Annotated in this window: 42 protein-coding genes and 1 pseudogene (2 of these 43 cut by a window edge); 32 read left to right on the top strand and 11 right to left on the bottom strand. The window is 73.5% G+C overall.

What is annotated here, in order from left to right; all coding sequences use genetic code 11:
* From AF335_RS28855 to AF335_RS28845, 3 genes are all read left to right on the top strand, one after another.
* Positions 1-75, top strand: the final stretch of a protein-coding gene (locus tag AF335_RS28855; RefSeq protein ID WP_102921367.1) for a serine/threonine-protein kinase. The gene continues 1,482 nt to the left of window position 1, outside the view; the window shows 75 of its 1,557 coding nt (coding positions 1,483-1,557); the start codon falls outside the window, past its left edge; its stop codon occupies positions 73-75.
* A 227-nt stretch (positions 76-302) separates the two neighbouring features.
* Entirely contained in the window at positions 303-1,931 is a 1,629-nt protein-coding gene (locus AF335_RS28850; RefSeq protein WP_102921366.1) for a succinic semialdehyde dehydrogenase, read from the top strand.
* A 70-nt stretch (positions 1,932-2,001) separates the two neighbouring features.
* Positions 2,002-3,795, top strand: coding sequence for a GMC family oxidoreductase N-terminal domain-containing protein (locus AF335_RS28845; RefSeq protein WP_102921482.1), 1,794 nt, complete (start codon positions 2,002-2,004; stop codon positions 3,793-3,795).
* A gap of 58 nt (positions 3,796-3,853) precedes the next feature.
* Here AF335_RS28845 and AF335_RS35250 read toward each other — a convergent pair whose 3' ends face one another.
* Complete coding sequence (locus AF335_RS35250; RefSeq protein ID WP_184743370.1) at positions 3,854-4,981, bottom strand: LAETG motif-containing sortase-dependent surface protein; 1,128 nt, start codon at positions 4,979-4,981, stop codon at positions 3,854-3,856.
* An 836-nt stretch (positions 4,982-5,817) separates the two neighbouring features.
* Positions 5,818-6,114, bottom strand: coding sequence for a chorismate mutase (locus tag AF335_RS28830; RefSeq protein ID WP_102921363.1), 297 nt, complete (start codon positions 6,112-6,114; stop codon positions 5,818-5,820).
* 329 nt (positions 6,115-6,443) lie between these two features.
* Here AF335_RS28830 and guaA point away from each other — a divergent pair, with 329 nt between their 5' ends.
* From guaA to AF335_RS28810, 4 genes are all read left to right on the top strand, one after another.
* Complete coding sequence (gene guaA, locus AF335_RS28825; RefSeq protein WP_102921362.1) at positions 6,444-8,039, top strand: glutamine-hydrolyzing GMP synthase; 1,596 nt, start codon at positions 6,444-6,446, stop codon at positions 8,037-8,039.
* A gap of 129 nt (positions 8,040-8,168) precedes the next feature.
* Positions 8,169-9,131, top strand: coding sequence for an alpha/beta fold hydrolase (locus tag AF335_RS28820; protein ID WP_102921361.1), 963 nt, complete (start codon positions 8,169-8,171; stop codon positions 9,129-9,131).
* Between the two features lie 196 nt (positions 9,132-9,327).
* Positions 9,328-10,116: a class II aldolase/adducin family protein gene (locus tag AF335_RS28815; protein ID WP_102921360.1), complete on the top strand. Its 789-nt coding sequence runs from the start codon at positions 9,328-9,330 to the stop codon at positions 10,114-10,116.
* 237 nt (positions 10,117-10,353) lie between these two features.
* Complete coding sequence (locus tag AF335_RS28810) at positions 10,354-11,379, top strand: L,D-transpeptidase (RefSeq protein WP_102921359.1); 1,026 nt, start codon at positions 10,354-10,356, stop codon at positions 11,377-11,379.
* 15 nt (positions 11,380-11,394) lie between these two features.
* Here AF335_RS28810 and AF335_RS28805 read toward each other — a convergent pair whose 3' ends face one another.
* On the bottom strand, positions 11,395-11,649 hold the full coding sequence (locus tag AF335_RS28805) for a hypothetical protein (protein WP_102921358.1): 255 nt from the start codon (positions 11,647-11,649) through the stop codon (positions 11,395-11,397).
* Positions 11,636-12,964 carry a PspC domain-containing protein gene (locus AF335_RS28800; protein WP_102921357.1) on the bottom strand — a complete coding sequence of 443 codons (1,329 nt, stop codon included), beginning with the start codon at positions 12,962-12,964 and terminating at the stop codon, positions 11,636-11,638. Before AF335_RS28800 ends, AF335_RS28805 begins: the two co-directional genes overlap by 14 nt.
* Positions 12,965-13,097: 133 nt before the next feature.
* Here AF335_RS28800 and AF335_RS28795 point away from each other — a divergent pair, with 133 nt between their 5' ends.
* The 4 genes from AF335_RS28795 to AF335_RS28780 all read left to right on the top strand — a co-directional run bounded on the left by AF335_RS28795 (position 13,098) and on the right by AF335_RS28780 (position 18,489).
* Positions 13,098-14,897: a serine/threonine-protein kinase gene (locus AF335_RS28795; protein ID WP_280524651.1), complete on the top strand. Its 1,800-nt coding sequence runs from the start codon at positions 13,098-13,100 to the stop codon at positions 14,895-14,897.
* Between the two features lie 372 nt (positions 14,898-15,269).
* Positions 15,270-16,535, top strand: a complete 1,266-nt coding sequence (locus AF335_RS28790; RefSeq protein WP_184743373.1) for an ATP-binding protein — start codon at positions 15,270-15,272, stop codon at positions 16,533-16,535.
* A complete protein-coding gene (locus tag AF335_RS28785; protein ID WP_087926666.1) occupies positions 16,532-17,215 on the top strand; it encodes a LuxR C-terminal-related transcriptional regulator in 684 nt (227 codons plus the stop codon). Before AF335_RS28790 ends, AF335_RS28785 begins: the two co-directional genes overlap by 4 nt.
* A 158-nt stretch (positions 17,216-17,373) precedes the next feature.
* Positions 17,374-18,489 (top strand): alpha/beta hydrolase, encoded by a 1,116-nt coding sequence (locus tag AF335_RS28780; RefSeq protein WP_102921355.1) that lies wholly within the window; start codon positions 17,374-17,376, stop codon positions 18,487-18,489.
* Positions 18,490-18,750: 261 nt separating this feature from the next.
* On the opposite strand, the gene AF335_RS28775 is transcribed toward AF335_RS28780, so the two are convergent.
* Complete coding sequence (locus tag AF335_RS28775) at positions 18,751-19,839, bottom strand: C40 family peptidase (protein ID WP_102921480.1); 1,089 nt, start codon at positions 19,837-19,839, stop codon at positions 18,751-18,753.
* A gap of 328 nt (positions 19,840-20,167) precedes the next feature.
* On the opposite strand from AF335_RS28775, the gene AF335_RS28770 reads away from it, so the two are divergent.
* On the top strand, positions 20,168-20,521 hold the full coding sequence (locus AF335_RS28770) for a hypothetical protein (protein ID WP_102921354.1): 354 nt from the start codon (positions 20,168-20,170) through the stop codon (positions 20,519-20,521).
* 239 nt (positions 20,522-20,760) lie between these two features.
* A complete protein-coding gene (gene pcrA / locus AF335_RS28765; RefSeq protein WP_102921353.1) occupies positions 20,761-23,256 on the top strand; it encodes a DNA helicase PcrA in 2,496 nt (831 codons plus the stop codon).
* 143 nt (positions 23,257-23,399) lie between these two features.
* Here pcrA and AF335_RS28760 read toward each other — a convergent pair whose 3' ends face one another.
* Both AF335_RS28760 and AF335_RS28755 read right to left on the bottom strand, forming a co-directional pair.
* Positions 23,400-24,920 (bottom strand): M23 family metallopeptidase, encoded by a 1,521-nt coding sequence (locus tag AF335_RS28760; protein WP_102921479.1) that lies wholly within the window; start codon positions 24,918-24,920, stop codon positions 23,400-23,402.
* A 315-nt stretch (positions 24,921-25,235) separates the two neighbouring features.
* A complete protein-coding gene (locus AF335_RS28755) occupies positions 25,236-26,105 on the bottom strand; it encodes an esterase/lipase family protein (protein ID WP_102921352.1) in 870 nt (289 codons plus the stop codon).
* Between the two features lie 379 nt (positions 26,106-26,484).
* Between AF335_RS28755 and icmB the strand changes: the two genes are divergently transcribed.
* Entirely contained in the window at positions 26,485-26,898 is a 414-nt protein-coding gene (icmB, locus tag AF335_RS28750; RefSeq protein ID WP_095582103.1) for a coenzyme B12-dependent isobutyryl CoA mutase small subunit, read from the top strand.
* A gap of 351 nt (positions 26,899-27,249) precedes the next feature.
* On the opposite strand, the gene AF335_RS28745 is transcribed toward icmB, so the two are convergent.
* Both AF335_RS28745 and AF335_RS28735 read right to left on the bottom strand, forming a co-directional pair.
* Positions 27,250-28,908: a DUF5691 domain-containing protein gene (locus AF335_RS28745; RefSeq protein ID WP_102921351.1), complete on the bottom strand. Its 1,659-nt coding sequence runs from the start codon at positions 28,906-28,908 to the stop codon at positions 27,250-27,252.
* A 377-nt stretch (positions 28,909-29,285) separates the two neighbouring features.
* Complete coding sequence (locus AF335_RS28735; RefSeq protein ID WP_102921349.1) at positions 29,286-30,692, bottom strand: SWIM zinc finger family protein; 1,407 nt, start codon at positions 30,690-30,692, stop codon at positions 29,286-29,288.
* Between the two features lie 126 nt (positions 30,693-30,818).
* On the opposite strand from AF335_RS28735, the gene AF335_RS28730 reads away from it, so the two are divergent.
* The 6 genes from AF335_RS28730 (at position 30,819) to AF335_RS36040 (ending at position 42,080) form a co-directional block, all read left to right on the top strand.
* Complete coding sequence (locus tag AF335_RS28730; protein WP_102921348.1) at positions 30,819-31,919, top strand: ATP-binding protein; 1,101 nt, start codon at positions 30,819-30,821, stop codon at positions 31,917-31,919.
* Positions 31,916-34,807: a DUF5682 family protein gene (locus AF335_RS28725; protein WP_221505300.1), complete on the top strand. Its 2,892-nt coding sequence runs from the start codon at positions 31,916-31,918 to the stop codon at positions 34,805-34,807. Before AF335_RS28730 ends, AF335_RS28725 begins: the two co-directional genes overlap by 4 nt.
* A complete protein-coding gene (locus AF335_RS28720; RefSeq protein WP_102921347.1) occupies positions 34,804-36,111 on the top strand; it encodes a vWA domain-containing protein in 1,308 nt (435 codons plus the stop codon). Before AF335_RS28725 ends, AF335_RS28720 begins: the two co-directional genes overlap by 4 nt.
* A gap of 305 nt (positions 36,112-36,416) precedes the next feature.
* Positions 36,417-37,595, top strand: coding sequence for an ADP-forming succinate--CoA ligase subunit beta (gene sucC, locus AF335_RS28715; RefSeq protein ID WP_102921478.1), 1,179 nt, complete (start codon positions 36,417-36,419; stop codon positions 37,593-37,595).
* Between the two features lie 20 nt (positions 37,596-37,615).
* Positions 37,616-38,500 carry a succinate--CoA ligase subunit alpha gene (sucD, locus tag AF335_RS28710; protein WP_102921346.1) on the top strand — a complete coding sequence of 295 codons (885 nt, stop codon included), beginning with the start codon at positions 37,616-37,618 and terminating at the stop codon, positions 38,498-38,500.
* Positions 38,501-38,702: 202 nt separating this feature from the next.
* A complete protein-coding gene (locus AF335_RS36040) occupies positions 38,703-42,080 on the top strand; it encodes a cell division protein PerM (RefSeq protein ID WP_221505302.1) in 3,378 nt (1,125 codons plus the stop codon).
* 657 nt (positions 42,081-42,737) lie between these two features.
* On the opposite strand, the gene AF335_RS28700 is transcribed toward AF335_RS36040, so the two are convergent.
* On the bottom strand, positions 42,738-43,529 hold the full coding sequence (locus tag AF335_RS28700) for a hypothetical protein (protein WP_228772891.1): 792 nt from the start codon (positions 43,527-43,529) through the stop codon (positions 42,738-42,740).
* Positions 43,530-44,020: 491 nt separating this feature from the next.
* Here AF335_RS28700 and purN point away from each other — a divergent pair, with 491 nt between their 5' ends.
* A complete protein-coding gene (gene purN, locus AF335_RS28695; protein ID WP_102921344.1) occupies positions 44,021-44,659 on the top strand; it encodes a phosphoribosylglycinamide formyltransferase in 639 nt (212 codons plus the stop codon).
* 41 nt (positions 44,660-44,700) lie between these two features.
* Positions 44,701-46,263, top strand: coding sequence for a bifunctional phosphoribosylaminoimidazolecarboxamide formyltransferase/IMP cyclohydrolase (gene purH / locus AF335_RS28690; RefSeq protein ID WP_102921477.1), 1,563 nt, complete (start codon positions 44,701-44,703; stop codon positions 46,261-46,263).
* A 133-nt stretch (positions 46,264-46,396) separates the two neighbouring features.
* Here the strand turns inward: purH and AF335_RS28685 are convergent, their stop codons facing one another.
* On the bottom strand, positions 46,397-47,062 hold the full coding sequence (locus AF335_RS28685) for an RDD family protein (protein ID WP_102921343.1): 666 nt from the start codon (positions 47,060-47,062) through the stop codon (positions 46,397-46,399).
* Between the two features lie 205 nt (positions 47,063-47,267).
* On the opposite strand from AF335_RS28685, the gene AF335_RS28680 reads away from it, so the two are divergent.
* The 10 genes and pseudogenes from AF335_RS28680 to AF335_RS28640 form a co-directional block, all read left to right on the top strand.
* Positions 47,268-48,137 carry a bifunctional methylenetetrahydrofolate dehydrogenase/methenyltetrahydrofolate cyclohydrolase gene (locus AF335_RS28680; RefSeq protein ID WP_102921342.1) on the top strand — a complete coding sequence of 290 codons (870 nt, stop codon included), beginning with the start codon at positions 47,268-47,270 and terminating at the stop codon, positions 48,135-48,137.
* Complete coding sequence (locus AF335_RS28675; protein WP_102921341.1) at positions 48,127-48,603, top strand: DUF3017 domain-containing protein; 477 nt, start codon at positions 48,127-48,129, stop codon at positions 48,601-48,603. The genes AF335_RS28680 and AF335_RS28675 overlap by 11 nt, the downstream gene beginning before the upstream one ends.
* 141 nt (positions 48,604-48,744) lie before the next feature.
* Complete coding sequence (locus tag AF335_RS28670) at positions 48,745-49,962, top strand: NADP-dependent isocitrate dehydrogenase (RefSeq protein ID WP_102921340.1); 1,218 nt, start codon at positions 48,745-48,747, stop codon at positions 49,960-49,962.
* Between the two features lie 595 nt (positions 49,963-50,557).
* Positions 50,558-50,716: pseudogene (locus AF335_RS36510) on the top strand (helix-turn-helix domain-containing protein); the annotation flags it as partial.
* 368 nt (positions 50,717-51,084) lie between these two features.
* The gene (locus AF335_RS36505; protein ID WP_342353977.1) at positions 51,085-51,675 is read left to right on the top strand and encodes a DUF2690 domain-containing protein; all 591 of its coding nucleotides are present in this window, start codon (positions 51,085-51,087) and stop codon (positions 51,673-51,675) included.
* A gap of 545 nt (positions 51,676-52,220) precedes the next feature.
* Positions 52,221-53,210, top strand: coding sequence for a malate dehydrogenase (locus AF335_RS28660; RefSeq protein ID WP_102921339.1), 990 nt, complete (start codon positions 52,221-52,223; stop codon positions 53,208-53,210).
* A 354-nt stretch (positions 53,211-53,564) separates the two neighbouring features.
* Positions 53,565-55,151: a hypothetical protein gene (locus AF335_RS28655; protein WP_102921338.1), complete on the top strand. Its 1,587-nt coding sequence runs from the start codon at positions 53,565-53,567 to the stop codon at positions 55,149-55,151.
* A gap of 217 nt (positions 55,152-55,368) precedes the next feature.
* Positions 55,369-55,692: a hypothetical protein gene (locus tag AF335_RS28650; protein WP_102921337.1), complete on the top strand. Its 324-nt coding sequence runs from the start codon at positions 55,369-55,371 to the stop codon at positions 55,690-55,692.
* Positions 55,693-55,705: 13 nt separating this feature from the next.
* Positions 55,706-56,713 carry a hypothetical protein gene (locus AF335_RS28645; RefSeq protein ID WP_102921336.1) on the top strand — a complete coding sequence of 336 codons (1,008 nt, stop codon included), beginning with the start codon at positions 55,706-55,708 and terminating at the stop codon, positions 56,711-56,713.
* Positions 56,714-56,940: 227 nt separating this feature from the next.
* On the top strand, positions 56,941-57,671 hold the 5' end (the start) of the coding sequence (locus AF335_RS28640; protein WP_102921335.1) for an aldehyde dehydrogenase family protein. 772 nt of this gene lie beyond the right edge of the window; 731 of the gene's 1,503 nt are visible here — the first part of the coding sequence; the start codon lies at positions 56,941-56,943; its stop codon lies off the right edge, out of view.

Below are 57,671 nucleotides of genomic sequence, written 5' to 3'. Positions count from 1 at the left end.
GCCGCGCAGGTGCGCCGCCATATGACCACGGCCCTCGACACGTTCGTACGCGTCAGACCCGTTTCGAGCCCCTGAGGGCACGGGGCGAGGCCCCCACCGGCCCCGGGCGGGCCCGTCCCGCCAACCCCTACGTCCTCACCGCGCCGCGTGCCGCCGCGGGCGACGGCCGTAAGGGCGGCGACAAGCTCTTCGAGAACGTCGTCAAGTACCTCAGGATTCAGGAGTAGTCGAGCGCGGGGGACCGGCGAAATCCGGTTACTAACGGGTACCCAAAGCGCGCCGCCCGACATACGCTCAGCCGCATGACCGACTCGCGGCACAGCGCAACAGCAACGACGGTGGCGGCGGAGAACGGCGGCAATCCTGTCGCCCCGGCGGGCACGCGGACCGCCGCCGACGTCGTCACGCCCACCCTCGTGGCCCGTCTCACCCGGGGCGTGATCGGCTCCGGCAGCACCCTCAACCACACGCCGTTCACCGGCGAGAAGCTCGCCGACCTGCCGGAATCCACCCCGGAGGACGTCGCCACCGCCTTCGCGCGCGCACGCGAGGCGCAGCGCCACTGGGCCGCCGTACCGGCACGCGAACGCGCCGCCGTCATGCTGCGCTTCCACGACCTGGTGCTGCGCCGCCAGTCCGAGGTCGTCGACCTGATCCAGCTGGAGACCGGCAAGGCGCGGCTGCACGCCCATGAGGAGGTCCAGTCCGTCTCCGTCGCCGCCCGCCACTACGGGCGCAAGGGCCCCGCGTACCTGCGTCCCAAGGGCCACACAGGCGTCATCCCGACCCTGACCAAGGTGACCGAGCTGCGCCAGCCGCGCGGCGTCGTCGGCCAGATCGCGCCCTGGAACTACCCGTTCGAGCTGTCGGTCGGCGACGCGCTGCCCGCCTTCGTCGCGGGCAACGCCGTCGTGATGAAGCCCGACACCGAGACCGCGCTGACCGCCCTCTGGGCGCGCGAGCAGATGATCGAGGCCGGTCTGCCGGAGGAGGTCTGGCAGGTCGTCCTCGGCGAGGGCCCGGTCATCGGCCCCGCCGTCGTCGCCCACGCCGACTACGTCTCCTTCACCGGCTCCACCCGCACCGGCCGCGAGGTCGCCCAGGGCGCCGCGGCCCGCCTGGTCGGCTGCTCCCTGGAGCTCGGCGGCAAGAACGCCATGCTGGTCCTGCACGACGCCGACATCGAGAAGGCCGCCGCCGGAGCCGTCCGCGGCGCCTACTCCTCCGCCGGCCAGCTGTGCATATCCATCGAGCGGCTGTACGTCCACGAGTCGGTCGCCGACGAGTTCACCGAGCGCTTCGCCGCCCGCACCAGGGCCATGCGGCTCGGCACCGGCCTCGCCTACGGCGCCGACATGGGCTCGCTCGTCTCCGAACGGCAGCTGGAGACCGTGACGCGGCACGTCGAGGAGGCCGTCGCCAAGGGCGCCACCGTGCTCGCGGGCGGCCGCCCCCGGCCCGACATCGGCCCGCTCTTCTACGAGCCGACCATCCTCGAAGGGGTGGAGGCGCCCATGGCGGTGTGCACCGAGGAGACCTTCGGCCCCGTCGTGTCGGTCTACCGCTTCCGGGACGAGGACGAGGTGATCGAGCGCGCCAACGCCACCCCGTACGGCCTGAACTCCAGCGTCTGGACCAAGGACGCCCGCCGGGGCGCCGCGGTCGCCGCCCGGCTGCGCACCGGCACCGTCAACATCAACGAGGGCTACGCGGCCGCCTACGGCAGCGCCCAGTCGCCCATGGGCGGCATGGGCGACTCCGGCCTCGGCCGCCGGCACGGCTCCGAGGGCATACTCAAGTACACCGAGGCCCAGACCGTGGCCCACCAGCGGATCCTCCCGATGGGCCCGGCCTTCGGGATGACGGACGAGAAGTACGCGGAGTTCATGACCCGCAGCCTGCGGGTGATGAAGGCACTGCGCCTGCGCTGAGCGCGGTGCCGGAAGTACCCCGCCGGACCGCCCCGTGGCGTTCCGGCGGGCTGTCCTGCCGGAGGTGGAGATGTCAGCGTTCGACTACGACGTGATCGTCGTCGGCTCGGGGTTCGGCGGCGCCGTGTCCGCCCTGCGCCTGACCGAGAAGGGCTACGACGTCGGGGTGCTGGAGGCGGGCCGGCGCTTCACCCGGGACACGCTGCCCAGGAACTCCTGGGACCTGCGCAACTACCTGTGGGCACCCGCCCTGGGCCTCTACGGCATCCAGCGCATCCACCTCCTCGGCAAGGTGATGGTCCTGGCGGGCGCGGGCGTCGGCGGCGGCTCCCTCAACTACGCCAACACCCTCTACGTACCGCCGAAGGCGTTCTTCGACGACCCGCAGTGGGCCGGCATCACCGACTGGCGGGAGGAGCTGCGGCCGTACTACGACCAGGCGCGCCGGATGCTCGGCGCCCGCCTCAACCCGACCATGACGCCCTCGGACGTCCATCTCAAGGCGGCCGCCGAGAAGATGGGCGTCGGCGACACCTTCCACATGGCGCCCGTGGGCGTGTTCTTCGGCGACGGCAAGGACGCCGACGGCACGGAGAAGGCCCCGCCGGGCGGGGAGGCCGCCGACCCGTACTTCGGCGGCGCGGGCCCCACCCGCAGGGCCTGCACCGAGTGCGGCGAGTGCATGACCGGCTGCCGCCACGGTGCCAAGAACACCCTCAACGAGAACTACCTGCACCTCGCCGAACAGGCCGGCGCGGTCATCCACCCGATGACCACCGTCGTCGCCGTCACCGAGCACCGGGACGGCGGCTACCGCGTCGTCACCGTCCCCACCGACAAGCGTCACACCGCCGCCCGCGCCCGGCCGAGGGTCCTGCGCGCCCGGTACGTGGTCGTCGCCGCCGGCACCTACGGCACCCAGGCGCTGCTGCACACCATGAAGGACAAGGGGCTGCTGCCCCGCGTCCCGGACGTTCTCGGCCGCCTCACCCGCACCAACTCCGAGGCGCTGGTGGGCGCCCAGACCGACGACCGCCGTTACCGCAAGGCCCACGGCGAGCCCCGCGCCGACTTCACCCGCGGCGTCGCCATCACGTCCTCCATCCACCCCGACGCCGACACCCACATCGAGCCCGTGCGGTACGGCAAGGGATCCAACGCGATGGGCCTGCTGTCCGTGCTCCAGGTGCCGGTCGGCACCCGGGCACCCCGGGCGCTCGCCTTCGCGGCGCGGTGCGCCCGGCACCCGGTGCAGCTGCTGCGCTCGCTGTCCAACCGCCGCTGGTCCGAGCGGACCATCATCGGGCTGGTCATGCAGTCGCTGGACAACTCCCTTACGACCTACCGTAAGGACAAAGGCATCGGCAAAGGACTGCTCACGGCCCGGCAGGGGCACGGCGCGCCCAACCCGACGCAGATCCCGGCGGCGACCCGGGCCGCCACCCTGCTCGCCCAGGAGATCAACGGCTTCGCGGGCAGCAACGTCGGCGAGCTGATGGGCACCCCGCTCACCGCGCACTTCATCGGCGGCTGCCCCATCGGCGCCGACCCCTCGCGGGGCGTCATCGACCCCTACCACCGGCTGTACGGGCACCCGGGGATCTCGGTCGTCGACGGCGCCGCCGTCTCCGCCAACCTCGGCGTCAACCCGTCCCTGACCATCACGGCCCAGGCGGAGCGCGCCATGTCGCTCTGGCCGAACAAGGGCGACGCCGACCCGCGCCCGTCACAGGGCCGCCCGTATGAGCGGGTGGCCACGGTCGAGCCGCGGTACCCGGCGGTCCCCAAGGAGGCGTTCGCGGCGCTGCGGCTGCCGTTCCTGGCGGTGCCGCCGGTGCCTCCGGCGCGGCCGCCCGAGGCGTAGAAGGGAGTAAGGCCCGCACTCCAGGAGTGCGGGCCTTACCTGTTCACCGAGCCGGTGCTCAGGTGTTGTTCTTACGGCGCCGCGTGACGGCCACGGCCGCGCCACCCGCCACGACGGCGGCCCCGGCGAGCCCGGCGATCACCGGGGTCGAGGACGAGGAACCGGTCGTGGCGAGCTCACCGTTGGCCGAGGAGCTGGACGCACTTCCCTGGGCGGACGTGCCGCTGCCACCCGTGGTCGTGCCGCCGCTCGTGGTGGTTCCGGCGGTTCCGGTGCTCGAAGAGGCGCTGGCGCTCGCGCTCGCGCTGGGGCTGGCACTGGAACTGGCCTTGGCGGAGGAACTGGGGCTCGGGCTGGCGGAGGACTTGGCGCCGCCGCCGGGCCGGCTGGGCGAGGGGGAGGGGCTCTTGGAGTGGTCGATCTTGCCGGGCTGGGTGTCGGCGGGCAGGATCTGGAGGGTTTTCCGGTCCTTGATCTTCTCCGAGTCCTTGGCCTTGGCCTCCGTCTTGCCGCACACGTCGTCCTTGCCCGCGAAGATGCCGGAGTGGTACGTGCTCGCGGCGCCGGCCTTTGCCTTGCCGTCGACCTTCAGCCGGAGCTTGGCGTCGGTGTACTCGTCAGGCGGGAGGTCATCGACATAGCCGAAGTGGATCGAGTCGTCACGCTTGTTGGTGATCGGTTGCCAAGTCCCCTTCGGGTCCTGCCACTCCAGCGTCACGAACTCGGTCGAGTCGGTGCTGGCTGCGTCGGACACCCAGCTCATGGTGTCCACGTGGAGACAGATCGACTTCAGGCGGTCTTTTGAGGAGTTGGTGGCCCGGAGGAAGAACTCCTGCGGGTCGGCACCGGCGACGACCTTGTCGGGGAACCTGATCAGCTCGGTGGTGGCCCGCTTTTCCTTCGAATCGGCCTGCTTCTTGCAGGGGTTCTCCGAGGGCGGGTTCTTGTCGTCCGCGGCCGGGACCGGCAGAACGGCCTTCCCGGCCGCCGGGGCGGCGGAGGGGTCCTTCGCCCCGCCGCCCGAAGAGTCCTCGGACGTGGCGGGCGCGGTGTCGCCGGACGAACCGGCGTCCACGGACCCTGCGGGCGCCGCCGGCACGGCGTACGCGGCCGGGGCCGCGAGCAGCGCGGCGGGAGCGATCGCAGCCGTGACAGCGGCAGTCGCCAGAGCGCGGCGAAGCTTCATGGAGACCTCTGGGTTCCGAAGTAAAGGCCGTCGCGGTGGGGGGAGAGCGCGGTATGGCCGTGCTGGTTGGCACGTTCACCCGTCATCGTAGGACGCCCCATGTGACACCAGATCACCCGCCGCGCACACGTGAGCGATTTCACAACCGCCTCGGGCGGGGGCACGGCGAAGGGCCCCGGGCCGCCTCCGCGGGGGCGTGCGGGCGGCCACGGGGCCCTTGACTGCCGGCACCGAGGGTCAGGGCAGGGTCGGTGCCGCGGAGCGGCGCCGGGGGGAGCGCCGCGGGCTTTCGCGTGCTGGGCGGTGCGGGGAAGTGCCTGGTGCTCGGAACCGGTGCTCGGAACGCTTGTCCGGAGCGGGTGTCCGGGCCGGTCCGGGGTGCGTACCGCCGCAGGGTCGAAGGGATGGTCGAACCAATGGCGGTGCGGGCCGGGCTCCGGTCCTTCCCTTTGCATCGTGCGGGACACACCGCGCTCGGCGCAACCGTTTCGACCGGATACGGTCGGTTCCAGGCGTCCCCGGAACCGACCGTCCTTCGGTGGCGGCCGGACTGCTGTCCCCTGCTGACCGGTCGCCGTGCCACCGGAGTGAGGTCCCACGACGTACGCACGCGTACGTCTCACACTCCGGCGGATCCGCCCCGTTCGTGGCCGGGCGCCCGGATGGACAGGGACGGAAACCACGTATGGATCTCGGTGGGCCGCTCCTGGGTGGTGCGACACCGGGTCCAACGAAGCGCCCCGCGGGCCGGTCACGCGCCGTACGGGTGACGGGGCGGTACGGCGCGCGACGCCGGGCGCGGGCGGCCGGGGGCGGCGGCCCCGGCGCGGGCGCGGTCAGATCCGGCCCCGGCACAGCTCCAGCAGCGTCATCGCGAGGGCCGTGCCCGGCTTGCCCAGCTGCTCGCTGTAGTGGTTGAGGACCTCCATCTCGCGGGACAGGTTCACCCGGCGGCCGCCGGACCCGATGCGCTCGCGCTGGATCACGGCCGAGACGGCCATGCGCTCCTGGACGAGGCCGATGATCCGGCCGTCGAGGTCGTCGATCCGCTGCCGGGCGCCCGTGATGACGTCCGCGGCCGCGTCGGTGCGGGCGCCGGTGTCGGCCTTCAGGACGGTGCTCTGCGCGCTCATGTCTGATCCTCCAAAAAGGGGCGGTGGCCCCCGGAGCGGCGAGACCCGGGAAAAACGACAGGCGCCCCGGGCCTTGTCGGCCCGGGGCGCCTGGGAAGTCGCTTGTCAGTTGCTCAAGCAGCACGACCATGGCAGCCGGACGGGCCGGTCGCCATAGGTAAAGACGTAGGTCAGGTGCTTGCGCATGGGGGACAGTATGGCCCCGGAACCGCCCCGCGGCCAAGACCGGCCGGGTCCGGGTTCGGATGGTGAGACAAAAGCAAGCCCCCGCGCCCCGGTAGAATCGACAAATAGAGACCCCCTCCTCACCCCGCCGGAAGGCCGCACCCGTGTCAGCAGCACCCACCGCCGCCCACGACAACACCGCGGAGCCGGTGCTCGTTGTCGACTTCGGCGCGCAGTACGCCCAGCTCATCGCCCGCCGCGTCCGTGAGGCACGGGTCTACAGCGAGGTCGTCCCGTCCACCATGCCGGTGGCCGAGATGCTCGCGAAGAAGCCCAAGGCGATCATCCTCTCCGGCGGCCCCTCGTCCGTCTACGAAGAGGGCGCGCCCACCGTGGACCGCTCCCTGTTCGAGGCCGGCGTCCCCGTCTTCGGCATGTGCTACGGCTTCCAGCTGATGGCCACCTCCCTCGGCGGCACCGTCGACAACTCCGGTGCCCGTGAGTACGGCCGTACGCCGCTGACCGTCTCCCGGCCGGGCTCGACCCTCTTCGAGGGCACCCCCGCCGAGCAGCCGGTGTGGATGTCGCACGGCGACGCCTGCTCCGCCGCCCCCGAGGGCTTCACGGTCACCGCGTCCACGGACGTCGTCCCCGTCGCCGCCTTCGAGAACGACGAGAAGAAGCTCTACGGCGTCCAGTACCACCCCGAGGTCATGCACTCCACGCACGGCCAGCAGGTCCTGGAGCACTTCCTCTACCGCGGCGCCGGCATCCAGCCCACCTGGACCACCGGCAACGTCATCGAGGAGCAGGTCACCGCGATCCGCGCGCAGGTCGGCACCAAGCGCGCCATCTGCGGCCTGTCCGGCGGCGTCGACTCCGCCGTCGCCGCGGCCCTCGTCCAGAAGGCCATCGGCGACCAGCTCACCTGCGTCTACGTCGACCACGGCCTGATGCGCAAGGGCGAGACCGAGCAGGTCGAGAAGGACTTCGTCGCGGCCACCGGCGTCCAGCTGAAGGTCGTCGACGCCCAGGAGCGCTTCCTGACCGCCCTCGCCGGCGTCTCCGACCCGGAGACCAAGCGCAAGATCATCGGCCGGGAGTTCATCCGCGTCTTCGAGCAGGCCCAGGCCGAGATCGTGGCCGAGGCCGGCGCCGAGGGCGAGGACGTCGCGTTCCTCGTCCAGGGCACCCTCTACCCCGACGTGGTCGAGTCCGGTGGCGGCACCGGCACCGCCAACATCAAGTCCCACCACAACGTGGGCGGCCTCCCCGAGGACCTGGAGTTCGAGCTCGTCGAGCCGCTGCGCCAGCTGTTCAAGGACGAGGTCCGCATGGTCGGCGCCGAGCTGGGCCTGCCGGACGAGATCGTCCAGCGCCAGCCCTTCCCCGGCCCCGGCCTGGGCATCCGCATCGTCGGCGAGGTCACCAAGGAGCGTCTGGACCTGCTCCGCGAGGCCGACGCCATCGCCCGCGAGGAGCTGACCGCCGCCGGTCTCGACCGCGAGATCTGGCAGTGCCCGGTCGTCCTGCTCGCGGACGTCCGCAGCGTCGGCGTCCAGGGCGACGGCCGCACCTACGGCCACCCGATCGTGCTGCGCCCGGTCTCCTCCGAGGACGCCATGACCGCCGACTGGTCGCGCCTGCCGTACGACGTGCTGGGCAAGATCTCGACCCGCATCACCAACGAGGTCGACGACGTCAACCGCGTCGTCCTCGACATCACCAGCAAGCCCCCGGGCACCATCGAGTGGGAGTAGTCCCCACCCGCTGAACGGGCCTCGCGCCGCCTTCCCGTCCGTGACGGGGAGGCGGCGCGGTCGTTTCCCCGGGGGGACGGCCCCGGGAACCGGAGCGGGGCGCGCGGGACATACGGGAGGGGGCGGGCCGTGCGGCGGACCGTCGACATCGCACCCGGCGTACGGCTGTGGTCCGAGGCGCGCGGGCCCGCCGACGCGCCTCCGCTCCTGCTGATCATGGGCGCCACGGTGTCCGCCCTGGGCTGGCCCGAGGAGTTCGTCGACGCCCTCGCCGTCCGCCACCGCGTGATCCGCTACGACCACCGTGACACCGGCCGCTCCACCCGGGCCTACGAGCGGCGGCCGTACCGCATCCGCGACCTCGCGGAGGACGCGCTCGCCGTCCTGGACGCCCACGGCGCCGGACGCGCGCACATCGCCGGCCTGTCCCTCGGCGGCCTGCTGGCCCAGCTGCTCCTCGCCGACCACCCCGAGCGGCTGCTGAGCGCCACCCTGATCGGCACCTGCGCGCTCAGCGAGCGCCCGCTGACCGCCCCCGACGGCACCGAGACCGCCGCCGCCGACCTGCCCGGCGTCGATCCGCGCGTCGCGGAGCTGTGGGCCCGCCCGGTCGAGGACCACGGCCTGGAGGCCGAGCTGGACCGGCGGGTGGCCCACTGGCGGCTGCTCAGCGGCGACGAGCTCCCCTTCCACGCCGAGGAGCTGCGCGAGCGGGAGCGCCGCGACATCGAGCACGCCGGCCGCTACGACGTCACCACCGCCCACGACCGCGCCGACGCCTCGGGCCTGCTGCGGACGGCCGAGCTGGCCCGGAACACCGTCCCCACGCTCGTCGTCGAGGGCACCGCCGAGCCCGTCTTCCCACCGCCGCACGCCCGCCACCTCGCGCAGGCGATCGCCGGGGCCCGCCTCGTGGTGATGCCGGGGATAGGGCACGCTCTGCCGCGGGAGTGTCTGGGGCCGCTGGCCGAGGCGATCCTGGGGCACACGGGGGGCCTTTTCCCCAGCCCCGCCCCTTCCCGAACCGGGGGGAAGCCCCCGGGCCCCCCTTCCGCGCTGCCGCGCGGTGTCCTCAAACGCCGGACGGGCTGATTTCAGCCCGTCCGGCGTTTGAGGACCGGGGTCCGGGGCGGAGCCCCGTTCGGGAAGGGGCGGGTAGGGGAAAGGCCCGCCGCAGGCGCACACCCGGCCGCCGCGCCTCTGTCGCCCACGCGTACCCGGAGGTAGCTTCCGTTGCGTACCGGAGCCGAAAACCCGTACCCCGGACGCGCAGCGAAGGAGCCGCCTCATGTCGCAGACGCCCGAGCCCGTTCCCACCGACCGACTGCGGTTCGCCATGCCGCCGAAGCACGAGAACACCGACGACGAACGCCGCCACCGCAAGGAGCGGCTGGCCGCCGCGCTGCGGCTCTTCGGGCGGTTCGGCTTCGAGGAGGGCGTCGCGGGGCACATCACCGCGCGGGACCCGGAGTTCACGGACTGCTTCTGGGTCAACCCCTTCGGGATGTCCTTCAAGCACATCACCGTCAGCGACCTGATCATGGTCAACCACCTGGGCCAGGTCGTCGAGGGCCGGTACCACGTCAACCAGGCCGCGTTCGCCATCCACGCGCAGGTCCACAAGGCCCGGCCGGACGTGGTGGCCGCCGCCCACAGCCACTCCACCTACGGGCGGGCCCTGTCCTCGCTGGGGGAGCTCCTGGAGCCGATAACGCAGGACGTCTGCGCCTTCTACCAGGACCACGCGCTCTTCGACGACTACACGGGCGTCGTCGTGGACGAGGAGGAGGGCCGGCGCATCGCCACCGCGCTCGGCCCGCACAAGGCCGTGATCCTGCGCAACCACGGGCTGCTCACGGTCGGCGACTCGGTCGACGCGGCCGCGTGGTGGTTCATCACCATGGAGCGCTCCTGCCAGGTCCAGCTCACGGCGAAGGCCGCCGGGAAGCCGGTGCTCATCGACCCCGCGAACGCGGAGCACACGCGCGAGCAGCTGGGCAACGACCTGGTCGCCTGGATCAACTACCAGCCGCTGTACCAGCAGATCACGCGCAGCGAGCCGGAGCTGCTGGACTGACCCGGCCGGTCACGGCGGCGGGCGGGGCGGCGCCCCCTCCTGTCGGCGGGGGTCGCTCGTCCTTTCGGGCCTCATATGTCGCCACATGCGCCGCATACGATGGATCGATGCCGAGGCATACCCGCCTCGGCATCGCCATGTCCCGGCGTCGCGGGGCGTTCCGCGGCCCCGGGCGCTGCCCGGCGGCCCACGCCCCCCGGCATCGCCGTGGCCGGAAGAAACACCGGTAGGAGAACCATGCGCCGCCTTTCCCGTTGCGTCGGGCTGTCCGCCGCCGTGGCCCTGACGGGCCTGGCCGTCACCGCGTGCGGGGGAGGCGCCGAGGCCGAGGAGCGGCCCGCCGCGAAGTCCTCACCGTCCTCCGCCGCGCCGTCGCCCTCCGCCGCGCCCGTGACCGAGAAGCCGGCGCCGCCCGCGAAGATGCTGGCCGGCGCCGCCAGGGTCGTACGGCCCGAGATAGCCCCGGAGAACGGCGAGAAGGTCGGCGTGGGCCAGCCGCTCGCCCTCGTCTTCAAGCAGCAGAAGGTCTCGCCCGAGCTGCGGGCCGGCATCGAGGGGCGGCTGAAGGTCTCGACCTCCCCGCGGGTGGCGGGCGCCTGGCACTGGAACGAGACCAAGGGCGACACCCGCGTCCACTTCCGGCCCGAGAAGTTCTGGCCCACCGGCACCAAGGTGACCCTCGACGCGCGCCTCGCGGGGGTGCGGCTCGCGGAGGGCACGGCCGCCGCGGGCGACCGTAAGGTCTCCTTCACGGTCGGTGACTCCATGGTCAACACCGTGGACCTCAAGACCCGCAAGATGACCGTCGTGCGCAACGGCGAGACCCTGCGCACCATCGAGATCAGCGGCGGCGACGAGTCCAAGGGCTTCGGCACCCGCGAGGGCATCAAGACGATCCTCGCCAAGGAGGGCCGGGTCGTCATGGACTCGCTCTCCATCGGCATCCCGCGCAACCACCCCGACGGGTTCTTCGGCTCGTACGACTTCAGCATGCGCGAGACGATCAGCGGCGAGTACGTGCACGCGGCCCCGGACAACGCCGAGTCCTTCGGCAAGGAGAACGTCAGCCACGGCTGCATCGGCATGTCCACCGAGAACGCCAAGTGGCTGTACGGGATGAGCCTCAAGGGCGACGTCGTGCGGGTCGTCGGCAGCACCAAGCCCAAGCCGATGGACCGCTTCGGCAACGGCTACGGCGACTGGAACATCGACTGGCAGGAGTGGCTGGCCGGCAGCGCCCTGGGCGTCCGCACGGGCGCCTGAGGCACCCTTACCGGCTCACCCGGTGCCCCCGCGCGAGGGGGCACCGCCGCCCGGCCCGTCCGGGTCGGCGCCCCGGGCGCGGGCCCGGCGCACCACGAACGCCAGGAAGGACACCAGGCCCGCCAGGCAGAAGCCGGCGGCCAGGACCGGCAGCAGGGCGTAGGCCGGGAAGTGCCAGGAGCCGTGGGCCGCGGCGAGATAGGCGGCGCAGCCGCCCAGCAGCACCAGCCCGACCACGAGCTTGCCCGGTTCGAAGTCATGCCGCCGCACGGGTCACCTCCACCTGTCCGATGCCGACCTTGAGACGGAGCTCCAGGGTGCCCCGGGAGGACTTCCCGGGGAGCGGGCCCAGCGTCGTGCTCCGCCGCTGCCCGGACCGTACGTCGATGTCGTCGCGCGCCTCGCCGGGCAGCTGGATGTCACCGACGCCCACGTCGAGCGTGAGCTTCGCGGTGACGTCCTGCGGGAGCACCACCCTGAGCTGCCCGGCCCCGACCTCGGCGGCCGTGCGGAGGGGGGCGTCCCCCGGCCACTTCAGGTCCGTCAGATCGAGGACGCCGACGCCGCTGCCCACCCGGTACTCCCCGCGCACCGCCGCGGCGTCCGCCGGGCGCCACGTCGACCGCGTCCAGTCGGTGCTCACCGACTTCGGCAGGGCGGCGGCACCCGTCAGCAGGACCGCCGTCAGCACGGCCGCGACGACCGTGCCGCCGCCCGTGCGCCCGTAGAGCGAGCTGACCGAGATGCCGAGCCCGAAGACGCCCAGCGCCGCCGCCAGACCGATCTCCAGGCAGGTGCCGAGCGGCTGGTGGTGCCAGGCCAGGCCGGTGCCCAGCGCGAACGCGAGGAGGGCCAGCAGGAACGTCCGGCCGCCGAGCGGCCTGCCCTGCGCCGCCTTCGCCGGGCGGGCGGCCGCCTCCCGGCCCCGGGGCCCCGGCTCGGGCCACCGGTCCCGCGGGCCGTCGTCCGGGCCCCACAGATAGCCGGTCTCCGCGCCCATCGGGCCCGTCGTGCCGTCCTTGACGATCGGGTCCCGCCACCAGGACGGGCCGCCCGGGGCGGGCGGCGCCTGGGTCTCGGGCGGCGCCGGGGCCGTCTTCGGCTTCTGCGCGTGCTTCTCGGCGGCGGGCACGTCCTCCCGCTCCTCCGTCCGGTGCCGCGACCAGTACGCGGCGCCCGCCGTGGCGATCGTCAGCATCAGCCCGAAGGACATCACCGCGCTGTTGTTGAGCATCGACAGGAACAGGCCGCAACCCACCAGCGCGCACAGCACGGCCGTCAGCGCCGGGCCGTCGACCCGGCCCGACAGCATCCGGCGGCCCTCGTTCTCCTCCTCGCCCTCCAGCGGGATCAGCAGCCACGCGAACCCGTAGAGGATCAGGCCCAGCCCGCCGGTGACCGAGAGGACGCCCAGCACCACCCGGAAGACGACGGGGTCGAGGTCGAAACAGCGGCCCGCGCCGCCGCAGACGCCGGCGATCGCCTTGTGGTCACGGCTGCGCCGCAGGGGCGGCCGGGCCTCGTGCGTCATGCCGTGAACCGCGCCCGCCGGTTGCGCGTCCTCGCTGGTGGGTGTGTCGGTCATACAGGACATGGTGTCAACCGGAACGCGCTTGCGGCACACCCGGCGACCCTGGCCGTTCCCTGAGATATCCCCTGAGAGGGTGGCCGATATCGTGGCGCATCGATCACTTGCGGGGGAACCGGAGGGGTGCAGGGTGACGGAGTCGGTGTCCGGGTCCGAGGCGGCGGGGCCGCTGCCGGACCAGGGTCGGCTGATAGCCGGGCGCTATCGGCTCCTGGACCGGATAGGCCGCGGCGGCATGGGCACGGTCTGGCGCACCCAGGACGAGCTGCTCGACCGTCAGGTGGCGCTCAAGCAGCTGCATGTGTCGCCCTATCTGGACGAGGACGAGCTCGCCACGCTCCACGAGCGCACCCGCCGCGAGGCCCGCGCCGCCGCCCGGATCACCCACCCCAACGTGGTCGTCGTCCACGATGTGGTCGACGACCGGGGGCTGCCCTGCATCGTCATGGAGTACGTGCCCTCCCGGACGCTCGGCGACGTCCTCCAGAACGGCACGGTCACCCCCGAGGAGGCCGCCCGCATCGGGCGCGGAATGATCGCGGCGCTGCGCGCGGCGCACGCCGCCGGGGTGCTGCACCGCGATGTGAAGCCGGGCAACGTCCTGCTCGGCCACGACGGCCGGGTCGTCCTCACCGACTTCGGCATCGCCCAGTCCACCGGCACCTCGACCCTCACCAAGACCGGTGAGATGGTCGGCTCGATCGACTACATCGCGCCCGAGCGGGTCAAGGGCGGCAAGCCCGGCCCCGCCTCCGACCTGTGGGCCCTCGGCGCGACCCTGTACCAGGCGCTGGAGGGCCGCCCGCCGTTCCGCAAGGACACGGCCGTCGAGACGGCCTACGCGATCGCCATGGACCCCCTGGAGCCGCCGCGCCGGGCGGGCGCGCTGACCCGGCTCGTCGAGACCCTCCTCGCCAAGGAGCCGGACCTGCGACCCCCGGCCGAACTCGCCGAGCAGATCCTGCGGGAGCCGGCGGCGGAGGCGGAGACGGCGCTCATGTCGCTGGACCCCGAGGGCGTGCGGGGGGCCTCCGGCGGCGGGGCGGCGTCCCGGCCCTCGTCCCGGCCCTCGGCGGTGCCGACGGAGCCCGTGGCGGTGCCCGAGCCGGTGCGCAGGGGCGGCAGCGAAGGCGGCGTCTGTAAGGACGTCGGTGAGCGTAAGAGCGACGGTGGCATCCGTAAGGGCGACAGCGGCGTCCGTAAGGGCGACGGCGGCATCGGTAAGGACGGCAGCGACCGTAAGAAGGACGGCAGCGGCCGTAAGGGCGACGGCGGCGAACGCCGTTCCAGGCGCGCGCCGACGTGGATCGTGATCGCGGTCTCCGTCGTCGCGGTCGCCGGCCTGGCGGGTGCCGCCGCCCTCTACCTCCGCGACGGCGGCACCGAGGACGTCACCGCCCGCGACGCGCCCGCGAAGGACGCCCCGAAGCCGGGCTCCTCCCCGGCGCCGACGAGACCCTCGTCCTCCGTCGAACCGCCCCCGGTCGTCCCCAAGGGCTACCACCTGGTCAAGGAGGAGAAGCTCGGCGTCTCCTTCCCCGTGCCGGACGGCTGGACCCGGCGGGCCAAGTCGTCCGTGGAGGTCGACTACATCGACGGGACCGGCCTCGCGAACCTCAAGGTCAACGTCCTGGACTTCGCGAGCTCCGACCACCTCCAGCACTGGAAGGACGTCGAGTCGCAGATGCGCACCAAGGTGGACGGCTACCAGCGCGGGCGGATGCAGGAGACCACGTACCGGGGGGAGCCGGCGGCGGTCTGGGAGTTCGAGTTCAAGGGCCGTGCGCGGGATTTCCGGGCGATCGACCTGGGGTTCGGGCGGGAGGGGGGCAACGAGTACGCGATCTACCTCTCGGCGCCGAAGGCGGACTGGGACCGGCACCGGCCGGTGTTCGACGCGGTGCGGGACGGCTTCCGCCGCGGTCGGTAGGGGGTGCCCTGCCGGGGGCTTTCCCCGACCCGCCCCTTCCCGAACGGGGCTCCGCCCCGGGCCCCCGTTCCGCGCTGACGCGCGGTGGCCTCAATCGCCGGCCGGGCTGGATTTTCGCCCGGTCCGAGCTCGGCTTTCCGCCTGGCCCCAGGCAACAACTTCTCAGCCCGGTTCCGGGCAACAACTCAGCCCGTCCGGCGCTTGAGGACACCGCGCGGAGCGCGGAAAGGGGGCCCGGGGGCGAAGCCCCCGGTTACGGGAAGGGGCGGGTAGGGGACAAAGCCGCCCGCAGGGCACCTCGCAGGGCACCCCCGGGTCCCGTCAGGGTCGACCCTGATGCCCGCGCCCACGACCACATGTGACGATCGGACCATGACCACCGCCCCACCCCCCGACAGCCCCCCACTGCGCAAGCTCTACCGCAGCGCCGAGGGCCGGATGCTCGGCGGCGTCGCCCGTGGCCTCGCCGGGCACCTGGGGGCGCCGGTCTCCTGGGTGCGCATCGTCTTCCTGGCCCTGCTGCTGGCCCAGGGCATGGGCGCGGTGCTCTACGCGGTGTTCTGGTTCGTCGTGCCGCTCGGCGTCGGCGGCGTCGAGGCGCCGCGCCCGGCGCCCGCCGAGACCTGGCCCGACGGACGGCGGCGGCTCTTCGCCCGCAAGCCCGACCGGGGACAGGTCTTCGCGCTCGTCGCGCTCGTCATCGGCGCCGCGATCTTCGTCGACAACCTCCACCTCGGCCGGGCCAACGCCTACATCTGGCCGCTGCTGCTCGTCGGCGCGGGCGTCGCCCTCGTCTGGCGCCAGGCCGACAACGCCCGCCGCGCCCACTGGATGGAGGTCAGCCGCCGCAAGCGCGTCCTGCCGCTCGCGCGCGGCGCCGCGGGCGTCGCCCTGGCCGGCGTAGGCGTCACCGGCATCGTCGTGCTCCAGGGCTCGGGCGAGCACCTCGGCACCGTCCTCCAGGCGTCGCTGGCCGTCCTGGTCGGCATCGCGCTGCTGGCCGGCCCCTCGCTCGTACGGATGACCCAGGACCTCTCGGCCGAACGCACCATGCGCATCCGGGCCCAGGAGCGGGCCGAGGTCGCCGCGCACGTCCACGACTCCGTCCTGCACACCCTCACCCTGATCCAGCGCAACGCCGAGGACCCCCGCGAGGTCGCCCGGCTCGCCCGCGCTCAGGAGCGCGAGCTGCGCGCCTGGCTGTACCGGCCGGAGGGCCGCGGGAAGGACGAGGCGGAGGAGCCCGAGACCCTCGCCGAGGCCGTCAAGGCCACCGCCGCCGAGGTCGAGGACCACCACGGGGTGCCGATCGAGGTCGTGGTCGTCGGCGACTGCGCCCTGGACGAGAAGCTGGCCGCACAGATGCAGGCCGCTCGTGAAGCCATGGTCAACGCCGCCAAGTACGGTGGCGAGGGCGGCGCCGTCCAGGTTTACGCCGAGGTCGAGGGGCGCACGGTCTTCCTCTCCGTGCGCGACCGGGGGCCCGGCTTCGACCTGGACGCGGTGCCGGACGACCGGATGGGCGTCCGCGAGTCCATCATCGGCAGGATGCAGCGCAACGGCGGCACGGCGAGACTGCGTTCCGTGCCCGGTGGGGGAACCGAAGTGGAGCTGGAAATGGAGAGGGCGGCGGCATGACGACCGAAGAGACGACGGAGCGCCACGTGCGGGTCGTGCTGGTGGACGACCACCGGATGTTCCGTACGGGTGTGCAGGCGGAGATCGGGGCCACCGACCGTACGGGCGTCGAGGTCGTCGGCGAGGCCGCCGACGTCGACCAGGCCGTCACCGTCATCACCGCGACCCGCCCCGAGGTGGTCCTGCTGGACGTCCACCTCCCCGGCGGCGGCGGGGTGGAGGTGCTGCGCCGCTGCGCCCCGCTGATGGCCGACCCGGAGCACCCGGTCCGCTTCCTCGCGCTGTCGGTCTCCGACGCCGCCGAGGACGTCATCGGGGTCATCCGCGGCGGCGCCCGCGGCTACGTCACCAAGACCATCACCGGCACCGACCTGGTCGACGCCGTCTTCCGGGTCAAGGACGGCGACGCCGTCTTCTCGCCCCGGCTGGCCGGCTTCGTCCTCGACGCCTTCGCCTCCACCGACGCCCCGCCCGTCGACGAGGACCTCGACCGCCTCACCCAGCGCGAGCGCGAGGTGCTGCGCCTGATCGCCCGCGGCTACGCCTACAAGGAGATCGCCAAGCAGCTGTTCATCTCCGTGAAGACGGTGGAGTCCCATGTCTCGGCGGTGCTGCGCAAGCTCCAGCTGTCCAACCGGCACGAGCTGACCCGCTGGGCGACGGCCCGCAGGCTGGTCTGACCGGCCAGCCGGCAGGCTGACCGGCCGCACCCGCGCCCGTACCGACCCGGAGCGGGCTGGAACCGAGGAGACCGTCAGGCCATCTAGAACGGACGAGAGGCTCTCACTTGCGTAGGGCCCAGGCCCCGCGCCGGGCCGACACCCGAAACGAGAGCCTGATGAGCCTGACGGGGACACCCTTCTTCCTCACCACGATCGCCCTGGTCGTGGTGGCGCTCGTCCTGCCGCTGACCCTGTGGAGCCGGACCCGCGGGCCCCGGCTCGTACGGCTCGTGGTGCGGCTGTGCATGCTGCTCTTCGCACAGGCGACCGCCCTCGCCATGGTCTTCGTGATCGTCAACAACTCCAACGGCCTCTTCGACACCTGGGACGACCTCCTCGGCACCGGCGACCACGTCCGGGCGGCCGTCGACCTCGGCCCGGACGGCACCGGCGGCAAGAACGCGGACGCCGAGCCGAAGGTGGTCCAGAAGTTCACGCCCGCCTCGGACAAGCGGATGGGGCCCGGAGTCCAGGAGACCAGGCTCAAGGGCCGGATATCCGGTGTGGAGGGCGAGGTCTACGTCTGGCTGCCGCCGCAGTACGACGACCCCGCGTACAAGGACCGGAAGTTCCCCGTCGTCGAGGTGCTGCCCGGCTTCCCCGGCTCGGCGAAGGCGTGGTTCGGCACTCTTGAGGTCAACACCCAGCTCAAGCCGATGATGGAGAAGGGCGAGGTCGCGCCGTTCATCGTCGTGGCGCCCCGCACCACGCTCCTCGGCGACGTCGACACCGGCTGCGCCAACATCCCCGGCAAGGTCAACGCCGACACCTGGCTGAGCGTCGACGTCCGCAAGATGGTGACCGACACCTTCCGGGCGGAGGAGAAGGCCGACGGCTGGGCCGTCGCCGGCTACTCGGCGGGCGCGCACTGCGCCGCGAAGCTCGCCGTCTCGCACCCCGACCGCTACCGCGCGGGCGTGAGCCTCTCCGGCTACAACGACCCGGTCGGCGAGCCCGCCTCCCTGACCGCGAAGACGCCCGAGCTGCGCCGCGAGCACAACCCGCTGACGATCCTCGAACACGCGAAGACGCCGCCGCGGACGGCGCTGTTCGTCTCCGGCGCGGAGGGCGACGGCTACCAGGGCGGCCTGGCCCTCAAGCAGGCGGCGAAGCCGCCGACGACGGTGCAGGTGCAGATGATCCCGGCGGGCGCCGGGGGGCATGGGACGGCGGTGTGGAAGCGGCAGGTGCCGGATGTGTTCCGGTGGCTGACGCGGCAGGTGCGGGGCTGACGGCGTTTGCCGGGTTTTCCCCTACCCGCCCCTTCCCGGAACCGGGGGGTCCGCCCCCGGGCCCCCTTTCCGCGCGGTGTCCTCAATCGCCGGACGGGCTGGATTTTCGCCCGGTCCGAGCTCGGCTTCCCCTGTGCCAGGGGCGGTTCCCTGCCCGGTTCCGGGTGACAAATCAGCCCGTCTGGGGGTACCTCCCAGCGTTAGCTGGGGGAGTTTGAGGACCGGGGCCCGGGGCGGAGCCCCGTGCGTATGGTCCGCGCTTCAGGCCGGCCGCGCCGCCCCCGCGAACGGCATCTCGTCGACCGGCGCGACCCGCACCGGCGCCCCGGGGTGCGGCGCGTGGATCATGCGTCCGCCCCCCACATAGATCCCCACATGGCTCACCCCCGGGTAGAAGAACACCAGGTCACCCGGGGCGAGAGCCCCCCGTGAGACCCGCCGCCCGGCGTTGATCTGCGTATACGTCGTACGCGGCAGCGACACCCCCGCCGCCTGCCAGGCCGCCTGCGCCAGCCCGGAGCAGTCGAAGGAGGACGGGCCCGTCGCCCCCCAGACGTACGGCTTGCCGAGCGCGGCGTAGGCGTAGGCCACGGCCTGTGCGGCGCGCTGGGTCGGGGCCTGGAGCGCGTCGCGGGGCGCGGACCGGTCCGCCCGGAGCGCGGCGGGCGCGGCCGACGCCACGGCCGCGACGCCGTCGACCGCGGCGGGCACCACCTCGCCCCGCGCCACCGCCGTGCGGTCCTCCTCGGGCAGCCGGTCCAGGATCTTCCGGGCCTCGGTCAGCTTCGACTCGACCGCGCGCTTCTGCCGCGCGAGCGTGGCCCGCTCCTGCCGGAGCTCCGTAAGGCGGTCCCCGGCGGTCGTCCGCACCTGCTCGACGTCCCGCAGCTCGTGCCGGTACCGGGTGACGGCGATGCTCCGCCGGACGCCGGCCCGGTCGGTCATGGACGCCCGTTCCAGGTACTGCTCGGGGGAGGAGGACATCAGCAGCCGCACGCTCGTCGGCATGGAGCCCTCGCGGTACTGGGCGGTGGCGACGGACCCCAGGGCGTTGCGGGCGGTGTTGAGCCGGGCGGTCCGGCGGGCGGCCTCGTCCTGGAGGCCCTCCAGCGTGGACTCCGCCCGGTCGGCCTTCTCCTTGGCGCCGTTGTAGCGCTCCGTGGCGGCCTCGGCCTGCTGGTAGTACCGGTCGATCTGCGTCCGCAGCTGGGACGGCGTCGGGTGCGGGGCGGCGTGGGCGGAGCCGTCCAGGACGGTGGCGGTGGCCGCGCCCGCGAGGGCCAGACCGGCGGCGGTCCGCGCGGTGGCTCCGGTGAGCGGATGCTGCCTGGGCTTTCGGTGCGATGCCACGTCGGCCGTCACTTCCTTCCACACCTGCTGGTGGTGCACACCTGCTGTCGTGCCGGGCCCGTTCCGCACGCGGCGGACGGGTACGGCGGCGGCCCGCCACGAGGGGGGAGAGCGCGGGCCACCGCCGTCTGGAGAGGGACGCTATTGCGGCCGGTCACGCTCCAGAACGCACATGACCGGTAATGCCTGGAATCGGCCGCAGTGCGACAGAGGGTGACCGGCCGACCCGCAGACGGTTGGATTCATATACGTCCTGCCTGACCGATGTGGGCATAGAGCCCCACCTCGCCGCCGGTGGCTGGTATGGGCCGGGCTAGGGTCGGTGCTCATGGACGTACTGATTCACGCCGTCGTCGGCCTCCACATCATCGGCATCGCGGCCCTGCTGGGCGGCTTCATGACCCAGATGAAGGCCATGGGCAAGGGCGAGGCGCGCATGGTTCCCGCGATGCTGCACGGCGCGCTGACCATGCTGGTCACCGGTGTGGCGCTGGTCGGCCTCAACCAGGCCGACGGCAACACCGTCAACACGGTCAAGATCGGCGTGAAGCTGGCCCTGCTCGTCGTGATCCTCGGCCTCGTCTACGTGAAGCGGGACGACGAGAAGGTCGAGGCCGCGGCCTTCGGCACGGTGGGCGCGCTGACGGCGGCCAACATCTTCGTCGCCGTCCTCTGGACGTAGCCGGCGGGGGTCGGCCGGGGGCGGCGGGGGTCGGCCTTGCGCGGTCGCCGTCGTGTCCGGCCCGGCGGCCGGGCGTGACGCGGGCCTCGGCCGGGCGTGACGTGGGCCTCAACCGGGCGTGACGTGGGCCTCAACCGGGCGTGACGTGGGCCTCAACCGGGCGTGACGTGGGCCTCATTCGAAGGGCGTTCGGGGAACGGGGACCGGCTGTCAGTGCGGCGGCCTAGACTCGGGAGGCGATGAGCAGCCTCTTTGACGACAGCTTCCTGGCGGACCTCGGCCCTGCGGACGAGGAGCACCCGCCTCCCCCGGAGGACGCGGCCCCCGAGCGGGTGCCGGACGACCTCTTCGGCGGCGCCTTCGACGCCCCCGTGCCCCGGGAGGCGTATTACCGCGACGGCGCGGCCCGCCCCGTCGTGGACCCGGCCGCCCTGCTGGAGGGGATGAACGACCAGCAGCGCGCGGCCGTGGTGCACACGGGCTCCCCGCTGCTGATCGTCGCGGGCGCCGGCTCCGGCAAGACCCGGGTGCTCACCCACCGCATCGCCCACCTGCTCGGCGCGCGCCATGTCCACCCCGGCCAGATCCTCGCGATCACGTTCACCAACAAGGCCGCGGGCGAAATGAAGGAGCGCGTCGAGGAGCTCGTCGGCCCCCGCGCCAACGCCATGTGGGTGATGACGTTCCACAGCGCGTGCGTGCGGATCCTGCGCCGCGAGAGCAAGAAGCTGGGTTTCACCTCCTCCTTCTCGATCTACGACGCCGCCGACTCCAAGCGCCTCATGGCGCTCGTCTGCCGCGACCTGGACCTCGACCCCAAGAAGTTCCCGCCGAAGTCCTTCAGCGCCAAGATCTCCAACCTGAAGAACGAGCTGATCGACGAGGAGGACTTCGCGGCGCAGGCGGCTGGGGGCACCTCCCAGACGGAGTCCGGGGGAGGCTTCGAGAAGACCCTCGCCCAGGCTTACGCGATGTACCAGTCGAGGCTCCGCGAGGCCAACGCCCTCGACTTCGACGACATCATCATGACCACGGTCCACCTCCTCCAGGCGTTCCCGGACGTGGCCGAGCACTACCGCCGCCGCTTCCGCCACGTCCTGGTCGACGAGTACCAGGACACCAACCACGCGCAGTACACCCTGGTGCGCGAGCTGGTCGGCACGGCGGGCAGCGTCCCGGACCTCGACCCGGCCGAGCTGTGCGTCGTCGGCGACGCCGACCAGTCGATCTACGCCTTCCGCGGTGCCACCATCCGGAACATCCTCCAGTTCGAGGAGGACTATCCGGACGCCACCACGATCCTGCTGGAGCAGAACTACCGCTCCACGCAGACGATCCTCAGCGCCGCCAACGCCGTGATCGAGCGGAACGCGAACCGCCGCCCGAAGAACCTGTGGACCGAGGCCGGCGAGGGCGCGGGCATCACGGGCTACGTCGCGGACACCGAGCACGACGAGGCCCAGTTCGTCGCCGACGAGATCGACCGCCTGACCGACGCGGGCGACGCCAAGGCGGGCGACGTCGCCGTCTTCTACCGCACCAACGCCCAGTCGCGCGTCTTTGAAGAGATCTTCATCCGCGTCGGCCTGCCCTACAAGGTCGTCGGCGGCGTGCGCTTCTACGAGCGCAAGGAGGTCCGCGACGTCCTGGCCTATCTGCGCGTCCTCGCCAACCCCGAGGACACCGTGCCCCTGCGCCGGATCCTCAACGTCCCCAAGCGCGGCATCGGCGAGCGCGCCGAGGCCATGATCGACGCCCTCTCGCAGCGGGAGCGGATCAGCTTCCCGCAGGCGCTCCGCCGCGTCGACGAGGCGTACGGCATGGCGGCCCGCTCGACCAACGCCGTCAAGCGCTTCAACGTCCTCATGGAGGAGCTCCGCACGATCGTGGAGTCGGGCGCCGGCCCGGCCACGGTCCTGGAGGCCGTCCTGGAGCGCACGGGCTATCTCGCCGAGCTCCAGGCGTCCACCGACCCGCAGGACGAGACCCGCGTCGAGAACCTCCAGGAGCTCGCCGCGGTGGCCCTGGAGTTCGAGCAGGAGCGCGACGAGGAGACCCCGGGGACGCTCGCGGACTTCCTGGAGAAGGTCGCGCTGGTCGCCGACTCCGACCAGATCCCGGACGAGGACACCGAGGGCACCGGGGTCATCACGCTGATGACCCTGCACACCGCCAAGGGCCTGGAGTTCCCGGTCGTCTTCCTCAGCGGCATGGAGGACGGCGTCTTCCCGCACATGCGCGCCCTCGGTCAGACCAAGGAGCTGGAGGAGGAGCGGCGGCTCGCCTATGTGGGCATCACCCGCGCCCGCGAGCGGCTCTATCTGACCCGGGCGAGCATGCGCAGCGCCTGGGGCCAGCCGTCGTACAACCCTCCGTCGCGGTTCCTGGAGGAGATCCCCGAGAAGTTCGTGCAGTGGCGGCGCACGGGTCCCGCCACGCCGTCGGCGACCATGGGCTCCGTCTCCTCGTCGTTCTCCTCCTCCCGCTCGGGCGGCGGCACCTCCACGGGCTTCGGCGGCGGCAAGGCGGGCCCGGGAGGCTTCGCCACGCGTCGTACGAAGGACCGTCCGGTGGTGGCCCTGGCCGTCGGCGACCGCGTCACGCACGATTCGTTCGGCCTCGGCACGGTCGTCGGGGTCAAGGGCAGCGGCGACAACGCCGAGGCGACGGTCGACTTCGGCGAGGAGAAGCCGAAGCGCCTGCTGCTGCGGTACGCCCCGGTGGAGAAGCTCTAGCCGGGTGCCGGGTGCCGGGTGCCGGGTGCCGGGTGCCGGGTGCCGGGTGCCGGGTGCGGTGCCGCCCGGCCGCTCCGGTCATGGCTGCGGCCCCGGCCGTGCCTCGGCCGGGGCCGCACCCGAGGCTTCCGCCCCGGCCGGGGTTACGTGGGGTCGAAGCCCTTGCCCCGCAGCCAGGGCAGCGGGTCGACGGCCGAACCGCCGGGCCGGACCTCGAAGTGCAGGTGCGGGCCGGTGGAGTTGCCGGAGTTGCCGGAGTAGGCGATGACGTCCCCGGCCTTGACCTGGCCGGAACGGAGCTTGGTGCTGCTCAGGTGGCAGTACCAGGTCTCCACGCCTTCGGGGGACGTCACTATCGCCATGTTGCCGTAGGCGACGTTGTACTGGGTGCGGACCGTGCCGTCGGTGGCCGCCATGACCGGCGTGCCGTAGCCCACGGGGAAGTCGATGCCGGTGTGCACCGACATCCAGTTGACGCCGGCCTGTCCGTAGTAGGCGCTCAGCCCGTGCTGGGCGACCGGCAGGGAGAACTTCGGGCGCTCGGCCTCCTTGCGGGCCGCCTCCTCGGCCTTCCGCTTCTTCTCCGTCTCCTGGCGCTCCTTGAGGTCGATGCGCTCCTGGGTGCGGTTGGCGCGGCTGGCGAAGTCGTCGGCGCCGTGGCTGAGGCTGGCGAGCTGGGTGTCCAGCTTGCTGTTGGCGAGGCTCGGGACGCCCGAGGTGTCGGGGGCGGAGGCGGCCTGCGGCTTCTTCGCGTCGTCACCACCACCGGAGACGGACGCGGCGGCGATCCCGGCGACGCCCATGACGGCGACCGAGGGAACGGCGACGGTCAGCAGTGCCTTACGGCGCGGGCGGTAACCCGTGCGGGCGGGCGCGCCCTTACGGCGGCTGCGGGCCGGGCCCGGGAGGTCCGCGCCGGGCGGGCAGGACCCTCCGGCGGCGCCGTCCCCGGGGGCGGCCTGCTCCGGGAGGTCCATGTCGATCACCGACATGGTGCGGGTCTCGGCCTCGGCGACGGACCGGGCGCCGGGCACGGCCGCCCGGCCCTGGCCCAGGTCGACGCCGGAGAGATCGACCATCAGGGTCGGCGTGTGCTGCGCTCCGGCCGGCTGCCCGCCCCCGGTGCCGGTGTCCATGGCGGCGTAGGCGCTGGTGTCCCAGGTCTGGGTCTGCTGGGTGCTGAGGTCACCCCAGCCCGTGCCCGTGCCCTGGTCCCAGGAGGGGTACTGGCCGGCGCCGGTGTCCCAGCTCTGCGCGTGCGCACCGCCGGTGTCCCACTGACCCGAGGTGTCGTACGCGCCGGTGGCACCGGAGGTGTCCCAGGAACCGGAGTCCCAGGAGCCGCTCTGCCACTGGCCCTGGTCCTGGCCGCCCTGGTGCTGCCCCGGGACGGAGGCGTCCGGGTGGCCGCCCGAGGTGTCCCACTGGCCGGTGTGCTGACCCGTGTCGTAACCGCTGAAGTCCCAGATCTGGGTTTGGCCGGTGGCGCCCCACTGGCTGGTGGTGTCCCACTGGCCCGACGGCCACTGGCCGGTGTCGTAGCCGTCGTACCCGGCATAGCCGGATTGCGCGCTCTGCTGCTCGTACGACGCGTAGTGCCCGTAGGAGACGTCCTGAGCGGGACCGGTCGGGCTGGAGCCCGCCGACGGGTGACGGTCGTTCACCACCACTTCTCTTTCGCCTCGGGAGCCGGAGAATTAGCGGCGACTGTACCCGGCGGTATGGGATGGCGACAATCTTCGTCACGTTTCGGGCGGGCGCGGCACGGGCATTTAGCCGCCTTTCGGTGGACTGAACCCCGGGAAACCGATTTGACGTTCGAGCTTTGTTCGGTTTTCGGGTGGGCGGAAGTCGAACAGGCCCCGGGCAGCCGGCCGGTCGGGGTGCCGGTCGGGGTGCCGGGAGGGACGCCGGACAGAGTGCCGGGCCGACCGCTCACCCGATCGCCGTGCGGACTTCCGGCCGGGCTCCGCCGCAGGTCAGGCGACGGAGGCGGCCCCCGAGGCGTCGGCGGCCGGTTCCTCGGTGGTCAGGGCCTGCCGGATGCCCGCCGCCACCGCCCAGTGGACGGGCAGCGCGAGATGGCCGACGCCCGTCACGCGCACATTGCGCGTGAGGAGGTCCGGGTGGTCGATGCGGGCGGTCTCCACGGGCACCATCAAAAGGTCCAAGTCGCTCCAGAAACTGATGAAACGGGTCCCGCAATTCGGGGCGGGACCGGCCAGTTCCCTGATCACCTCGGAGCCCGGCCGCATCTGCCGCACCAGTGGATGGACGGACATCGGCGGCGCCACCCGGGTGCCGCCGTGCGGGGTGCCCAGCGTGACCAGCGTCCGGACCCGGGCGTCGCCGCCGAGCCGCTGGACGTAGTAGCGGGCGATCAGGCCGCCGAGGCTGTGCCCCACCACATCGACGCCGGAACTTCCCGTGCGCGTACAGAGATCCTCCACATGCCGGGCGAGCAGCTGGGCCGCCGTCCTGACGTCGCAGGTCAGGGGGGAGTAGTTGAGGGATTCGACGTGCTGCCAGCCGTGCCGGCGCAGCGAGCGGCGCAGCAGGACGAAAACCGAACGGTTGTCGATGAAGCCGTGGAGGAGGAGAACGGGTGTGTGGCCGCCGTCTTTTGCCGGTTTCTCTGCGAGCTCGGGCGTGTCGGTTGGGCCGGATGGGGGAGCCGGGGTGGCGGGAAGCGCGTGAGGCGGTCGTGCGCGGCGCTCCTGTCTGAGGCCCGTGGGATAGAGCAGCACATGCCCGGTGAAGATCGCCAGCTCCAGCGCGGTGGACCGGGTGCGCGCCGCCGAGGGGCGCAGCAGTGCGGAGAGGAGAGTGAGAAAGCGCAGTGCCCCCATGGCCGACCGACCTCCCGAACGGCACACAGAAGGCGGCTCCGTCCCCCCGCGCGCACTCATGGGAAGTCGCGGCGCCGGTCGGCCGCACCGCCGCCCCGTGCGGCTGCCGGCACGGCGGTGCGGCGACCTCGCCGCGGCTCCCTCGCGACCGCTTCGGGCCCGCCGCCCCCGGAGAAACGGGTGGCCTCACGATCCGTGAGGCTCGGCAGTACGAAGACGGTGCGTAGCGAAAGTGTTGTCCCACGTGTGATTTCCCCCTCGCTCTCCTCCGCGAAACGGCGGGTTGCGGGATGCTGGGGATAACGTTCGTTCACGTCTCCGGCCCCATGGTCCGGGGAACCTCACGGCCGGTTGCCGGCAGTCGTACATGGAGGCAGTGATGGGAGTGACCGGTCCGATCCGCGTCGTGGTGGCCAAGCCGGGGCTCGACGGCCATGACCGCGGCGCCAAGGTGATCGCCCGCGCGCTGCGCGACGCCGGCATGGAGGTCATCTACACCGGCCTGCACCAGACCCCGGAGCAGATCGTGGACACCGCGATCCAGGAGGACGCCGACGCGATCGGCCTGTCCATCCTCTCCGGGGCGCACAACACCCTCTTCGCCAAGGTCCTCGAACTGCTGCGGGAGCGGGACGCCGAGGACATCAAGGTCTTCGGCGGCGGGATCATCCCCGAGGCGGACATCGCCCCGCTCAAGGAGCAGGGCGTGGCGGCGATCTTCACCCCCGGCGCGACGACCGCGTCCATCGTGGAGTGGGTCAACGCCAACGTCCGCCAGCCGACGGACGCGTAGCGACCGTTCCGGCCGCGGGTGTCTTGGACGGGGTCCGCCCCTTCCCGCAGCATCCGATATGCGGCTCCGCCACGTGGGGAGCTCCGCCCCGGACCCCGTCCCGCGCGGTGTCCTCAAACTCCCCCAGCTACCTCCCCCAGCTACCGCTGGGGGTGCCCCCAGGAGGTGCCCCCAGACGGGCTGATTCGTCGCCCGGACTGTACGGAAAGTCGGCCCAGGACCGGGCGGAAAGCCGAGCTCGGACAGGGCGGAAATCCAGCCCGGCTGGGGGTGCCTCCCAGCGGTAGCTGGGGGAGATTGAGGCCACCGCGCGTCAGCGCGGAAGGGGGCCCGGGGGCGTCAGCCCCCCGGTTACGGGAAGGGGCGGGTAGGGGAAACCCCCACCCCCGCGAGCTCCGCTCGCATCGTGGCGCGCAGCCGAAGCGTGCCGACGAGCCGCTGGAAAGCCTCCGACCAGTACGCGGCGGCGCCCGGTGACCCCGCGGGCTCCGGGGAGTCCTCCGGCAGCGCCGTGAGCACCTCCAGGCGGTCGGCCTGCGCCGGGTCCAGGCAGCGCTCGGCGAGGCCCATCACGCCGCTGAAGCTCCAGGGGTAGCTGCCCGCGTCCCGGGCGATGTCGAGGGCGTCGACGACCGCCGTGCCCAGTGGCTCCGCCCAGGGCACGGCGCACACCCCCAGCAGCCGGAACGCGTCCGAAAGCCCGTGCACGGCCACGAAGTCCGCCACCCACTCCGCCCGCTCCCCGGGCTCCAGCGCGGACAGCAGCTTCGCCGGGTCCCGCCAGGAGGAACCCTCCGCCGTGGGCGGCGTCGTGGCGGGCCCGAGCAGGGCCCGGGACCAGGCCGCGTCCCGCTGCCGGACGGCGGCCCGGCACCAGGCCGCGTGCAGATCCGGCTGCCAGCCGTCCGCGACGGGCAGCGCCACGACCTCCTCCGGGCTCAGACCGCCGAACCGCTCGCACCACACGGCCGGCGGCGTCGCCTCCACCACCTGCGTCAGCCACCACGACCGCTCGCCGCGCCCGTTCGGCGGCTTGGGGACGACGCCGTCGCGCTGCATCCCCTTGTCGCACTCGTGCGGGGCCTCGACGACGATCCTCACGGCGCCGTCCGCGCGCTCCAGGGCGACGCAGGTGCGCGCCCGCTCGTCCATCCGCGCGGCGAGCGCGGACCCGGGCAGCGCCGACAGCAGCTCGGCCGCCGTGGCCCGGACGTTGCGGCTGCGGTCGGACAGCGCCCGCTCCAGGAACGGCTCGTCGTCCGGGGAGAGTTCCGGGCGCAGCGCGTCGAGGAACATCAGCCGGTCCTCGGCCCGCTCCGCGGCCCAGGTGCCCGCGAGCAGCTCCCGGCCGGCCGCCGGGTCCCGCCGCCGCAGGGAGGCGAGCACGGTGACCCGCTCGGCGAAGAGGCCCTCTTCCCAAAGGCTGTTGGATGCCTCGGTGCCGCCCGTACCCGTACCCGCACCCGTACGCGTATCGGTGGTGTGGTGGTGCGGCGGTGCGCCGTCGGAGGGGCAGGCGCGCAGCGCGTACCTCCACTGGGGGTTCAGCCCGGCCAGCCACCGGGCCCGGGGCCCGCCGAGGGTGAGGGCCGCCGCCCGCAGGTCGGTGCGCGCCCGGCCCGCTTCGAGCAGCGCGGGCAGCAGCGGGGCCGGAGCGCGGTACCCGTGCCGGTTGGCGGTGGCCAGCCACTGGGGCAGCAGCTCCGTGAGGTCGGGCGCGGAGCCGCGCCGCCCGCCTCCGCCGCCCGGCGCGGACCGGTCGGCGAGCAGCAGCGCCAGCCGGCGCCGCGCGGCGGGCGGCGGCTCCGGCCGGGGGTCCTCCGGCGCGGTCGCGGGCCGCTCCCGCACCACGACGGGCCGCAGCCCGGCCCGCCGCCGTACGGTGTGCAGGGCGGCGGCGTCCAGGAGGGCGGCGGCGGTGTCCTGCCCGGGCCGGGGGAGGACGGGCGGGGTGCGGCGTCCGGTGCCGAGCAGTGCGGCGGAGACGAGATCGTCCCAGGTGACGGTCATGGGGTTGCCTTTCCGGCCGGGGTGAAGTGACGGGAACGTCCTGGGGTTTCGCCCTGGGCGTCAGCTCTTGCCCGCTGGGCGCGGGGCGGGCGGTTGCGAGGGCGGTGCGGGGTGCCGCTGCGCGGGGCTTTGTCCCCGCCCCGCCCCTTCCCGAACCGGGGCTCCGCCCCGGACCCCGGTCCTCAATCGCCGGACGGGCTGAGTTGTTGCCCAGGACCGGGCGGAAAGCCGAGCTCGGACAGGGCGAAAATCCAGCCCGGCCGGCGTTTGAGGACACCGCGCGTCAGCGCGGAAAAGGGGCCCGGGGGCTCGCCCCCGGTTACGGGAAGGGGCGGGTAGGGGACAAGGCCCCGCGCAGCGGCGGCCACCCGCAGAGCTCAGAGCGGCACCGGCTCCGGCCCCCACGTCCCCAGCGGTACGAACCCCCGGAACCCGCACTCCCCGAACACCGTCACCGGCCCGCCTCCCGATACGGCGGCCAACTGCCACACCCCCACCCGCTCGCCCTGCCGCACATCCACCGGCACCCCGGACTCCCCCTCCGCGTCCACCATTTGCCACTCGCCCGACGGAGTCCGCACCGGTATCACCGGCCCCAGCACCACCGGCCAGCTCTCCAGCCACGGGTCGTCCCGCAGTGCCTCGCCGTACGCGGCGAGGGCCGTCGCGACGTCACCGGCGGGAGGGGGCTCGGGGCTCGGGACGGGCGCCGAGTGGCGGGTGCCCAGCGCGGCCCGCAGCGGGCGCGCGGCGGGGTAGTAGGCCAGCTCGGCGTCGAGCGAGACGCCGACCGGGAGGGCGAGCTCCGGCGGGCGGCCCACGGGCCCGTACGACAGGAGCAGCGCCATCCGGCCCGTCCGCCGCCCGTACAGCCAGGTGCGGCGGGTGACGAGCCGGCCGTCGTCGGCGTCCTGCCGGGCCAGGACCAGCCAGTCGTCGCGCACCGGTGGCGACGTCGCGAGCAGCGTCGCCGTGTCCGCCGTGATGCCGACGCGCGCCCGGACCGTCGCCGCCAGCGGCTCCGGCAGCCCGTCGACACGCAGATAGCCCTGGCTGAGGGTGTGCAGCAGGGCGCACTCCTCCAGCAGCCGCGAGGCCCGGTCCACCCCCGTGCCCGCCCCCGCCACGGACGCCAACTCCCGCACCCGCGAGGCCAGGCCGGGTGCCTGGGCGTCGACCATGCGGGCCGCCGTCTCGTCCCACGGCCCGTAGGCCGACGCCTCGGCGGACGCGAGGCCGCCGTGCAGGAGATCGGCCAGCCGCCGCTCCAACTCCGTGGCGCCGGAGGCGATCCGGGCCGCACGGCGCTCCGCGCGCCGCCGCGCGGCTTCCCCGCCCGTCGCCGGGGCGCCCCCGGCGGGCCCGGCCCCGGCGGTCACCGCGGCCGCCGGGCCCTCCGCGCGCTGCCGGCGGCGCGCCAGCCACTGCCCCGCCCAGCCGGGCGGCGCCGCCCCGGACTCCGGCACCGCCTCCCCGCCCTCCGACCACAGCAGCAACAGCCCGAGCGCGTGCTTGCACGGGAACTTCCGGCTCGGACAGGAGCAGTGGAAGGCCGGCCCGCCCGCCCCGGAAAGATCGACGACCGTGCGATAGGGCGCGCTGCCGCTGCCCGCGCACTCCCCCCACACGGCGCCCGCGCGCGAACCGGCCGCACCCCCGGGCGAACAGGCCGTCCCCGACCACCTCCCGGGCTCCGCGAGCCGTGCGCCCGCCTTACGTGATGCTGCGTCAGGTGCCAGTGCGAGCACCGTCTCCGCCGTCCCGATCTCCCCCTGCGGATTCATGCCGTCAAAGCTAACGGCCCCCACTGACAATCGCTCCGACCTGCGGTTCCTCTTCGCCGGGGCCGATTGTCAGTGGGGTGGTGCAGGGTGGTTCACGTACCCGGAACCGCACGACGAGGGGGACTTGTGACCGTGCCCGGAATCTCCACCGAAGCCCTGCGACCGCATGCGGAGGACGCCTTCGCCGGGGAGCTGGAGGCCCTCGCGGCCGCCGACGACCGCCCCAGGCCCGAGCGTTGGCGGCTGTCGCCGTGGGCGGTCGCCACGTATCTGCTCGGCGGCACGCTGCCCGACGGCACCGTGATCACACCGAAGTACGTGGGCCCGCGCCGCACCGTCGAGGTCGCCGTCACCACGCTCGCCACCGACCGGGCGCTGCTCCTCCTCGGTGTGCCGGGCACCGCCAAGACCTGGGTCTCCGAGCACCTCGCCGCCGCGGTCAGCGGCGACTCGACGCTGCTGGTCCAGGGCACGGCCGGCACCCCGGAGGAGGCGATCCGCTACGGCTGGAACTACGCCCGGCTGCTCGCCGACGGCCCCAGCCGCGAGGCGCTCGTGCCCAGCCCCGTGATGCGGGCCATGGCCGGCGGGGCGACGGCCCGGATCGAGGAGCTCACCCGCATCCCCGCCGACGTGCAGGACACCCTCATCACCATCCTGTCCGAGAAGACCCTGCCCATCCCGGAACTGGGGCAGGAGGTGCAGGCCGTGCGCGGGTTCAACGTGATCGCCACGGCCAACGACCGGGACCGCGGGGTCAACGAACTCTCCAGCGCCCTGCGCCGCCGCTTCAACACCGTCGTGCTGCCCCTGCCCGCCACGCCCGAGGCCGAGGTCGACATCGTCTCCCGGCGCGTCGACCAGATCGGCCGCTCCCTCGACCTGCCCGCCGCCCCCGACGGCGCCGACGAGATCCGGCGCGTCGTCACCGTCTTCCGCGAGCTGCGCGACGGCGTCACCACCGACGGCCGCACCAAGCTCAAGTCGCCCTCGGGCACGCTCTCGACCGCCGAGGCGATCTCCGTCCTCACGGGCGGCCTCGCCCTCGCCGCGCACTTCGGCGACGGCGTGCTGCGTGCCGGGGACGTGGCCGCCGGGATCCTCGGCGCCGTGGTCCGTGACCCGGCCGCCGACCGGCTCGTCTGGCAGGAATACCTGGAGGCCGTCGTCCGTGAGCGGGAGGGCTGGAAGGACTTCTACCGCGCCTGCCGGGAGGTCTCCGTATGACCGGGCCCGCCGCGCCCGCCCTGCTGGGGGTGCGCCACCACGGCCCCGGCTCCGCGCGGGCCGTGCGGGCCGCGCTCGATCAGTGCCGGCCCGGCGCCGTGCTGATCGAAGGGCCGCCCGAGGCGGACCCGCTCGTCCGCCTCGCGGCCGACCCGGGCATGCGGCCCCCGGTCGCCCTGCTCGCCCATGTGCCGGACGACCCCGGGCGCGCCGCGTTCTGGCCGTTCGCCGGGTTCTCCCCGGAGTGGGCGGCCCTGCGCTGGGCCCTGGACCACGGCGTGGCCGTGCGGTTCATCGATCTGCCCGCCGCGCACACGCTCGCGCTGCGGGACCCCGAACGGGAGCCGGACCGGGGGGAGAAGGGCGGGCGTTCCGCGCCGGGCGCCGACCCGCTGGCCGCGCTCGCGGCCGCCGCCGGATACGACGACCCCGAGCTGTGGTGGGAGGACGCCGTCGAGCACCGCCGTGGCGGCGGCCCCACCGGGGGAGACGCCCTCGCCCCCTTCGAGGCCCTCGCCGAGGCCATGACCGAGCTGCGGGACGGGTTCGGGTTCGGGCCCGGAAACGGGGACGGGGACGGCGGAGGCCCCGGCCTCGGCGATCGGGGGGACGGGGACGGATATGGATACGGATACGGGGACAGCGACGTCGGCGAGGCCGCCGACCGTGCCCGGGACGTGGTGCGCGAGGCGCACATGAGGCTGAAGTTGCGTGAGGCACGCCGTGAGTTCGGGGACGGGATCGCCGTCGTCTGCGGCGCCTGGCACGTACCGGCCCTCGCCGAGAAGCGCACCGTCGCCGCGGACCGACAGGTCCTCAAGGGCCTGCCCAAGGTCAGGACCGAGCTCAGCTGGGTGCCCTGGACCAACAGGCGCCTCGCCCGTCACAGCGGCTACGGCGCGGGCATTGACTCGCCCGGCTGGTACGGCCACCTCTTCCACGCCCCCGACCGGCCCGTCGAACGCTGGCTCACCAAGGTCGCACGCCTGCTGCGCGAGGAGGACTTCCCCGTCTCCTCCGCCCATGTCATCGAGGCCGTACGGCTCGCCGACACCCTGGCCGCCCTGCGGGGCCGCCCGCTCGCCGGGCTGAACGAGACCACCGACGCGGTCCGGGCCGTGATGTGCGACGGCTCCGACGTCCCCCTCGCGCTCGTCCGGGAGCGGCTCGTCATCGGCGACGCCCTGGGCGAGATCCCCGACGAGGCCCCGGCCACGCCCCTGCTGCGCGACCTCACCCGGCTCCAGCGCACCCTGCGCCTCAAGCCCGAGGCGGTGGAGCGGGATTGCGAGCTGGATCTGCGTAAGGACACCGACGCCGCCCGCAGCCGGCTGCTGCACCGGCTGCGCCTCCTCGGCATCGGCTGGGGGAAGCCGGTGCGTTCCCGCGGCGGCCTGGGCACCTTCCGTGAGACCTGGCGGCTCCGCTGGGAGCCGGAGCTGTCCGTCCGGGTGGCCGAAGCGGCCGCCTGGGGCACGACGGTGGCGGCCGCCGCGACCGCGAAGGCCGAGTCCCGGGCCGTCGCGACCCCGGCGCTCGCCGGACTCACGTCCCTCGCCGAGCGCTGCCTGCTCGCCGGGCTGCCCGACGCCCTGCCCACCGTGATGCGCGTCCTCGCGGACCGCGCCGCGCTCGACACGGACGTCGCCCAGCTGGCCAGGGCCCTTCCCGCGCTGGTCCGTTCCGTCCGGTACGGCGACGTACGCCGCACGGACGCCACGGCCCTCGGAGAGGTCGCGGCGGGGCTGGCGGAGCGCGTCTTCGTCGGCCTCCCTGCTGCGTGCGCGGGACTCGACACGGACGCGGCGGCCGAGATGAGGGGCCATCTGGACGCCGTGCACCAGGCGGTCGGCCTGCTGACCGAGTCGGGCCGGGCACGTACGCCGGACACGCGGGAGCACGTGGGTACGGCGGAGCCATCGGGTACGGCGGAGGCACCGGGTCCGGCCGAGGCGCCGGGTGCGGCGGAGACGGGCACGGGCGCCACCGGTCCGGCCGGTACGTCCGGAGGCGACCCGGACCCCGCCCTCCCCGAGGACGCCGGCGGCGACGACGCCGACAGGCGGGAGCGCTGGGCCGGGGTGTTGCGGGTGCTCGCCGAGCGGGACGGGCTGCCCGGGGGGATACGGGGCAGGGCGGCACGACTGCTGCTCGACGACCGATGGCTGACCGAGGACCGGGCCGCCCGGCTCATGGGCCTCGCCCTCTCGGCCGGGACCGAGCCCGCCGAGGCCGCCGCCTGGATCGAGGGCTTCCTCGGCGCCGGGAGCGCGGGCGGCATGCTGCTCGTCCACGACGAGAGCCTGCTCGCCCTCGTCGACGCCTGGCTGGTCGGAGTGCCACCCGCGGCCTTCACGTCCGTGCTGCCGCTGTTGCGCCGCACCTTCTCCGCCTACGAGACGGGGGTGCGCCGCACGCTCGGGGAACTCGTCCGGCGGGGGAGCCCGGGCAGCCGCCCGGCCGTCCCCGGCGAGCAGGACGCCCACGGCTTCGGGGCCGGGCTCGACGAGGACCGGGCGTCGGCCGTCCTGCCGACGCTGTACGCACTGCTGGGCCTCGACCCGGATCCGCGCCGGGACGGAGGCGGTGCCTGCCAAGGGGACAGCGGGGGCGCGGGAAGCGGCGGCGGGTGCGACGGTCACCTGCTGCCCACGGTGGAGGGCAGGTCGGGCGGGATGGCCGGGGCGAACAGGACTGCCGGGGCGGACGGGACTGCCGGGGCGGACGGGACTGCCAGGGCGGACGGGACCGCCCGGCCGGGTGCGAAGGCCGGGCCGGGCGGGACAGCTACGACGAGCGGGACGGACCGGGGAGACACCCCGGTCCGTACGGAGGGCGGCGCCCTGCCGGCCGCCACCGGCGCGACCACGGACGGGACGGGACGATGACGGCGATCAGCACGACCGGCACGACCGGCACGACACCGGCGGTCGAGGCGACCACCCCTCCCACCGTCGTGTCCGACCACCCCGTCGCGTCCCGCCCCTCCGCCTCCGGCCCCTCCGCCCCGGCCCCCGCCTCCGCCTCCGCCCCAGCCCCCGAGCGGCTTCGCCGCTGGCGGCTGGTGCTCGGTGGGGAAGCGGAGGCCGGCGGTGGGGGATCCGCCGGTTCCGTGCTCGGCGGGGTGGACCTCGCCATGGACCGGACCCTGGAGGCGCTCTACGGCACGGGATCGCCCACCGCGTCGCCCACCGGGCCGGCCCGGCGCGAGGGCGGTCTGGGGGAGTCCGCGCCCCGGATCGCCCGCTGGCTGGGTGACATCCGTACGTACTTCCCGGTGTCCGTCGTCCAGGTGATGCAGCGCGACGCCATCGACCGCCTCGGCCTGGCCACGCTGCTCCTGGAGCCGGAGATGCTGGAGGCCGTCGAGGCGGACGTCCATCTCGTCGGCGTCCTGCTCTCCCTCGGCAAGGCCATGCCCGGGTCCACCAAGGAGACCGCGCGCGCCGTCGTCCGTAAGGTCGTCGAGGACCTGGAGAGACGCCTTGCCCAGCGCACCCGCGCGACGCTGGACGGGGCCCTCGACCGCTCGGCCCGTGTCGCCCGGCCCCGCCACCACGACATCGACTGGAACCGCACCATCCGGGTGAACCTCAAGAACTATCTGCCCGAGCACCGCACGGTCGTGCCCGAGCGCCTGGTCGGCCACGGCCGCTCGGCGCGGTCCGTGCGGAAGGAGGTCGTCCTGTGCGTCGACCAGTCGGGCTCGATGGCGGCCTCCGTCGTCCACGCCTCGGTCTTCGGGGCCGTCCTCGCCTCGATGCGCTCCCTCGACACCCGGCTCGTCGTCTTCGACACCGCCGTCGTCGACCTCACCGACCAGCTGTCCGACCCGGTCGACGTGCTCTTCGGCACCCAGCTCGGCGGGGGCACCGACATCAACCGCGCGCTCGCCTACTGCCAGTCGCGCATCACCCGGCCGACGGAAACCGTCGTGGTCCTCATCAGTGATCTTTACGAGGGAGGGATCCGGGACGAGATGCTGAAGCGCGTCGCGGCCATGAAGGCGTCCGGCGTGGAGTTCGTGGCGCTGCTCGCCCTCTCCGACGAGGGCGCCCCCGCCTACGACCGCGAGCACGCGGCGGCGCTGGCGGCCCTCGGCGCGCCCGCCTTCGCCTGCACACCCGACCTCTTCCCCGAGGTGATGGCGGCCGCGCTGGAGAAACGGCCCCTGCCGATACCGGGGGCCTGACGGGCTCGGCGGGGGCGGGACGGCGGGCACGGCGGCCGGGCCGGAAGCCCCCGCCGCCCCCGGACGGCCCAGTCCCCCGGCTCCGGACGGGTGACGGCCGGTAGGCGATCTGTGAGCGTAATCACGGCCAGAGTGTGACCTGCGATTTAGGGACCTCCGTCCCTCGGGGATAACCTGCGAGACGGACATGCCGCGTCAACGGTGAACGTGTGCCGCCCTCGTCAAAGATCGCGTCCTCACGCTGCCCTGCGGCACGCCCGCGCAGACAACGAACCGCGATATCCATGGAAAAGGGACTGACGCGCGTGGACCTGTTCGAGTACCAGGCGAGGGACCTCTTCGCCAAGCACGGTGTACCGGTGCTGGCCGGTGAAGTCATCGACACGCCTGAGGCGGCGCGCGAGGCCACCGAGAAGCTGGGCGGCCGTTCGGTCGTCAAGGCGCAGGTGAAGGTCGGCGGCCGTGGCAAGGCCGGCGGCGTGAAGCTGGCCGCCACGCCGGACGAGGCCGTCGCCCGTGCGACGGACATCCTCGGCATGGACATCAAGGGCCACACGGTCCACAAGGTGATGATCGCCGAGACCGCTCCCGAGATCCTCGAGGAGTACTACGTCTCGTACCTCCTCGACCGCACCAACCGCACCTTCCTGGCCATGGCCTCGGTGCAGGGCGGCATGGACATCGAGGAGGTCGCGGAGAAGACCCCCGAGGCCCTCGCGAAGGTCCCGGTCGACTCCAACGAGGGTGTGACGATCGAGAAGGCCCGCGAGATCGTCGCCCAGGCGAAGTTCCCGGCCGAGGTCGCCGAGAAGGTCGCCGAGGTCATGGTGACCCTGTGGAAGACCTTCGTCGCCGAGGACGCGCTCCTCGTCGAGGTCAACCCGCTCGCCAAGGTCGCCAACGGCGACGTGCTGGCCCTCGACGGCAAGGTCTCGCTCGACGAGAACGCCGACTTCCGCCAGCCGGAGCACGAGGCGCTCGAGGACAAGGCCGCGGCCAACCCCCTCGAGGCGGCCGCCAAGGCCAAGGGCCTCAACTACGTCAAGCTCGACGGTGAGGTCGGCATCATCGGCAACGGCGCGGGTCTCGTGATGAGCACCCTCGACGTCGTCGCGTACGCCGGTGAGAACCACGGCAACGTCAAGCCCGCCAACTTCCTCGACATCGGTGGCGGCGCCTCCGCCGAGGTCATGGCCAACGGTCTTGAGATCATCCTCGGCGACCCGGACGTCAAGTCCGTGTTCGTCAACGTCTTCGGTGGCATCACCGCCTGTGACGAGGTCGCCAACGGCATCGTCCAGGCCCTCGAGCTGCTCAAGAGCAAGGGCGAGGCCGTCACCAAGCCGCTTGTCGTGCGCCTCGACGGCAACAACGCGGAGCTGGGTCGCAAGATCCTGTCCGACGCCAACCACCCGCTCGTGCAGCGCGTGGACACCATGGACGGCGCGGCCGACAAGGCCGCCGAGCTGGCTGCGGCTAAGTAAAGGACGAGGACTCCACAACCATGGCTATCTTCCTCACCAAGGACAGCAAGGTCATCGTCCAGGGGATGACCGGCGCCACGGGCATGAAGCACACCAAGCTCATGCTGGCCGACGGCACCAACATCGTCGGTGGCGTGAACCCGCGCAAGGCCGGCACGTCCGTCGACTTCGACGGCACCGAGGTCCCGGTCTTCGGCTCCGTCAAGGAGGCGATGGAGAAGACGGGCGCCGACGTGTCCGTCCTCTTCGTGCCGCCGGCCTTCGCCAAGGCCGCCGTCGTCGAGGCGATCGACGCCGAGATCCCGCTGGCCGTCGTCATCACCGAGGGCATCGCGGTGCACGACTCCGCCGCCTTCTGGGCGTACGCCTCGGCCAAGGGCAACAAGACCCGGATCATCGGCCCGAACTGCCCCGGTCTGATCACCCCGGGCCAGTCCAACGCCGGCATCATCCCGGGCGACATCACCAAGCCCGGCAAGATCGGTCTCGTGTCGAAGTCCGGCACGCTGACCTACCAGATGATGTACGAGCTCCGTGACATCGGCTTCACCTCGGCCGTCGGCATCGGTGGCGACCCGGTCATCGGCACCACGCACATCGACGCCCTGGCGGCCTTCGAGGCCGACCCGGAGACCGAGCTGATCGTCATGATCGGCGAGATCGGCGGCGACGCCGAGGAGCGTGCGGCCGACTTCATCAAGGCCAACGTCACCAAGCCGGTCGTCGGCTACGTGGCCGGTTTCACCGCGCCCGAGGGCAAGACCATGGGCCACGCCGGTGCGATCGTGTCCGGTTCCTCCGGCACCGCGCAGGCGAAGAAGGAGGCCCTTGAGGCCGCGGGCGTGAAGGTCGGCAAGACGCCGTCCGAGACCGCCCGTCTCGCGCGCGCCGCGCTCAGCGCCTGAGTCCTGGCCTGACCGCACGACCGGACCGCGGCGGTGGCCGCGGTCCGGGACGTACGTACGTTTGTGTGGCCGTGGGCCCGCACCTCGCACGAGGTGCGGGCCCACGGCCGTTTACGAACCGGGGCATAAGCGGACCTCGGGCGACACGACGGCCATTTGCCCGTTACCCGTACGAAAGCATTGTTGTTGGCAGCATGGCCTTGTGAGCCCTGTGACTCCGTATGCCGAGCACACCCCCCCGTTCCCCGCGCGCGGCCGCTCCGCCGTGCACGGGCCACCCATGACGGCGGGCACGGTGTTCCTCGGCGGGATGCTCGCCGCGGGGCTGGGGCTGGGCGCGCTCGCCGTGGCCGTGCTGCTGCTCTGGATCTCCTCCCCCTACCCCGACAGCGGGCCCGCCGGCGCCCTGCGCATCGCCGCGGACCTGTGGCTGCTGGCGCACGGAGCCGAGCTCGTACGGACCGAGACGCTCTCCGGAGGGACCGCGCCGGTCGGGCTGACACCCCTGCTGACCTCGGTGCTGCCGTGCTGGCTGCTCTACCGGGCGGCCCGGCACGCCCTGGAGCGGACGGGCGACGCCAGGGAGGTCGCCGACGGGCGTGGTGCTGGTGGTGGTGCCGGGATCGATGTGATCGAAGCGCTCGACGGGGCCGGCAGGCGTGCCGGTACGGGCCGGGCCGTACGGGCCGACGGGACCGGGGACACCGGGGGAACCCCCGGTGCCGACGGACTTGATGGTGCCAGTGAGGACGACGGGACCTCCACGGCTCAAGGGACCGACGACGACCCCGAACACGCCTACGGCCCCGAACACGCCTACGGCCCCGAGCACACCTACGGGGCCGGGCACACCTACGCCTCCGCGCACACCTACGGCCCCGACGATCCGCTTCCGCCCCGCACCGTGGCCCTCGCCCTGCTCGGCGGCTACCTCCTCGTGGCGACCGCCGCCGTGCTCTACGCCTCCTCGGGGCCCCTGCAGGCCGCGCCGCTGAGCGCGCTGCTCCACCTGCCGCTGGTCGCCGCCGCGTCCATCGGCCTCGGGGTGTGGACGGCGCTCGGCCGTCCGGGTGGAACCGCGCCCGCGTTCGCCCGCGGCACGCTCCAGGCCCTGCCCAAGCGCGTCCGGGCCGCCTTCACCCGCCCCCGGCTGACCTGCGTGGCCCGGGTCGGCGCGGTGGGCACCGGCGCCCTGCTCGGCGCCGCCGCGCTGCTGCTGGCCGGCTCGCTCGCCGTGCACGCGAGCGACGCCCGGGAGTCGCTGCTCCAGATGACGGTGGCCTGGTCCGGCCGGGTCGCCGTGGTGCTGCTCTGCGTGGCGCTGGCCCCGAACGCCGTCGTCTGGACGGTGGCGTACGGGCTCGGGCCCGGCTTCACGGTCGGCGCGGGCAGCGTGATCGCTCCGCTGGGCGTGACCGACCATCCGATGCTGCCGAGGTTCCCGCTGTTCTCGGCCCTGCCGGTGGCGGGCGACCCCGGACCGCTGCTGTACGCGGCCGCGGTCGCCGTACCGGTCGCGGCGGGCATCGCCATCGCGTACGCCGCCGTGCCGAGCGGCGCGGTGCCGCTGGGCCGCTCGACGTTCCTGGGCACCGCCCTGATCGCCGCGTCCGGCGCCGTCGTCTGCGCCGTGGTGACCACCTTCCTCGCGTACGCGGCGTCCGGTGCCCTCGGCGACGGCGCGCTCGCGGTCTTCGGCCCGCCGTGGCGGCAGGTCGGGGTGTCGGCCGTCACCTGGACGGCCTCGATCGGCGTTCCCTGCGCGCTGACCCTGCGCTGGCTGCGCCGCCGCGCGGTCCGTGCGGCGCGGCGGGAGGCCAGGTCGCGGCAGTACGGCGCGGCGGTGCCGGCCTGGTCGCGTGGCCCGGTGGCGGCGCTGGGCCTCACGCCCCTGCCGGCGCCGTCGGAGGAGCCGGAGCCGACGACGGCCCGAGAGCCGCGCGCGCCCCGCCGCTGGACGGGCGCCGCGGCGCTGCGGGGAGCGGCGGCGTGGCTGGGCTTCGGCACGCCCCCGGAGCCTGCGGCGGGGACTGCGGCGGGGACTGCGTCGGGGACGGAGGTCACGGTCGGGCTGGGTTCGGTGGCGGCTCCTGAGGCGGACGCCACGCCCGGGGCGGGTGGGCAGGCGTTCTGGCGGTGGGGAAGGCGGGGGCCGGCCGAGGAGGCCGGGGCCCCTGGGGAGCCTGAGGACTCGGAGGCGGCGGAGGACGAGGCGGCGGGGACGTCCGGTGAGGCCGAGGACCCGGGGAAGGACGAGCACTCCGGGGAAGGCGAGCACTCCGGAGAGTCCGAGCAAGAGGACGAGGAGAGGGCCGCGGACGTCCCCCGCCCGCAGTGGGTGCAGGTGGACGGCGAGGCGGCCGATGAGGCCGAGGACTCGGAGGCGGTAGGGGAGGGTTTGCGGCGGTGGGCGGCGGCGGATGCGGCGCCCGGGTCTTTTGGTGAGGCCGGTGGTTCGGAGGCGGCAGGGGAGGGTTTTCGGCGGTGGGAGGCGGATGCGGCACCCCGGCCGCCCTTTGGTGAGGACTCGGAGGCGGTAAGGGAGGGTTTGCGGCGGTGGGCGGCGGCGGACGCGGCGCCCCGGCCTCTCGGTGACGCCGACGACGCGGAGGAGACAAGGGACGGTTTCCGGTGGCGGGCAGCGCCGGATGCGGCGCCTCGGCCTCCCTTCGGTGAGGCCGAGGACTCGGAGACGGCAGAGGACGCCTTCCGGCGGCGGGCGGTGGCGGATGCGGCGATCGGGGCCCTTGGCGAGGCCGAGGGCTCGGAGATGGCCGGGGACGTGTTCCGGCGGCGGGAAGAGTGGGAGACGGGGGAGCGGGCGACCGACGTGGACGTCCGCTCGGCCGGGACCTCCGGCGAGGCCGGGACCCAAGCCCAGGCTGGAACCCAAGCCCCTGCCGGGCTCCAAGCCCCTGCCGGGGGCCTGGAGCAGGACGACGGTCCGGAAGTGACGGGGAGCCCGGAGAAGCCCACGAGCGATGCCTTCCGGTGGGCCCCATGGGGCGCCGAACCCAGGGGAGAGGCGGCAGCGACGGGAGAGGCCACGGAGGACGCGGCACCCGCCGGAAGGGTGTTCCTCGGGCGGTGGCCCGGCATCGGCGCGCTCCGGGGAGCGGCGGCCGACGGTACGTCCGGGAACGGGTCGTCCGGGAGCGGACCGGCCGGGAGCGGACCGGCCGGGAAGGCGGCCCGTAACGGCCCGGCGGTCGACCGGCCCACCCGGCGGCTGCGGGCGCGCGTCGCGCCCCAGGACCCGGCGGTGGTGGAGGAACTGCCGGTGAGGCCCTCGCTGGAGGCGTCACCGAGGCACGGGCCGCCGGACGGGCCCGTGGCCCCGACGGCGGCCAAGCGGCCGAGAAGCCGGGGCTGGTGGCCGGGCCGCGCGAAGAAGGGCCGACACGCGGCGCCGTGCGCGGGCCGGGGTACGGCCCCGGCCGACGGCAAGGGCACGGGTGGAGCGGCGGCCTGGCACGACACGGGGGCCAGACAGGTGCGGTGGGCGGCCCTCAAGGACTCGGGGGGCGGCCTGGTGCCGGACTTCGAACCACGGGACCCGGCGACCCGGAAGCCGGACTGATCCCCGTAGGGCCGGGGACGGCTGCCGGCCCGGACTGATCCTTGTAGGGCCGGGGGTGACCGCTGGCCCCGGACCGATCCCCGTAGGGCCGGAGGCGCCCACCGCCCCTGGCCTCAGCCCGGCCGTCCCTGGCCTCGGCCCGGCTCCGTCCCCGGCCGCCGCTCGGCCTCGGCCCGGCTCCGTCGGCCGCTGCCCAGTCGCCTTCCCGGCCTCGACCCGGCTCCGCCACAGGCCGCCGTTCGGCTGCCCCTGGTCTCAGCCCGGCTCTGCCCCTGGCCTCAGCCCGGCCGCCCGGCTCTGCCCCTGGCCTCAGCCCGGCCGCCCGGGGCCGGCCCCTGGCCTCAGGCCGCTCCCCGGCTCCGCCACCGGCCGCCGTTCGGCCGCCCCTTGACCTCAGCCCGGCCGCCTCCGGCCGCCCCCGGCCTCAGCCCGGCTCCGCCCCCGTCCCCCGGCTGCCCCAGCCCCCGGATCTCGCCCCGGCGCCCCGAATGCCCCGACGCCCCGAACGCCCTGGCGCCCCGACACCCCCGAACGCCCTGGCGCCCCGAACGCCCGAACGCCGGCCAGGCCGGAAGACCCGGCCCGCCCGGCGTTCTCGAAGCAGAAGCAGAAGCAGAAGCGGAAGCGGTGGGAGGCGCCCCGCGGAGCGCCCCGGTCTCAGTCCTGCGCCCCCAGCAGCGGGCGCAGTTCCTTCGGCAGGTGGTTCTCGCACGCCTGCCGTGACGTCTGGGTCAGCGCGTCGTCCACACATGTGTAGTAGTCGCTGTAGACGATCTGGAAGAGGAACGTCGCCGCTACGATCGCCAGCGCCAGCCCGCCCGTGACCAGGCCGCTCACCGCCGCCGTCGTCTGCGGCCGGAACGCGCCCGGGGAGGGTGCCGCCGGGTTGTCCGGGTCCGGTCGGCGCGGCGTGGACTTGGCGCGGAGGGAGCTGATGCCCCAGTAAAGGGAGAGGGCGCCGAGCAGGAGGGCCACCTGGGGGATGCTGAAGAGGGCGAAGAAGAAGCCCCACATGCCCGCCAGCAGGGCGTAGCGGGCACGCCGCTGCGCCGGGTCCGTCGGGTCCCAGCGGAGGCCGCCGCTGCCGCCCGGACCGCCGCCCTGGCCACCCGGCCGGCGCGGTCCGCCGGGCCCGCCGCCGAAGCCGCCGTCCTGGCGCCCGGGCTGCCGGCTGCTCCACTGGCTGCCCCACACCGGAGGCTGACCGCCGCTCTGCGACCCCGTGCCGTCCGGGCCTCCCTGGTCCCCCTGACCTCCCTGACCTCCCGGGCCCGCCGGGTTTCCCTGGCCCCCCTGGCCCGTCCCGTCGGTGCCGCCCTCGCGCCCCTCCGGGCGCTCGCGCGGCTCCCAGGGCCGGTCCGGCCGCCCCTCCGGCGGCGGTGCGAAGGGGTTGTCGTCCCGCTGCTCGTCCGGGGACGGGGACTGCGAGGACGGGCGCTCGTGCGACATCCGGGCGTTCCTCATCGCCGGCCTCCGGTGGACTCCGTGGCCGCGGACGCGGCGGACCCCGGGGACACGGTGGGTCCCGAGGGCCCCGCGGACTCCATGGACGCGGTGGGCAGCGCGAGGTGGTGAGCCGCGTGGCGGCGTCGGTCCGGCATGTGGAGTGTGTCTTCCCCTTGTGTCGTCGTCCTGCACACGTCTCGTGTCGTCGTCCTGCGCACGGCGCGCCGACGTGTCCCGTACGCCAGAACGTGACCGCATGACGTACTGCACACCGAACGTACGGCGTCGCGCTCGGATTCCTCGCGCTTTGCCCGCGCTTTCCGTGCGCTGCTTCCAGACGCTACCTTCCGCGGCCGCCCCCGTCCCGTGGGGGCCGTTCCGCGTGCCGGTATCGTTGCTGGCGGTCGGCGGCTTCGTAGAGTCCCCCGTATCAGGCGACCCCTCCGTCTCGTACGACCATACAAACCGCATCACCCGCGAGAAAGGGCCCCGCCGTGGCCTCCGCGCCTCCCGCGCCCCCGTCACCCGCCCGGCTCGTCGTGCTGGTCTCCGGCTCGGGCACCAATCTGCAGGCCCTGCTCGACGCGATCGCCGCCGATCCGGACGGCTTCGGCGCCCGGGTCGTGGCCGTGGGCGCCGACCGGGACGGCATCGCCGGGCTGGAGCGCGCCGAGCGCGCCGGGCTGCCCGTCTTCGTGTGCCGGGTGAAGGACCACGCCGACCGGGACTCCTGGGACCGGGCGCTGACCGAGGCGACCGCCGCGCACGCGCCGGACCTCGTCGTCTCGGCCGGCTTTATGAAGATCCTCGGCAAGGCGTTCCTGGACCGCTTCGGCGGCCGGGTGGTCAACACCCACCCCGCCCTGCTGCCCAGCTTCCCCGGTGCCCACGGCGTGCGCGACGCGCTCGCGTACGGCGCGAAGGTGACCGGCTGCACCGTCCACTTCGTCGACGACGGCGTCGACACCGGCCCGATCATCGCGCAGGGCGTGGTGGAGGTCCGGGACGAGGACGACGAATCCGCGCTGCATGAGCGGATCAAGGAAGTCGAGCGAGCGCTGCTCGTCGATGTCGTGGGGCGTCTGGCCCGCGACGGCTATCGCATAGAGGGACGAAAGGTAAGAATCCCGTGACCGTCGAAGCTACGACCTCCGAAGGCACGACCCCCGAGGGCGTGACCGCTGAAGGTACGAAGCGGCCCATCCGGCGCGCCCTGGTCAGCGTCTACGACAAGACGGGGCTGGCCGAGCTGGCCCGCGGTCTGCACGCGGCCGGTGTCCAGCTCGTCTCCACCGGCTCGACGGCCGGGAAGATCGCGGAGGCCGGGGTCCCGGTCACCAAGGTCGAGGAGCTGACCGGCTTCCCCGAGTGCCTGGACGGCCGGGTGAAGACGCTGCACCCGCGCGTGCACGCCGGCATCCTCGCCGACCGCCGCCTCGCCTCGCACCGCGAGCAGCTCACCGAGCTGGGCGTGGAGCCCTTCGATCTCGTGATCGTCAACCTCTACCCCTTCCGCGAGACCGTCGCCTCGGGCGCCGCGCCCGACGAGTGCGTCGAGCAGATCGACATCGGCGGCCCCTCGATGGTCCGCGCCGCCGCCAAGAACCACCCCTCCGTCGCCGTGGTCGTGAACCCCGGCCACTACGCCGACGTGCTGAAGGCCGCCGCCGACGGGGGCTTCGACCTCGGGCGGCGCAAGCGCCTGGCCGCCGAGGCGTTCCAGCACACGGCCGCCTACGACGTGGCCGTCGCCAACTGGTTCGCCGAGGGCTACGGCGCCGACGAGGGCCCCTGGCCGGACTTCATCGGCGTCTCCTACGCGCGCAAGCAGGTCCTGCGCTACGGCGAGAACCCGCACCAGCCCGCCGCCCTCTACACGGACGGCACGGGCAAGGGCCTCGCCTACGCCGAGCAGCTGCACGGCAAGGAGATGTCCTACAACAACTACGTCGACACCGAGGCGGCCCGCCGGGCGGCGCACGACCACACCGAGCCCTGCGTCGCGATCATCAAGCACGCCAACCCGTGCGGCATCGCGGTCGGTTCGGACGTCGCCGAGGCCCACCGCAAGGCGCACGCCTGCGACCCGCTGTCCGCGTTCGGCGGCGTCATCGCCGTCAACCGCCCGGTGTCGGTCGCCATGGCCGAGCAGGTCGCCGAGATCTTCACCGAGGTCATCGTCGCCCCGGCCTACGAGGACGGCGCCGTCGAGGTGCTGGCCCGCAAGAAGAACATCCGCGTGCTGCGCTGCGCCGACGCCCCCGCGGCGCACGGCGAGTCGCGGCCCGTCGAGGGCGGCGTCCTGGTCCAGGCCAATGACCGGCTCCAGGCCGAGGGCGACGACCCGGCCAACTGGACGCTCGCCACGGGCGAGGCGCTCTCCGCCGACGAGCTGGCCGGGCTGGCCTTCGCCTGGCGCGCCTGCCGCGCCGTGAAGTCCAACGCGATCCTGCTGGCCAAGGACGGCGCGACGGTCGGCGTCGGCATGGGCCAGGTCAACCGCGTCGACTCCGCGAAGCTCGCGGTGCAGCGGGCGGGCGAGGAGCGGGCCGCGGGTTCGTACGCCGCGTCCGACGCCTTCTTCCCCTTCCCGGACGGGCTGGAGGTGCTGACGGCCGCGGGCGTCAAGGCCGTGGTGCAGCCGGGCGGTTCGGTCCGTGACGAGCAGGTCGTGGAGGCCGCGAAGGCGGCGGGCGTGACGATGTACTTCACGGGGACGCGCCACTTCTTCCACTAGGCGCACGGGGCGCGCCGGGCGCCCGTCGTACGTACGCGAAAGCCGCGCCCCGAAAGCTTCGGGGCGCGGCCTCGGCGTGCGCGCGGAACGAGCCGCGGCGGGTGCCCCGGCACACCGGCCGCGGCACGCCGTCTCAGCGCGTGCGGATGACGACCGTGCCGACCATCTTGTCGGCCCAGGTCTGGTTCTTGTCGTCCCACAGCGGCCACAGGTAGCCCAGGTTGAACGGGAGGCCGTCGAGGATGTGCGCGAGGTTGCGGACGAAGGCCATGCCGAAGCCGGTCGGCTGGCCGTCGCGCTCCCGCACCACGGCGATGTTCATCATCTTCTTGCCGACCGTCTGACCGGTCTTGCCCTGGCGGTAGAGCATCCACAGGCCGAGCCCGAAGCCGAGGAGGCCGCCGATGACCATCAGCGCCATGCCCGTGCCGATGGCCCCGGTGGAGGGCTCACAGGTGCTGTCCACGGTGTTGGTGGTGCTGTCCACGCAGTCGGCGTAGGACATCACCACCATGACGATGCCAATGATCATGAAGGCGAACGGGATCAGGCCGAGCAGCAGGCCGTCGATCAGCTGCGCGGCCACCCGGGACCACCAGCCGGCCAGCGGCGGGCGCTGCTGCATGGCGGGCGCGCCCTGGGGATAGCCGCCCTGCGGGTAACCACCCTGGGGGTAACCGCCCTGCGGATAGCCGTAACCGGCGGCCTGCTGCGGGAACGGTGCGTACGGCTGACCGGGCTGCTGGGGCTGCTGCGGGTACTGGGGGTACTGGGAGGGCTGCTGGGGCGGGTAGGTCACCTGGTGATCCTTCGAGCGGTCTCGGGGCGGGGACGAGCCGGACCGTACGAGGGGCAAGGGGACATGCGGGGACAGTGGCCGCCCGGCCCCCGACAGTCGCGGCTACTCCGATCATCGTGACATACGGCACTGACAGCGTCACACGTACATGAGCGGCCGTGACCTGACTGGAATGAGTGCCACCCCATCCGCGAGGATGGGGGGCATGACCGCCCAGATTCTCGATGGCAAGGCCACCGCCGCCGCGATCAAGTCCGAACTCACCACCCGCGTGGAGGCGCTGAAGGCCAAGGGCGTCACGCCCGGCCTGGGCACCCTCCTGGTCGGCGACGACCCCGGCAGCAAGTGGTACGTGGCCGGAAAGCACCGCGACTGCGCCCAGGTCGGCATCGCGTCGATCCAGCGCGAACTTCCCGACACCGCCACGCAGGAGGAGATCGAGGCAGTCGTCCGCGAGCTCAACGACAACCCCGACTGCACCGGATACATCGTCCAACTCCCCCTTCCCAAGGGCATCGACACCAACCGCGTGCTGGAGCTGATGGACCCGGCCAAGGACGCGGACGGCCTCCACCCGACCAACCTCGGCCGCCTCGTCCTCAACGAGACCGGCCCGCTGCCCTGCACCCCGCACGGCATCGTCGAGCTGCTGCGCCGCCACGACGTGGAGATCAACGGCGCGCACGTCGTGGTCGTCGGCCGCGGCATCACCGTCGGCCGCTCGATCGGCCTCCTGCTGACCCGTAAGTCCGAGAACGCCACGGTCACCCTCTGCCACACCGGCACCCGTGACCTCTCCGCGCAGCTGCGCCAGGCGGACGTCATCGTCGCCGCCGCCGGTGTGCCGCACCTGATCAAGCCCGAGGACATCAAGCCGGGCGCGGCCATCCTCGACGTCGGCGTCAGCCGTGACGAGAACGGCAAGATCGTCGGCGATGTCCACCCGGGCGCGGCCGAGGTCGCCGGCTGGGTCGCCCCCAACCCGGGCGGCGTGGGCCCGATGACCCGGGCGCTGCTGCTGGTCAACGTGGTGGAGGCCGCCGAGCGCGCCGCCGGAATCGGCAATGCGGGCTGAGTCCGGGAGGACCGGCGGGAACTCCGGCGGCGAGGCGGGCGGGAAGCCGGCCGGTCCGCCGGAGGAGCCGCGGCGGGCGGCGGCCGCGAAGTCGCGCCGCTTCCAGCTCACGCGCGACACCGCCCGCCCCGAGGGCGGTGGCCGCGCCGCCCCCGGTGACGCCCCGGCCCCGGCCCGGCAGTGGCCGCTGCTGACGGTCCTGGGCGTCACGGGCGTGGGGCTGCTGGTGGTCTCCCTCGACGCGTTCCGGGTGGGGACGCTGCTGATCGGGCTGGCGATGATCGGCGGCGCGGTGCTGCGGTGGGCGCTGCCGTCGGTCGGCATGCTCGCGGTCCGGTCGCGGTTCACGGACATGATCACGTACGGCGGGCTGGGCGTGGCGATCCTGCTGCTCTCGCTGATGGCGCAGCCGCATCCGTGGGTGAAGATCCCGTTCCTGGAGGACGTGCTGCACTTCACGGTGTAGCGGGGGCCGGCGCCCGTCCGGCGCCGGCCCGGGGAGCCGTCCCGGCCGGCGCCGGACGGGCGTCCGCCGGCAGCGTCGGGCGCCACACCGGAGGTGGGTCTTCCGGTTACGGGAGGGGCCGGGGCGGGGAAGGGACCCCCCATGGCCAAGATCAAGGTAGCCGCGCCCGTCGTCGAGCTCGACGGCGACGAGATGGCTCACATCATCTGGTCCTTCATCAAGGACAAGCTGATCCGCCCGTACCTCGACATCGAGCTGAAACGCTTCGACCTGGGCATCGAGCACCGCGACGCCACCAGCGACCAGGTGACCGTCGAGGCCGCCAGGGCCGTCGGGGAGTACGGCGTCGGAGTGAAGTGCGCCACGATCACCCCGGACGAGGCGCGGGTCGAGGAGTTCGGCCTCAAGGCGATGTACCGCTCGCCCAACGGGACCATCCGCAACCTCCTCGGCGGTGTGATCTTCCGCGAGCCGATCATCATCGGGAACGTGCCGCGCCTGGTCCCCGGCTGGACCGAGCCGATCGTCGTCGGCCGCCACGCCTTCGGCGACCAGTACCGGGCCACCGACCTCAAGATCCCCGGCCCGGGCACGCTCACCATGGCCTTCACCCCGAAGGACGGCTCGGAGCCGCTGGAGGTCGAGGTCCACGAGTTCCCGGGGCCCGGCGTCGCCCTGTCGATGTACAACCACGACGCGTCGATCCGCGACTTCGCGAGGGCCTCGTTCCGCTACGGCCTCGCCCGTGGCTACCCGGTCTACCTGTCCACCAAGAACACGATCCTCAAGAAGTACGACGGCCGCTTCAAGGACCTCTTCCAGGAGGTCTTCGACGCCGAGTTCAAGGACGGGTTCGACGAGAAGGGCCTGACCTACGAGCACCGGCTGATCGACGACATGGCCGCCGCGGTGCTGAAGTGGAAGGGCGGCTACGTCTGGGCGTGCAAGAACTACGACGGGGACGTCCAGTCCGACACCGTCGCGCAGGGCTTCGGCTCGCTCGGCCTGATGACCTCCGTGCTGATGTCGCCGGACGGGCGGACCGTCCTGGCCGAGGCCGCGCACGGCACCGTCACCCGCCACTACCGCCGGCACCAGCAGGGCAGGGAGACCTCGACCAATCCGATCGCGTCGGTCTTCGCCTGGACCCGGGGCCTGGCGCACCGGGGGAAGCTCGACGGCACCCCCGAGGTCACCCGGTTCGCGGAGACGCTGGAGAGGGTCTGCGTCGAGACGGTCGAGAGCGGCCGGATGACCAAGGACCTGGCGCTGCTGATCTCCGAGGACGCGCCGTGGCTGACCACGGAGCAGTTCCTGGACGCGCTGGACGAGAACCTGAGGAGGGCGACGGGGGTCTGAGCCCCCGGGCCGGGAGCCGAAGCCCTGGACCGGGCTCCGGGACCCTGGGCCGGTTCCGAGCCCCCGGGCCGGGCTCCGAAACCCGTGGGAGGGCGGAGAAGCGGAGGACCGTCTGTTTCAGGCCGGTTCCGGGGCCGGCCGCTCCCCGCGCCCGCCCGCGGTCGGCACGGCGGCCCGTACCGCCGCGCGTGCGGTGCGGACCGCCGCGCCCGTGGGTGAGCGGCCGCGGTGGCCCGTCCTCCACCCCCGTGGGGGGACGGGCCACCGCCCACTCCAGAGGATCTTGACCCCGGCGGGCCGTTTCAAGATCTCCGGGTGCCCTGTAGCCCGGAGGTAGCTGTTCCGGTACGAGGTCCCTGTCGTGTACCAGTTGTGCGGCGGATGTGACAAGGGCGCATACCGGGAGGGGCGTTCGCCCCGAATACCCCTGTGCGCCCCCCGCTGGGGAACTGCCGCGCCGAGTTGCGGCATCCCCCTGGGTAGCCAGCACCGAAGACTGTGGACGGGCGCCGCGGCGACGGGCCGCGCCGCGACACACGGCCGGACGCGGGCGCGGCGCGCGTCGGCGTACGCATCGGGGGAGCAGGGGAGGGCAATGCCTCGCTGGAGGGCGATACCGGAGGAACTTGATCCGCAGGTACGGGAGTTCACCGAACAGCTGCGCAGACTCGTCGAGCGCAGCGGGCTGAGCATCAGCGCCGTCGCGGACCGCACGGGGTACAGCAAGACGTCGTGGGAGCGCTATCTGAACGGCCGGCTGCTCCCGCCGCGCGGGGCCGCGGAGGCCCTGGCCGAGGTGACCGGCACGGACGTCGGCCATCTGAGCACCATGTGGGAGCTGGCCGAGCGGTCCTGGAGCCGCTCCGAGCTCCGGCACGACGTGACGGTGGAGGCGATGCGGGTCGCCCGGGCGCGGGCCGCGCTGGGCGAGTTCGGGCCGCCCCGGCGGCGCGGGCGGGCGCGGGCGCCCGGGAGCAGGGCGCGCTGCGTTCGGAGCCGCTGTGCCGGGAACCGCGGCCGCCGGACCGCCCGGAAGGGGCGTCGGGAGGCGGGCCGGCGGCGGGCGCGGAGGGCGTACGGGCCACGCCCGCGGCCGCCCCGGGCCCGGGGTCCCGGCCGTCCGTGCCCCGTACGCCCGTACCGCCGGACTACCGGGCGAGCGCCATCCCCGCCCCGGGCCCGCCGCGCCGCCGGATCGCTCTGTTCGTCACCGGCGTCGTCGGCGCGCTGCTGGTCGTCGCGGCGGCCGTCCTGCTGCTGGGCACGGGCGGCCACGGGCCGGACGGGGGCACGGCGGCGGCCGCGCCGAGCGCGAGCGCCGTGGCGGACCTGCCGGCCGGGGTGAAGTGCGTGGGCGCCGACTGCGCGGGCAAGGACCCGGAGGCCATGGGCTGCGGGGGCGCCCGCGCCACGACGGCCGGCTCCGCGACGGTCGGCTCGTCCTACGTCGAGGTGCGCTACAGCGCGGTCTGCGGCGCGGCGTGGGGGCGCATAACCCGGGCGGCCGTCGGTGACGCCGTGCGGATAAGCGCCCGCGCCCAGGGCTCGGTCCCGGCCCGTACGGAGTCGGGGCGCGTGGCCCGCGCCGCCGACGGCTACACCCCCATGGTCGCGGTCTCCGCCCCGGGCCAGGCGACGGCCTGCGCCACGCTGGCGGCGGGCGCCCAGGGCTGCACGGTCCCGCGCGCGGCGTCGCCGGGCGCGACGGGCTGAACCTGGCCGAAAGCTTTCCGTGCGTCCTCAAAGGGTGCCCGTACGCGGCCGCCCGGCGGTGGGGCCCGGACCATGGCCGGTACGCCCCTCGCAGCCGCAGCCGCAGCCGCAGCCGCAGCCGGACCGTCCGCCGGAGACCGGCCCCGCGCCCCGCGCCCCGGGCCCGTACGAGCCCGCGCGGCCGTGGGGCCGGAGCCACGGCCGGGATACGCGTCGGACATCGCCCCCGGGCCCCGGCCCGTACGAGCCCGGCCGCCCGCCCCGGGCCCGCGGGCCGTGCGGGCCGGAGCCCGGCCCGCAGACCCCGCCCCACGCCCCCGCGCACCCCCGCCGACGCGTCCCGGCGCGCCCTGGCGCGTCGGCGGGCGGTCCCGCGTGGTCCCCCTCGTCGCCGGGCCGGCGGCGCCACGGTGAGGCGTCCCACACGGGGTCGGCGGTTCAGGGGGTGCGCGGTCGGATAGCCTGACGCCGGATCTCTTGACACCGAGAGAGATCCTCACAAATGGGCAGGGACACCCAACCCCAGTTCGCAGCAGGAGATCGCCATGACCCGCACTCCCGTCAATGTCACCGTTACCGGCGCGGCCGGTCAGATCGGCTACGCGCTGCTCTTCCGCATCGCCTCCGGTCACCTCCTCGGCGCGGACGTGCCGGTCAAGCTGCGGCTGCTGGAGATCCCGCAGGGCCTGAAGGCCGCCGAGGGCACCGCCATGGAGCTCGACGACTGCGCCTTCCCGCTGCTCCGCGGCATCGAGATCACCGACGACCCGAACGTCGCGTTCGACGGTGCGAACGTGGCCCTCCTCGTCGGCGCCCGCCCCCGCACCAAGGGCATGGAGCGCGGTGACCTCCTGGAGGCCAACGGCGGCATCTTCAAGCCCCAGGGCAAGGCCATCAACGACCACGCCGCGGACGACATCAAGGTCCTCGTCGTCGGCAACCCGGCCAACACCAACGCGCTCATCGCGCAGGCCGCCGCCCCGGACGTGCCGGCCGAGCGCTTCACCGCGATGACCCGTCTGGACCACAACCGGGCGATCTCGCAGCTGGCGCGGAAGACGGGCGTGTCGGTCTCCGACATCAAGCGTCTGACGATCTGGGGCAACCACTCCGCCACCCAGTACCCGGACATCTTCCACGCCGAGGTCGCGGGCAAGAACGCCGCCGCGGTCGTGAACGACGAGCAGTGGCTCGCCGACACCTTCATCCCGACCGTCGCCAAGCGCGGCGCCGCGATCATCGAGGCCCGTGGCGCCTCCTCGGCCGCCTCCGCCGCCAACGCCGCGATCGACCACGTCCACACCTGGGTCAACGGCACCGCCGTCGGCGACTGGACCTCCATGGGCATCCCGTCGGACGGCTCCTACGGCGTCCCCGAGGGCATCATCTCGTCCTTCCCCGTCACCACGAAGGACGGCAAGTACGAGATCGTCCAGGGCCTGGAGATCAACGAGTTCTCCCGCGCCCGCATCGACGCCTCCGTCCAGGAGCTCGTCGAGGAGCGCGACGCGGTCCGCGGCCTGGGCCTCATCTGATCCACGGATCGTTCCACGGGCGTGCCCCCGACAGCTTCGGCTGCCGGGGGCACGCCCCTTTTCACGGGGCGGTGCCGGATTTGCTGTCGCGCACGGATCATCGGCGTCCACTCCTCGCCGCCGGCCCTGTCGCCCGGGCCGTGCGGCACCTGTGGTGGTGTGACCGTGTTTTGACGGTGATGACCTTGGCAACATTCGGACGCCCGTTCGTGAAGGCATCCGTACGCGGCGGGATCCGGCCCTTCAATTGCGCCCCGACAGGGGTTGCGCCCGGGACTTCTGGCCTATTCTGAGTTCTCCGAAAATCCGTCAACTCATGTGTTACCGCAGATGAGTTCGACGATCGGGGGATGTATGACAGCAACCACCCCACAGGACTCCCGCACCGAGGCCACCAGGCTGCTGTGTGCCGGGACGTACCTGGACATCGAGTTCCGCCGCCGGGTCATCGAAGAGCTGGTGGAGCACGAGGAGCGGCCCATCGCGCCGTCGCTCGGGGTCGACGTCGTGCCGGTGCTCGCGCACGCGCTGCGCGCCCGCGCGCAGGACGCGTTGACGGCGCTGATGCTCCTGGTGATCTGGGGCGCCTTCATCGGCATCGAAGTGGGTACGGTCGGGCCGCCGATCTGGTCGGGGATCTACGCGCTGGTGAGCTTCTTCCAGTGGTCCGCCGCCGCCTCCGCCGGGCGCGGTTCGTCCGTGTACGTGGTCGACAAGCGCACCCTGCGCGAGGCGATGAAGGGGAACGTGCGCAAGCTCATCCCCGTCGTCCCCGCGGTGCTCACGGTCGCCTACTGGGCGTACGCGCTCTACCAGCTGGCCACCGGCGCGGACAACTGGCTCGGCATCATCTTCCCGCTGCTGCTGGTCCTCCCCGTGTGGGCGCACCGCAGGCGCGTCACGGACGTGATGTGCAACGAGCTCAGCCGCCAGGCGTTCGCGCTGGCGCCCCGGGCCGAGCCCACCACCCCGTACCACCAGCGGATCGTGCGGGCCATCGACCGCGAGCAGTACGCGGGGATGGCCATCTACGACGCGGGCCGTCCCTTCATCGGGATGGGGAAGCCCTACGAGCCCTGGTCGTTCGCCCTGGAGCTCAGACGGCGCGGGGGCGCCGGCGCGCCGGACGCCGGTCAGGCGCCCTTCACCGGCCGGACGGTCGTGGACCTGGTCCGGCCCCGGCTGGAGGCGCTGCGGAAGGGCGCCGCCGAGACCAGCCGGGACCGGCTGAAGGACCTGGAGATCGAGGAGTTCGTCTATCTCCCGGTCGGCCCGCCCCGCCCCCGGCTCGACTACGCGGCCGCCGCCGTGTCGCAGCACGTGGCCGAGGCGGTCGACGAGGGCGGCGAGGCCCGCCGGTACTTCCTGCGGGTGCGCGTCGGCGCCTGGGACGAGCAGGTCGTGGTGTCCGTCCTGGTCAGGGTGCACACCCAGGGCGGCATGCTGGTGCTGGAGGTCGTGCCGCACATCCTGACGCCGATCAGGACGGAGTTCCGGTCCGTCGACGTCATCGCGGCGCGCGGCCAGAGCGACCCGCTGCGCGACGGCCTGCGGGCGCTGCTGAGCGGCCCCGCCGCCGGCTTCGCGTCCGCCGTCTCCACCGTCCGCGCCGGCGCCTCCGGCTTCCGCACCTGGCTGGCCGAGCCGCAGCGCGCGCTGCCGGACGGCCCGGAGCGGTCCGTGCGGGAGCTGGGCGGCGCGGAGACGGTCTCGCTGTTCCAGGAGATGGACATCAGCCGCTATGTGAAGACGGTCCAGGACCGGATCGCCAGCGGCGTGCGGGACGCCCTGCGCTCGCAGGGTTACGAGACCGACCAGTTCGAGCAGCAGATCGTGCAGATCAGCGAAGGCGGCGTCTTCATCGGCTCGATGAGCGGCGGCGCGGTCGCCGCGGGCACCGGCGCCAAGGCGAAGAACATGACGAAGGACGGGGGATCGTGATGGGTGACGACACCGAGGGAACACGGAACGACGGGAACGGCAAGGGCGGTGGCATCGTCATCGGCCGCATCAGCGGCGGCGCCGTCGCCAGCGGTGAGAAGGCCCGGGCCGAGGACCGCTCGGAGCGCGTGGGCGCGCCCGCCGCGCCGGACGCGGGCGCGGGCCCCGTGCCCGTGCCGTCGGGGCGCCCGGGGCCGGCGGCATCGCCGTCGGCGAGATGCTCGGTGGCGCGCTGGCCGCGGGCCCGGAGGCCGAGGCGGTCGACTCCTCCCGGGAGTTGCTGGCCCTGCCGCCCGAGCTGCTGACGGCCGTGCGCGAACTGCGCGGGCAACTCCCGCTGCTGGCACGGTCCGAGGACGACGGCCTCGACGACGTCGACGGCGAGCTGGCCGGACTGGAGGCGACGGCCGTCCGGGACGGCCGCGCCGAGCGCGGCCGGCTGGTGCGGCTCCGGGCCCTGCTGACCGGCGGGGCGACGGCGGCCGGCGGGCTGGCGTCGGCGCTCTCCGTCGTGCAGGCGATCACCCAGCTCCTGGCGTGAAGGGGTGGGACAGATGAGCCGCTGGGACGCCGATCTCCAGCAGTGGGTGGACGACGACCCGTCCCCGAACAACCCCTACGACCCGGACGAACCGGAGATCCTGCTCGGCGCGGGCGGGCCGGACGACCCGCAGACCGGGCCCATGCGCGCGACGATCCTGGCCGGTGTGCTGGTCGGGGTGGTGTTCGCGGGCGGCATCGGCATCGGGGCCTGGGCGCTGTTCCGGGACGACGAGGAGAGCGGCCCGCCCGGCGGCAGCGTGCGGCCCGGCTACACCGCGCCGCCGACGCCCGGTTCGTCGTACGGCGACTCCACATACGGGGGTACCACGTACGGTTCCACGTCCGGGGGTTCCACCTACGGGAGTTCCACCACCGGTTCCACGTACGGGTCGACGACCGGGTCCACGTACGGAAGCTCCACGACCGGTTCCACCTACGGTTCCACGTACGGCTCGACCTATGGCTCGACCTACGGTTCCACGTACGGGTCCACCTACGGCTCCACGACCTCGGGCACCACCTCCGGCGGGTCGACGTACACCCCGTCGGCCGCGTCCAGTGACGTCTCCGGCGTGCCCTCGGGCTACACCCGGGTGCAGGACTCGGCCGGCTTCACGCTGGCCGTGCCGCGCGGCTGGACCCGCAGCACCCAGGGGGTCAGCGTCTTCTACAAGAACGCGGACGGCAGCAGCCTGATCCAGGTCTTCGCCCTGAACGGCCCGGAGAAGACGCCTTACGAGGCGGTCGTCGCGACCGACAAGGCCGTCTCCGGCAACAAGGGCTACCGCAAGCTCGGCCTGTGGAAGCTCAGCGACGGCGCGGCCGAGCTGGAGTACACGTACAGCCCCGACTCGGGCCCCGCCCGGCACGTGGCCCTGCACGCCATGACCGCCGGCGACGGCAAGCAGTACGCCCTGCTGGTCGCCGGGCCGTCGGAGGCGTGGACGGCGCATGTGCAGATCTTCCGGGCGGTGCTCGGCTCGTTCTGCCCCACCGGATACTGCTCCACCGGGAGGTGACCGGAGGGCCCCGCACCCCAGGAGGGCCTCATGGGCGCCTACCGGCATCGCCGACTCCCATAGGCGCCCATATCCATCCAAATTCACTGACTCTGAGTGACTCGGGTCACTCTTTGTGAAAACCGAGGCATATGTTTCCGCCTTCTGGTTAGGCGCGTCCCGTTGCCGGCCCGAGCGCTGCTCGATCCGGTAACGGGACGTTTCGGATATCGGAAGGCAGAAGAGACATGTCGTCAGTCGAGACCATCCATGTGGACGGGGAGTGGCGCGCCGCCGCGTCCGGCGCGCAGCGCGAGGTCCTCGACCCCGCGGACGCCAAGACCCTCGCGGTGGTGTCCGAGGGCGGTGCCGACGACACGGACGCCGCCGTGGCCGCCGCCCGTCGCGCCTTCGACACCGGCACCTGGCCGCACACCCCGGTCGCCGAGCGCGCCGCGCTGCTGCGCCGGGTCGCCGAACTGCTCGTACGCGATCGCGAGGAGATCGCGCTGACCGAGAGCCGGGACACCGGCAAGACGCTCGCCGAGGGCCGCATCGACGTCGACTGCGTCGCCGACGCCTTCCGCTACTTCGCCGACCTGGTCGTCGCCGAGGGCGCCGGCCGGGTCGTCGACGCCGGATCGGCCACCGTGCACAGCGTCGTCGTCCACGAGCCGGTCGGCGTCTGCGCGCTGATCACCCCCTGGAACTACCCGCTGCTCCAGGCCAGCTGGAAGATCGCCCCGGCCCTCGCCGCGGGCAACACCTTCGTGATCAAGCCCAGCGAGGTCACCCCGCTGTCCACCGTGCTGCTGGTGCGGCTGCTGGCCGAGGCCGGTCTGCCGGCCGGTGCCGCCAATCTCGTCACCGGCGCCGGCGACCCCGTCGGCGCCCGGCTCTCCGAGCACCCCGACGTGGACCTCGTCTCCTTCACCGGCGGCCTCACCTCGGGCGTCAAGGTCGCGCAGGCCGCCGCGCC

The organism is Streptomyces eurocidicus (genome assembly GCF_002891295.1).
Lineage (GTDB): Bacteria > Actinomycetota > Actinomycetes > Streptomycetales > Streptomycetaceae > Streptomyces > Streptomyces eurocidicus.
The sequence above is the reverse complement of the archived record's forward strand: the minus strand, read 5'-3'. Positions and strand labels throughout refer to the sequence as shown.

Coding starts and splice junctions, on each gene's coding strand:
- AF335_RS28680 (WP_102921342.1), top strand. CDS start 47,268: ATGACCGCCCAGATTCTCGATGGCAAGGCCACCGCCGCCGCGATCAAG.
- AF335_RS28720 (WP_102921347.1), top strand. CDS start 34,804: ATGACGGCGATCAGCACGACCGGCACGACCGGCACGACACCGGCGGTC.
- AF335_RS35250 (WP_184743370.1), bottom strand. CDS start 4,981: ATGAAGCTTCGCCGCGCTCTGGCGACTGCCGCTGTCACGGCTGCGATC.
- AF335_RS28810 (WP_102921359.1), top strand. CDS start 10,354: ATGCGCCGCCTTTCCCGTTGCGTCGGGCTGTCCGCCGCCGTGGCCCTG.
- icmB (WP_095582103.1), top strand. CDS start 26,485: ATGGGAGTGACCGGTCCGATCCGCGTCGTGGTGGCCAAGCCGGGGCTC.
- AF335_RS28830 (WP_102921363.1), bottom strand. CDS start 6,114: ATGAGCGCGCAGAGCACCGTCCTGAAGGCCGACACCGGCGCCCGCACC.
- AF335_RS28700 (WP_228772891.1), bottom strand. CDS start 43,529: ATGTCGCACGAGCGCCCGTCCTCGCAGTCCCCGTCCCCGGACGAGCAG.
- AF335_RS28645 (WP_102921336.1), top strand. CDS start 55,706: ATGAGCCGCTGGGACGCCGATCTCCAGCAGTGGGTGGACGACGACCCG.
- AF335_RS28845 (WP_102921482.1), top strand. CDS start 2,002: ATGTCAGCGTTCGACTACGACGTGATCGTCGTCGGCTCGGGGTTCGGC.
- AF335_RS28735 (WP_102921349.1), bottom strand. CDS start 30,692: ATGAATCCGCAGGGGGAGATCGGGACGGCGGAGACGGTGCTCGCACTG.
- AF335_RS28790 (WP_184743373.1), top strand. CDS start 15,270: ATGACCACCGCCCCACCCCCCGACAGCCCCCCACTGCGCAAGCTCTAC.
- AF335_RS28770 (WP_102921354.1), top strand. CDS start 20,168: ATGGACGTACTGATTCACGCCGTCGTCGGCCTCCACATCATCGGCATC.
- sucD (WP_102921346.1), top strand. CDS start 37,616: ATGGCTATCTTCCTCACCAAGGACAGCAAGGTCATCGTCCAGGGGATG.
- AF335_RS28815 (WP_102921360.1), top strand. CDS start 9,328: ATGTCGCAGACGCCCGAGCCCGTTCCCACCGACCGACTGCGGTTCGCC.
- AF335_RS28780 (WP_102921355.1), top strand. CDS start 17,374: ATGAGCCTGACGGGGACACCCTTCTTCCTCACCACGATCGCCCTGGTC.
- AF335_RS28725 (WP_221505300.1), top strand. CDS start 31,916: ATGACCGGGCCCGCCGCGCCCGCCCTGCTGGGGGTGCGCCACCACGGC.
- AF335_RS28655 (WP_102921338.1), top strand. CDS start 53,565: ATGACAGCAACCACCCCACAGGACTCCCGCACCGAGGCCACCAGGCTG.
- AF335_RS28800 (WP_102921357.1), bottom strand. CDS start 12,964: ATGACCGACACACCCACCAGCGAGGACGCGCAACCGGCGGGCGCGGTT.
- AF335_RS28850 (WP_102921366.1), top strand. CDS start 303: ATGACCGACTCGCGGCACAGCGCAACAGCAACGACGGTGGCGGCGGAG.
- AF335_RS28650 (WP_102921337.1), top strand. CDS start 55,369: ATGCTCGGTGGCGCGCTGGCCGCGGGCCCGGAGGCCGAGGCGGTCGAC.
- AF335_RS28670 (WP_102921340.1), top strand. CDS start 48,745: ATGGCCAAGATCAAGGTAGCCGCGCCCGTCGTCGAGCTCGACGGCGAC.
- AF335_RS28785 (WP_087926666.1), top strand. CDS start 16,532: ATGACGACCGAAGAGACGACGGAGCGCCACGTGCGGGTCGTGCTGGTG.
- AF335_RS28745 (WP_102921351.1), bottom strand. CDS start 28,908: ATGACCGTCACCTGGGACGATCTCGTCTCCGCCGCACTGCTCGGCACC.
- AF335_RS28675 (WP_102921341.1), top strand. CDS start 48,127: ATGCGGGCTGAGTCCGGGAGGACCGGCGGGAACTCCGGCGGCGAGGCG.
- AF335_RS28660 (WP_102921339.1), top strand. CDS start 52,221: ATGACCCGCACTCCCGTCAATGTCACCGTTACCGGCGCGGCCGGTCAG.
- pcrA (WP_102921353.1), top strand. CDS start 20,761: ATGAGCAGCCTCTTTGACGACAGCTTCCTGGCGGACCTCGGCCCTGCG.
- AF335_RS28755 (WP_102921352.1), bottom strand. CDS start 26,105: ATGGGGGCACTGCGCTTTCTCACTCTCCTCTCCGCACTGCTGCGCCCC.